Source organism: Luteococcus sediminum, from assembly GCF_054783495.1.
Map to the genome: position 1 here is coordinate 1 of NZ_BAAGQL010000013.1, position 54,786 is coordinate 54,786.

Below are 54,786 nucleotides of genomic sequence, written 5' to 3' on the forward strand. Positions count from 1 at the left end.
CACCACGGATTCCTCGTGGATCCAGGCCACCAATTGCCGAACTGCCAACGTGCTCGGGGCAACCTCCACAACGACGGGTGTCACGGTTCTATCGAACCATCCGGAGACTCGATCATCTGCCGCGACGAGCTCACTGACCCCGCCTCGCAATTCAGTCTCCGGTGGCGCCGTCGACCTGTTCACGCAGGAGATCGAGGTGGCCCAGATGGCGGGCGTACTCCTCGATGAGATGAACCAGGATCCAACGCAGGTTGACGTGCGCCGGCGTGGGCGATCCCCACGCCCGGACGCTGAGCTCGTCGAGCGTCGGCGCGGCCGAGTAGGTGCTGTTCGCGTTGGCGATAGCCTTGTCGAACCACGCCCGCAGGTCTTCGCCCGAGTCGGCGTCGGCTTCCCACTCCCAGTCACCCTCAGGCTGCTGCCAGCCCGAGCGCCACAGATCGTCCAGCTCCTCGACGTCCTGCCCGGCGAAACAGCCGCGAGCCCACCATGTCTCGCAGCTGGCCAAGTGCTTGATGATCGCGCCGATGCTCATCGTCGACGGATGCCCGGCCAGGCGGGTGTGCAGCTGCTGGTCGTCCAGGCCCTCAGTCTTGCGGCGCGCCGCAGTGCGCTGGAAGTCGAGGAAGGACGTCAGGGTTGATCGCTCGTCGCTCGCGGGGGCGATGGCGGGCAAGGGCGTCGTCATGGACAGGAGACTACCCAATGAAGCCGAGGGAAGCCCGCGCTCACGAGCCCAGGCGCCGCCCCGCCAACTGGCATGATGTGCCCGGCAGACACGCTCTCCTGCCCCGGGGAGCTGCTCCGCCCCCTCCGGTGCCCAGTGACACCTAGAGCCGCACGAGGCAGCCGTCCGGGGCTGTGGTCAACCTGCCAACCCAACCCGTCCTCTTGTGGGCATTCGTGGCGGGTGGACCACTGCCCGATGGCGCCTAGGGTGAATGCATGGCAGATCCGGCCCGCCCGTGGAATCTCAACATCCACCACGACCAGCTGCTCGCCCGGCTCGCCAGCAGAGGCGACCGTGTCCTCGACGTGGGATGCGGTGACGGATTCCTCTCGGCGCGGCTGAGTGCCCAAGGATGCGATGTCGTCGGACTGGATACTGACGCGGGGTCCTGGACCGCGCCCGGCACAGGCGGCCCGACGAGGACATCGAATGGAGGCGCGCGAACTTCCTCGACCCCGGCGGCAGGCAAGCCTGGCTCAGAAGATCTGGACCGGGCTGATGACGTCGGCGACCACCAGAACCGCGCCGGCCAGCGCAAGGAAGCCTCCCACCAGGTAGGCCACCGGGAGCAGGCGCGCGGTGTCCACCGGGCCCGGATCCGGACGTCCCAGGGCGCGGGCGACCAGACGTCGCACGGTCTCCACCAGGGCGGCCGCGATGTGGCCGCCGTCCAGGGGCGGCAGGGGCACGCAGTTGAGCAGGAAGACGAACAGGTTCACCGAGGACAGCATCATGAACCACGAGGCGATCCGGTCGTTGCGCTCCAGCGCATGGTTGCCGACCACCTCCCCGGCGGCACGGCTCGCGCCGACGATGGAGACCGGGCCATTGGCCTCGCGGTCACGACCGGTCACCAGGTCCGTCGCCACATTCCAGACGCTGACGGGAAAACGCAGCAGGGCGCGGGTCGAGCGCTCCGCCTGGCGCCACAGGTCCTGTGCCGTGCCACCCAGCCCCACCTGCACCAGCTCGGTGGTCGGGGTCACCCCCAGGAAGCCCGCCTGCTCGGTGCGGGCCGGATCCATCCTGGACGGGAGCGCGGTGACGATCGTGTGCACCATGGGCAGGGTGACCAGGCGGCCGTCGCGCTCCACCACCAGGCGGGCGGCCTGTCCCTTGTTGGCGCGGATCATCCCCGAAAGCGCCGGCCAGTCCTCGGGCCGCTGACCGTTGAAGGAGACGATCCGGTCCCCCACCTGCACGCCCGCCTTCTTGGCCGGCGCGACGGAATCGGCATCGGTGCAGCCCTGGGCGGCGCGACTGGCGGGCACGGCGCACTCGCTGACGGCGGCCGCCACCAGTTGGGGGCGGTACTGGCCGTGCAACGCATTGACGCCGGCAAGGATCACGAAGGCCAGCAGCAGGTTCATCAGAGGACCGCTGGCCATCACCACCACGCGCTGCCAGGTGGGCCTCTGGTGGAAGAGTCGCCCCTCGTCGCCCGGCCCCACCTCGTCGAATTCGACGGCTCGGGCCTCGTCGGCCAGACGGTTCAGCCGGGAGTCGGGGCGTCCGGGCCACCCGGGCGGGTACATGCCGACCATCCGGACATAGCCGCCCAGGGGCAGCATCTTGATCCCGTAGTCGGTCTCGCCTCGGCGAGTGCGCCACAGGGTGCGGCCGAAGCCGACGAAGTACTGGGTCACCTTGACGCCGAAGAGCTTGGCCGGCACCAGGTGGCCGAGCTCGTGCAGGGCGATCGAGGCCATCACCAGGGCGAAGAAGCCCAGCGCGGCCAGCAGCGTCACCACCAGCGTCATGCCTGTTCCGCCGTCACCCGGCACAGATCTCGGCGGCCCGACGGCGAGCCCAGGCGTCCACGGCGAGCACGCCCTCGACGCTCATCTGGTCGTCGGACAGGTGCGCCCCCTCCCCCGCGCTGGTGGCGAGGTGCTCGTCGACGACCGCGGCGATGGTTTCGACGATGGACAGGAAGCCGATGCGTCCCTCGCAGAAGGCGTCGACGCACACCTCGTTGGCGGCATTGAAGACCGCCGGCGCCGAGCCGCCCGCCTTGCCGCAGCGTCGGGCCAGCTCGACCGCCGGGAAGGCCTCGGAGTCCAGCGGCTCGAAGTGCAGACTGGTGGGCTGCGACCAGTCATTGGGACGGCTGGCGCCCTCGATGCGGCGCGGCCAGTCCAGACCCAGGGCGATCGGCAGCTTCATGTCGGGCGGGCTCAGCTGGGCGATGGTGGCCCCATCGTGGAATTCCACCATGGAGTGCACCACCGAGCCGGGGTGGATGACGACGGTGATGTCATCCAGGTCGACTCCGTAGAGCAAGCCGGCCTCCAGCAGCTCCAGGCCCTTGTTGACCAGGGTGGAGGAGTTGATGGTGATGACGCGGCCCATGTCCCAGCTGGGGTGGGCCATCGCCTGCTCGGGGGTGACGTCGACCAGCTCCTGGCGGGAGCGCCCGCGGAAGGGTCCGCCGGAACACGTGAGGATGAGGCGTCGCACCTCGTCGGCGCGCCCTGCCTGCAGGCACTGGGCGAAGGCCGAGTGCTCGGAGTCGACGGCCACCATCTGTCCGGGTGCGGCGGCCTCGGTGACCAGGCGGCCACCGATCACCAGCGATTCCTTGTTGGCCAGGGCAAGCGTGCTCCCGGTCTCGAGGGCGGCCAGCGTGGGCAGCAGCCCGGCCGATCCGGTGATGCCGTTGAGCACCACGTCGCACGGATGCTTGGCCAGCTGGGTGGCGGCGTCCGGGCCGAGCAGGATCCTGGGCAGCTGCACCTCGCCCTGGTTCCAGCCCCGCTTCTTGGCCTCGGCGTAGAGCGCCAGTTGCAGGTCCTGCCCGGCGGTCGCCTTCGCCAGCGCCGCGACCTGCGGCTGGAAGTCCAGGATCTGGGCGGCGAACTGGGCGACGTCGGAGCCGCCGGCAGCCAGGCCGACCACGCGGAACTCGTCACGCCGGCTGGAGATCACCTCCAGGGCCTGGGTCCCGATGGAACCGGTGCTGCCAAGGATCACCACGTCACGAGCTGCCATGGGCCAATACTGGCAGACGCTGCCGACACTCCCTGACGTCTGGCGCCTGACGATGCTGACGCACAGCTGGTGGCGTGGCAGGGGATGGGGCACCTACCCAGCCAGTCCTCATAGTCTTGGACCATGACGCCACAGACCCTGGAGATCGAGCGCCTCGACGACCTTGAGCGGCACCTGGCCGCCGGGAACACGCTGCACGGCTGCGTGGTGCAGTCAGTGGACATCCGTGGACGCGGGGCCGAACTGGCGCTGGCCGGTGTCGAAGCGGCGATCTTCCTCGGTTGCCTGGTGGAGCCCGGGGATGAGCAGGAGCTGCGCGCCCATGGGGCGCTGGTCTTCCCGCGCATCCCCGAGCTCCCTTTCAACCCCTACCGCCCGCGCCTCTACACCGCCGAAGACCTCTTCGACACCGTCGTCGCCGGTGGTGAGTATGCCGACAGCCACGACGCCCGCATCTATGCCTGGCACCAGGCACAGGGGGCCCGTCCCAACCTGGGTGCCACCTTGTCCACCACCCTGCACGACCACTCGATGGACGAGGCCCTCGACGACTGGTGCCAGGGACGTCCGCCCGAGGACTCGATCGGCATCATGGGTGGTCACGCCGCCTCGCGCGGCACCGACACCTACCGGGCCGCGGCACGGCTGTCCGGAGAGCTGACCCGGGCCGGCCGGCTGGTGATGACCGGTGGCGGCCCGGGCGCGATGGAGGCGGCCAACCTTGGCGCCTACCTGGCCGGGCAGCCCGAGGCCCTCGACGACGCCATCGCGGTGCTGGCCGAGGCCGCGGACTTCCACGAAGACATCACCGCCTGGGCGCGCGCCATGGTCGAGGTGCGGAGCCAGTGGCAGCCCTCCGGCGTCTCCGTGGGCATCCCCACCTGGTTCTACGGTCACGAACCGCCCAACGGCTTCGCCACCGTCGCGGCCAAGTTCTTCAGCAATGCCATCCGCGAGGACACGCTGCTGCAGCGCTGCCGGGGCGGCATCGTCTACCTCAGCGGCGCGGCCGGCACGGTGCAGGAGATCTTCCAGACCGCCACCGGCAACTACTACACCCCCGAGGGCGGCACCACGACGCCGATGGTGCTGGTGGGGCGGGAGCAGTGGACCGAGCGGCTGCCCGCCTGGCCACTGCTGCAGGCACTCGGCCGGGACCGCCAGATGGGCACCCGGATCCACCTGGTCGACCGGGTGGAGGAGGCCGCCGAGGTGCTGCTCGGCTGAGCTCAGCCGTGCAGCAACCGGTAGAGCGTCAACGCCAGACCGGTGCGGTCGCGCTGCTCCAGCTTGCGCAGCAGCGCCGAGACTGATTCTTCACCGTCCCCTCCGGCAGGTGCATGGCCGCCGCGATCTCGCCATTGGTCGCACCCCGCGCGACGTGCTCGGCCAGCAGCCGTTCCGTGCGGGTCAACACCGCCAGCGGGTCGGTGCGCTCCGCTCCGCGCCCCAGCGCCAGACGGGCCACCCGGGGGTCGATCACCAAGCCGCCAGAGGCCACCTCGGCAATGGCCTCCGCGAGCCGTGTGGTGGAGACGTCCTTGAGCAGGAAGCCCGCCGCCCCAGCGGCCATGGCACCGGTGACGATGTGCTCGTCATCGAAGGTGGTCAGCACCACCGCGGGCAGGCCGGGATGCCGGGCAGCGAGCTGCCGGACCAGCTCGAGGCCGTCCATCCCGGGCATCCGGGCGTCAGTGAGCACCACGTCCACCTCGGTGCCGCGCAGCACCGCCAGCGCCTCGTGGCCGTCGGCTGCCTCGGCGACGACCTCCAGGCCGTCCTCGGTCTCCAACAGCAGGCGAAGTCCTCGCCGCAGCAGTTGCTGGTCGCCGACGAACAGGATCCTGGTCACTTCTCCTCCTGGGTGGGAATGGTTCCGCTGATCTCGACGCCCTGCTGCGTGCCGCGCGCCTCGAAGCTGCCGCCGAGCGTCGGGGCGCGCTCGGCCAGCGACCGCAGCCCGAAACCGGGGGCCAGGTCTGCCACCGCTCCCCCGTCGTCGGCCAGCACCAGGCGCAGGGCCTCAGGCTGCCAGTCGACGAGCAGGTCAACGTGAGTGGCCGATGAGTGCCTCACCACATTGGTGAGCCCCTCCTGCACCAGGCGCAACGCGGACAGTGAGCTGGCGCGGTCGAGTTCTCGCTCCCGGCCGCGATGGGGCAGGCGCACGTCGAGTCCGGTACCGCGGAAGGAGCGGGCGATCGCCTCGAAGGCGGCATTGCCCGTGACCAACTCCTCCCGTGGAAGGTTGAGTGCCCGCACCCAGCGCCGCATGTGGGCCAGGGCCTCGGCGGCGGTCTCGCGTGCGGTCTGCACTTCGGCGAAGGCCCGCCCGGGGTCCTTGTCCCGCATCCGTTCCGCGAACTCCAGGCTGAGCACCACCAGGGTGAGCTGGTGGCCCAGCCCGTCGTGCAGCTCGCGGGCCGAACGCGACCGCTCGTCGACGAGCATCAGTTCCTGTTCCGTGACGGCAGCCCGACGCACCTCGTCGAGCAGTTCGGCATTGCGCCGACGTTCCTGGTCCAGTTCACGCAGGAGCTGCCCCAGCAGCACGCCCAGCGACAGCATCAAGGTGACGGCGAGCAGCTGGACCCCGGCCACGCCCCACCCGCCGAGGTTGCCCGAGGCATAGGTCGTCAGCTCGATCAGGCAGACCATCACGGCCAGCCCCAGCAGGCCCCAGGCCGTGCCGAGGGTGTCACCCAGCAGTCCCACGCCGAGGATCAGGATCAGGACGGTCGAGCCACCCCCGTCCAGTCCCGTGCTCGCGAAGCTGGCCAGGAAGAGGACCACCACCCACCCACGCCCATGGCCCGTCCGCCAGGCGAACCAGCCCAGAATCACCAGCGCGCTTCCCAGCAGGGCGACCACCATCAGCACCGCCGGGCTGTGTGACCAGGAGAGCAGGGCAACCATCGCCTGCAGCCCAGCCAGCAGGCACACCAGGAGACCGACCTGACGCGACGTCACCCCCTCAGCCTAGGGCGGGGCGGGCATGACAGACCCGTGACCACGGTCATGGTTCTGTGCGACGAAGTGGCAACCCTGGGAACCTGTTTCCCCACCTGGCCAAGAGTTGACTGGTGCCATGACCACGAACCAGCACCGCATTCGCGCCCGGCTCACCTTCTGGGCCTGCACCCTGATCGCCGTCGTCCTGATGTTCGCCAACTACATCGGTCTGGTCCCGCTGGAGTTCGCTGCCAAGGCCATGCAACCCGATCCGACACCGGGCCAGGACCGTGTCGTCAACATCCTGGCCTGCCTCGTGACACTCGCCACGTCCCTCGTACTGGTCGCACTCGCCAGCCGATGGGTGCTGGGGAGGCGTCTGGGAGAGGTCGGCTGGCGAGTCAGCCGGGACAGCTGGCGGCTCTTCGGTCTGGGGTGGGCTGCGGCCGCGGCCGTGGGTCTGGGCGCCCAGGCGCTGGCCTGCATCCCTGGCCTGCCGATCGAGACCTTCTCCACCGCGTCCGAGTGCGCCGGCATGACCGGCTCCGTGCTCGCCCTGGTGCTGCTCGCCAAGGTGGCCCAGGCCATTGCACTGCAGGGCATCCCCGAGGAACTGGTGTGGCGTGGCTGGCTGATGAACTGCCTGCAGGACCGCCCTCGCCTGGCGCTGGTGGTCTCAGCCGTCGTCTTCGGCGCCCTCCACGTCGTGTCCAACGGGGGAATGCACGGCATCGAGGCCATCACCTATCCCCTGCAGGCGATGGCCTTCGCCTTCCTCGCTGGCGCCTTGGCGTTGCGGATGCGCCCGCTGTGGTGCGCCATCGGCGTCCATGCCGGACTGCACCTCACCAACCTCGCACTGGGCTTCGCCCCGCGGATTGCCGATGGTTCGCTCGTGTGGGTCACCCAGGCGGCCGGGTACGTCACGCTCGGATTGCTTGTCCTGCGCGGGTGGCAGGGTGACCGCGTGGTCTACGACAGGTGAATCCTTTCGGGGAAGACGATGGTGGCCGGCACCCCGTGCGGGGCGCCGGCCACCATCGTTCATGCCGTAGTGCGGATCAGACCAGGCCCATCGCGATCATCGCGTCGGCGACCTTGACGAAGCCGGCAATGTTGGCACCGAGCACGTAGTCGCCGGGGGCGCCGTACTCCTCGGCGGTGTCGACGCAGTTGTCGTGGATGTTCTCCATGATGCTGGCCAGGCGCTCCTCGGTGTACTCGAAGCTCCAGGAGTCACGCGAGGCGTTCTGCTGCATCTCCAGCGCCGAGGTGGCCACGCCACCGGCATTGGCCGCCTTGCCGGGGGCGTAGGCGACCTTGTTGGCCTTGAAGACCTCGATGCCGCCGGGCGTGGTGGGCATGTTGGCGCCCTCGGCCACGGCCTTCACGCCATTCTTGACCAGTTCCTTGGCGTCGTCCTCGCTGAGCTCGTTCTGCGTGGCGCAGGGCAGGGCGACATCGGTGGGGATGTTCCACACGCTGCCCTCGGTGTGCAGCGTGGCGCCCTTGCGTCGCTCGACGTAGTCGGCGGCGCGACCGCGCTCCACCTCCTTGACCTGCTTGAGCAGGTCGAGGTCGATGCCGGCCGGGTCGTGGACATAGCCCGAGGAGTCGCTGAAGGAGTGACACAGGGCACCGAGCTGCTGGGCCTTCTCGATCGCATAGATCGCCACATTGCCACCGCCCGAGACGGTGACGCGCTGACCGTCGAGTCCACCGTTCATGCGTTCCATCATCCGGTTGGCGAACAGCACGGTGCCGTAGCCCGTGGCTTCGGTGCGCACCAGCGAACCGCCCCAGGTGAGGCCCTTGCCGGTCAGCACACCCGCCTCGTAGCGGTTGGTGATGCGACGGTACTGGCCGAACAGGTAGCCGATCTCGCGGCCGCCCACGCCGATGTCGCCGGCGGGCACGTCGGTGTACTCACCCAGGTGACGGTACAGCTCGGTCATGAAGGACTGGCAGAAGCGCATGACCTCGGCGTCGCTCTTGCCACGGGGGTCGAAGTCCGAACCACCCTTGCCGCCGCCGATCGGCATGCCGGTCAGGGAGTTCTTGAAGACCTGCTCGAAACCGAGGAACTTGACGATGCCCAGGTAGACGCTGGGGTGGAAGCGAAGGCCGCCCTTGTACGGGCCCAGGGCCGAGTTGTACTCGACGCGGAAGCCGCGGTTGATCTGCACCTTGCCCTCGTCGTCCATCCACGGGACCCGGAAGATGATCTGGCGCTCGGGCTCGCACATCCGCTCGAGCACGGCTCCTGCAGTGTACTGGGGGTTGCGCTTGAGCACGGGGCTCAGGCTGTCGAGCACCTCCTTCACGGCCTGGTGGAATTCCACCTCGCCGGGGTTGCGCTTCACGACGGTCTCGTAGACCTGGTCGAGATCAGCCATCTGGGGCTCCTTCCTCTGGTGCGCAGACGCACACCGTCCGATCTCCACCACGGAAATCACGACCTGGCGCAAGTGCCCACAAGCCGTCCCATGGATGGCCGCTGCACGAGCAGCGACGTGGAAAAGGCTACAGATTCCCATTCCTCGACATCGAAATGGTCACGATGTGACCTTCGCGGCAGCGGAGCCCCGCCTGCCCTACCGTCCCTCCTCCACGGCGGGGACGACAACGGGTCAGGCCTCCGGGTCCTCTGCGCCCTGGGCTGCCAGCTGGCCGCAGGCGCCGTCGATCTCCTGGCCGCGCGTGTCGCGCACCGTGACCGGGATCTGCCAGTTCTCCAGCGTCTTGACGAAGGCCTGCTCGTCGCTCTTGCGCGAGGCCGTCCACTTCGATCCCGGGGTCGGGTTCAGCGGGATCAGGTTGACGTGTGCCCAGCCCCAGTCACCGCGCTCCTTGATCCGCTTGGCCAGCAGCCGCGCACGCTCCACCTGGTCGTTGATGTCCTTGATCAGGATGTACTCGATGCTCACCCGGCGACGCGTGGTCTCGGCATGGGCGAAGGCGGCATCCAGCACCTCGTCGACCTTGTAGCGGGTGTTGATCGGCACCAGTTCGTCGCGCAGCTCGTCGTCGGGAGCGTGCAGGCTGATTGCCAGCGTGATCGGCAGCCCCTCCGCGGTGAGCTGGTGGATCTTCGGCACCAGGCCCACGGTGGAGACCGTGATGCCCCGCCGGCTCATCCCCAGCCCGTCCGGGGCCGGGTCGCTGATGGCGTGGACGGCCGACATCACGGCCTTGTAGTTGGCCAGCGGCTCACCCATGCCCATGAAGACGATGTTGTTCACCTGGCCGACGCCACCGGGCAGGTCGCCTGCGGCCAGCACCTGCTCGGCGTGCATCACTTGGGCGACGATCTCGCCGGCCGACATGTTGCGCTGCAGGCCGCCCTGGCCCGTCGCGCAGAAGGGGCAGGCCATGCCGCAGCCGGCCTGCGAGGAGATGCACAGCGTGTTGCGCACATGGCTGCGCTCGCCCGTGGGGTCGTCGCGACGCACGCCGTAGCGCATCAGCACCGACTCCACCAGGGCGCCGTCGTGCAGCCGCCACAGGGTCTTGACGGTGGTGTCCCCGTCACAGCGCTGTTCGTTGACCGGGCTGATGAGTTCGGGGAAGAACTTGTCGGCCACCTGCTCACGGGCTGCGGCCGGAAGGTCGGTCCAGGTGGTCGGATCGGTTTCGAAGCGCTCGAAGTAGTGCTTGGAGATCTGCTTGGCCCGGAAGGCGGGCAGCCCCATCTCCTTGACCGCTGCCACCCGCTCGTCGACGGACAGGTCGATCCAGTGAGGGGCAGGCTTGCCCCGCCGCGGGGCCTTGAAGACCAGCGGCAGGGCCTTGCCCTCAGCCAGCGGCTCTGCGGGCAGGGTCAGCTCGGCCTGCGGGCGCGGTGCCGCGTGGTTGCGGCCGTCGGGGGCGCTCATGCGGCCGGCACCATCATGAACATGGCGAACCACGCCACGGGGGCTGCCACCAGCAGCGAGTCGAGCCTGTCCATCACGCCTCCATGTCCGGGCAGGAAGGAACTCATGTCCTTGATGCCCACGTCCCTCTTCACCATCGACTCCACCAGGTCACCTGCGGTGCCGAAGGCCACCAGCAGCACACCCAGCAGCATTCCCACCAGCCAGGAGGCGTGCAACAGCCAGTGGCTGCAGGCCGCACCCAGCAGCATGCCTGCCGTCACCGACCCGACGAAGCCCTCCCAGGTCTTCTTCGGGCTCACCTTCGGGGCCATCGGATGCTTCCCGAAGAGCACCCCTGCGATGTAGCCGCCGGTGTCGGAGGCGATCACGCACAGCAGGAAGGTGATGATCCTGGCCCGGCCGTTGTCGTCGGCCAGCATCAGCGAGACCGTCGACCCCATCAGCGGCACATAGGCCAGGGTGAACAGGCTGGCCGAGGCGTCACGAACGAAGCCCTCGGCCCCGCGAGACAGACGCATCACCAGACAGCCCAGCGAGGTCAACGCGAGCAGACCGATGATCAGGCTGTTCGCCGGCAGGTTGGTCGTGCTGGACTGTCCGGCGTGGTAGGCCCCGATGACGCTGGCGAATGTTCCCACCACAAGGGGCGCCACCTCCGATCGCGCGCCGATGCGCGCCATCGCCCGGTGCAGTTCGACGACGCCCAGACTCAAGGCCACCGCCACGAACAGCACGAAGCCCCAGTTCCACCACGCCAGCGTGACCACGACCGAACCGAACAAAGCCACGCCGACCGCGATCGCGGCCGGCAGGTTCCTGCCGGCCCGCGAGGTCTTGGGTGGGGGCGTGACGTTGCTCGGCGAGATCTTCTCCTGGCTCATCGGATGCAAGCTGCTCAGACCTCGAGCAGCTCGGCCTCCTTGCTCTTGAGCAGCTCGTCGATCTGCTCGACGTACTTCTTGGTGGTGGCGTCCAGCTGCTTCTCGGCGCGACTTGCCTCGTCCTCGCCGATCTCCTTGTCCTTCTCCAGGCGCTTGATCGCGTCATTGGCGCTGCGGCGAACGTTGCGGATCGCGACGCGACCCTCCTCGGCCTTGTGCTTGGCCATCTTCACGTACTCCTTGCGGCGGTCCTCGGTCAGGGCCGGCAGGATGCAGCGGATCATGTTTCCGTCATTGGACGGGTTCACGCCCAGGTCGGAGTCGCGGATCGCCTTCTCGATCGCGTTGACCGCGGAACGGTCGAAGGGCGTCACCAGGATGGTGCGCGCCTCGGGCGACTGGAAGGTCGCCAGCTGCTGCAGCGGGGTGGGGGCGCCGTAGTAGTCCACCAGGAGGCGGTTGAACATGGCCGGGTTGGCCCGACCGGTGCGGATGCCGGCGAAGTCCTCGCGGGAGAAGTCCACGGCGGCGCCCATCTTCTTCTCGGCGTCCTTGATGATGTCGGTGATCACGATGATTCCTTCGGTCGTTGCTGGGTCTGTGCCGGGCCGGTGGGCTCAGCGATGGATGGTGGTGCCGAGCTTCTCGCCGTTGGCCGCCTTGGCGATGTTGCCGTCGACGGTCAGGTTGAAGAAGACCATCTTCAGGTCGTTGTCGCGGGCCAGGGAGATGGCGGCGGCATCGGCGACCTTCAGGTCCTTGGCGAGGTAGTCGTCGTAGCTGAGATTGTCGAACATGCGCGCGTCGGGATTGGTGCGCGGGTCGGAGTCGAAGACCCCGTCGACCCCCTGCTTGCCCATCAGGAGGGCTTCGCAGCCGATCTCGAGGGCCCGCTGGGCCGAGACCGTGTCGGTGGAGAAGTAGGGCATTCCGGCGCCGGCGCCGAAGATGACCACACGGCCCTTCTCCAGGTGCCGCGAGGCGCGACGGGGGATGTAGGGCTCGGCGACCTGGGTCATGGTGATGGCGCTCTGCACGCGGGTGGGGACGCCGGCCTTCTCGCAGAAGTCCTGCAGGGCAATGGCATTCATCACGGTGCCGAGCATGCCCATGTAGTCGGCACGCTCGCGCTCCATGCCGCTCTGGGACAGTTCAGCGCCGCGGAAGAAGTTTCCGCCGCCCACGACGATGGCCACCTGGATGCCACTGTTGGCGACATCTGCCACCTGCGCCGCAATATTGCTCACGACGGCCGGATCGACCCCGATCTTGCCGCCACCAAAGACCTCGCCTGACAGCTTCAGCAGCACTCGCTTGTAGGGCTTGCTCACATTTCCTCCTCCAGGGTCATGCCGACCGCCTGCACGTCGAACCGACGACCGACCCTCACGGGCCTGCGGCATGGGCCACGTCATGACGTGGTTGCTCGCCACTCTACTGAACTTTGGCGCCGTGGGCCGACGAGGGCGAGCCCCCGCTGCCCGGACGCGACGATGGGGAGGGGCTCCGAAGAGCCCCTCCCCACTGGGCCGTCCCGCGACTGGAGGCCGGCAGCGCCTGCCTCCAGTTGGGGGGCGACGATCAGGCGCCGGCGGACAGGCGCACGAAGCGGGTGATCTTCACCCCGGCGGCGTCCAGCAGCTGGCCGACGGTCTTCTTGTCGTCCGAGACGGCAGGCTGCTCGACCAGGCAGACATCCTTGTAGAAGCCGTTGAGGCGACCCTCGACGATGCGGGACAGGATGTTCTCCGGCTTGCCCTCCTCGCGAGCGGTCTCCTCGGCGATGCGCTTCTCCTTCTCCAGCACATCGGCGGGAACGTCCTCGCGGGAGACGTACTGCGGCATCATCGAGGCGATCTGCAGCGCCACGGAGTGAACCAGCTGGGCGTCGTCACCGGTGTACTCGACCAGCACGCCGACCTGCGGAGGCAGGTCCTGCGAGCGACGGTGCAGGTAGGTGTGGGTCTCGCCCTCGTAGCTGATGGCATCCTTGAGCTCGAGCTTCTCACCGATCTTGGTGGCCAGGGCCTCGACGGCCTCCTTGACGGTGCCCTCGTCGAGCTTGACGGCATTGGCGGCCTCGACGCCATTGGCGCCCTCGGCGGCCACGGCGGTGACGATCTTGTCGGCCAGGGCGATGAACTCACCGTTCTTGGCGACGAAGTCGGTCTCGGAGCCGAGCTGGATGATGCTCTTGCCGGAGCTCGCCACGATGCCATTGCTGGCCTCGCGGTCGGAGCGCTTGGCCATCTTGGCCTGGCCGGTGACGCGCAGGATCTCGATCGCGCGCTCGAAGTCGCCGTCGGCCTCGGTCAGGGCCTTCTTGGCGTCCATCATGCCGGCGCCGGTGACGTCGCGCAGCTTCTTGACCTCAGCAGCAGTGATTGCCATGTGTCTTTCCGTTCTTGGAAGGGTTGGAGGACGGATCAGTTGTTCTCGGCGGGAGCCTCGGTGGCGGCCTGCTCGGCAGTCACCTCGGTGGTCTCCTCGGCCGGGGCCGGGGTGGCCTCGGCGGCGGGCTGCTCGGTGGAGGCCTCGGCGGCGGGCTGCTCGGCGGAGGCCTCGGTGACGGCCTGCTCGGCGGCGGGCTTGTCGCCCTCGTGGCCGGCCAGCAGCTCCTTCTCCCAGTCGGCCATCGGCTCGGCGGGGGCCTCGCCACCGGCGTTGCCACCGGAGCGCTTCATGAGGCCATCGGCGGCGGCGTCGGCGATGATGCGGGTCAGCAGCGAGACCGAACGAATGGCGTCGTCATTGCCCGGGATCGGGAAGTCGACCTCGTCGGGATCGCAGTTGGTGTCGAGGATGGCGACGACGGGGATGTGCAGCTTGCGCGCCTCGTCGATGGCCAGGTGCTCCTTCTTGGTGTCGACAACCCAGACGGCCTGCGGAGCGCGGGCCATCTCGCGGATGCCGCCGAGGGTCTTCTCCAGCTTGTCCTTCTCGCGCTTGAGGCCCAGGAGTTCCTTCTTGGTGAGACCGGAGGCGGCCACGTCCTCGAAGTCCATGACCTCGAGCTCCTTGAGGCGGTGCACGCGCTTGATGACCGTCTGGTAGTTGGTGAGCATGCCGCCCAGCCAACGCTGGTTCACGTAGGGCATGCCGACACGGGTGGCCTGCTCGGCGATGGTCTCCTGCGCCTGCTTCTTGGTGCCGACGAACAGGATCTGGCCGCCGCGGGCGACGGTCTGGCTGACGAAGGCGTAGGCCTTGTCGATGTAGGTCAGCGACTGCTGCAGGTCGATGATGTAGATGCCATTGCGCTCGGTGAAGATGAAGCGCTTCATCTTGGGGTTCCAACGACGGGTCTGGTGTCCGAAGTGGACGCCGCTCTCGAGCAGCTGGCGGGTGGTGACGACGGCCATGGCCGGTCCTTTCCTTCTCGCGGGCGCACTGCACCCGCACGGTTTCCATCGGCACCGAGCGGTTCGGTGCCACCTGATGCGCCCTCCGCCACCTGCCGCGCGGGACGCGGAACCGATGGTGGCCTGAGCCCGACTGTTCGGGATCGACGCATGCGAAGTCAGTCCGGATCGGTCCGGACCGCATCGGCATCCTACGCCCCGCGCGGGGTGGTCGCCAAACGGTCACGATCCACCACGGGCTTGTCCACAGCTTGGCTGGCACCGAGGATCCATCCACAGCCCCTCCGCACCGTGACGCCGGGGCGGTGGCCGCCCACACACTGCAACCATGAGGACCTTCTGCCTGCGCTCCTGGCGCGCCCTGGTCGCCTGCTGGGCCCTGACCCTGCTCGCCGCCGGGGTCTCGCTCGGCTCCCCCATCGGCCTGTCCACCACTGCCCTGGCCGCACCACCACCGCCAGTCAGGACCAGACCGGCCCCGCCCCGGCCCGCACCCCCTCCGCAGGCACCGCCGCGCCCGGTTCCCACCGGGAGCAGCGCTCCCAGACCCGCACCTGCCCAGCCTGCCCCACCCCTGCCTGCCCCACCCCTGCCTGCCCCACCCCTGCCTGCCCCACCAAGACTCACCCCGCCCGTCGAAGGTGCCCCGGCCCGCCCCTTCGACGCACCACGGGAGAAGTGGGGGCGCGGGCACAGGGGCGTGGACCTGCCGGTCGAGGTCGGGATGCCGGTGCGCTCCCCCGGCGACGGCACCGTCATCTTCGCCGGCCCCGTCGCGGGCCGCGAAGTGATGACCATTGACCTGGGCGGCGGCTTCCACACGACGCTGGAGCCGGTGCGTACCGCGGTCCAGGTGGGGCAACTGGTCACCACGGGAATGGTCGTGGGCACGGTGACCGTCGGAACACACTGCGTCTCGGCCTGCCTGCACTGGGGCCTCAAGCACCAGCAGACCTACCTGGACCCGACCCGACCTACCGACGACGCGGTGGTGCGCCTCCTACCGCGAGGCTTCCGGCCTCCCCGGCCGCCCGCCCCGCGGGGCGGTGGCCTCCCCGACCTCCTGCTCGGAGCCCTGCCCGCTTCGTCCTCAGGGCTGGTGCGGCCGTCGTCGGGGCCGGTCACCTCCGCCTTCGGACAACGCTTCCATCCGGTGCTCCACGTGTGGAAACTGCATGACGGCATGGACTTCGGTGCCGCGTGCGGCAGCCCGGTGCTGGCCTCGGCAGCAGGCAAGGTCGTGCTGGCCGAACGCAACATCGCCTACGGGAACCGCGTCGTGGTCGAGCACGGCACCATCCAAGGTCGACGGATACGCACCTCCTACAACCACCTGCAGTCCTTGGACGTGGCGCCGGGCCAGACCCTGCAGCAGCGCCAGCAGCTCGGCCGCGTCGGCACGACTGGCTATTCCACTGGCTGCCACCTGCACTTCATGGTCTGGCAGGACGGGGCGTTGGTGAACCCGGCAGGTGCGCTGTGACCACGCCCCCACCATGGCCTGACCGGCCAGCGCCTCGACCCGGCCGCCGGTCAGGCCCTCGGATGCGATTGCTCGAAGACGCTGCGCAGCCGCTCGTTGCTGACGTGGGTGTAGATCTGCGTGGTCGCCAGCGACGTGTGGCCGAGCACCTCCTGCACGGTGCGCAGGTCTGCCCCACCCTCCAGCAGGTGTGTCGCCATGGCGTGGCGCAGGCCGTGCGGACCCATGTCAGGCGCCTGCGGCACCGCGTTGAGGGCGGCATGCACCACCCTGCGCACCACCCGCGGGTCGATGCGGGCTCCCCGTGCCCCCAGGAAGAGCGCCTTGGGGGTCGGGTCCTGGGCACGGACCAGCTCCGGACGTCGGGCCATCCACTGCTCGACGGCGGTGATGGCCGGGGCGCCGATCGGCACCACGCGTTCCTTGTCGCCCTTGCCGAGCACCCGAACGGTGCCCCGCCCCAGGTCAAGGTGGTCGAGGTCGAGCCCACACAGCTCCTGGACGCGAATCCCACTGGCGTAGAGCACCTCGAGGATCGCCTGGTCTCGGGCGGCGAGTGGCCCCCCCTCCTCGGCCACACGCGCCTGGACCGCGGCGAAGAGCACGTCGAGGTCGGAGGCGCTCACATCGGGCGGCAGGCGCCGCGGGACCTTGGGCGACCTGAGAGTGGCCGACGGATCTGTCTCGACCAGTTCTTCCCTGCGGGCCCAGCCGAAGAAGACGCGCACCGATCCGCTGCGACGCTGCAGGGTGGCGGCACTGGCACCATCGGCCTGCAACGAGGCCAACCAACCACGCAGGTCCCGCAGCCGCACCTGATCCACCCGCTCGATGCCCCTCCCCTGCACGTGGCGCAGCAGTGCCTCCACGTCCCCTCGGTAGGCACGCACAGTGTGTTGGGAGTTGCGTCGTTCGTCGCGCAGCCACGCGACGAACTCGTCCAGCACGGAGGCGAAGGGGGCACACAGCTCCACGCGCTCGTGCGATCGGGGGGTGGTGGCAGCCATGGGACGAGTCTAGATTTCCCCCATGGAACACAGCACCCCACGCGAACAGACCAGCCAGCCCACCACAGTCCTGGTCGGGTGCTACACCGACGACGAGGGCACCGGCGGCCTCCAGCTGGTGCACGCCGACAGCGAGGGCCTCACGGCCACCCCGGTGCTCGACCTGCCCAGCCCCAGCTGGCTGGAGCTGCACGACGGACGGGTGCTGGCCTGCAGCGAGCTCGCCGAGTCCCTGCTCAGCCTCGTGCGCATCGACCAGGGCGAGGCCCAGGTGCTCAGCCAGGTCCCCACCGGCGGGGCACACGCCTGCCACCTGGCGGTCAGCCCCGCCGGTGCGTGGATCGCTGTGGCCCACTACGGCTCGGGCGAGGTGACCATCCACGCCACCCCCACCGACGACGCCCTGGAGGAGGCGCGGGGACGTCTTGCCTTCGACGGCTCCGGCCCCGACACCGAACGTCAGGACTCCTCCCACGCCCACCAGGCGCTGTGGCTCGACGACGAGCACGTGGCGGTCTGCGACCTGGGCGCCGACCAGCTGCACGTGGTCGGCGTCGACGACCAAGGGAGCCCCACCCTGGTCACCTCGGTGAACCTGCCCGCCGGCACCGGCCCCCGCCACGCCGTGCCGTGGCACGACGAGGCCACCGGGAGCGCCGTCCCCCTCGACGGGCACCTGTACCTGGCGATTGCCGGTGAGCTCTCGGGCCGCGTCGTGCTCGTGCGTCACGAGGGACTGGACTGGTCGACCGGATGGTGGGTGGGTCAGCAGCTGTCGGCCACCAGCAGCCCCGGACAGTCCCAGCCCTCCGGTCTGGTCTGGTTCGGGGCTGACCTGGTGCTCGCCAACCGCGGCACCGACGAGCTGGTGATGCTGGCCTGGCGTGAGGGGGAGCACCTGCAACTGGTGGACCTCAGCCCCACGGGCGGCAGCCAGACGCGCGACCTGCGCGAAGTGGATGGGCAGCTGTGGGTCGCCAACCAGGACTCCGACGAGGTCCGCCGCCTGCGCCGCGCCCCCGACGGTTTCGAACTGGTCGATGCCGTGGCCGTCACGCGGCCGGCACGGCTGCTGCCGCTGGCCTGACCCCTGCCGCCGCAACTGGCCCGGTGCTGCTGCCGATACTGGCCCGGTGCTGCTGCCGATACTGGCCCGGTGCTGCTGCCGATACTGGCCCGGTGCTGCTGCCGAGACTGGCCCGGTGCTGCTGCCGATACTGGCCCGGTGCTGCTGCCGATACTGGCCCGGTGCTGACCCCAGGATGGGTTGACTCGGACCCGGCGGGCGACGCGGTAGGTTTGGCGTCGACGAATCACAGGCCACCGACCAGAGGCGGCCAGGACAGCGGGGCCCAGCCCCGGGAAGGCACACCAGCGATGGCCAGCACACTCGACGACCTCACCACCGGAGGCACCGTCCGCCGCATCACGCGCTGGGGCGAACCCGTCCTGCACAACCCCACCCGCCCGGTGACGGAGTTCGACGAGGACCTGCACACCCTCATCCGCGACATGTTCGCCACCATGGAGGCCTCCCAGGGCGTCGGGCTTGCCGCGACCCAGGTGGGCGTCGACCTGGCCCTGTTCATCTACGACTGCCCCGACGAGGACCTCGTCAACCACAAGGGCGTCTTCTGCAATCCCGTGGTCACCCTGCCGGAGGGACGCGACCGCAAGCTGGACGCCACCGAGGAGGGCTGCCTGAGCTGGCCCGGCGGTTACCAGCCGCTGGCCCGCCCCGACCAGGCGCTGTGCGAGGGCCAGGACGCCTTCGGCAACCAGGTCAGCCTCACCGGCACCGGCCTGCTGGCCCGTTGCCTGCAGCACGAGACCGATCACCTGGGCGGCATGGTCTTCGGCGACCGGCTCAGCAAGCGGGCCCGTCGCAAGCTCGACGAGCAGGTGGCGGACCTGGCGCACCTCTACCCCGACGACTGGCCCCTGAGCCCCAAGGGCCGCCGCGACGAGGCCTGATGCATCCCACCCAGAGCCCCTTCCAGGACAATCCGTTGCGCGGACTGATCCTGCTGGTCAGCCGCGCCGTCCTCGGGGTGGTCTTCGTGCTGCACGGCTGGAGCAAGTTCACTGCCCCCACCATCCAGTCCACGATCCAGCAGTTCACCGCCTGGGGCATTCCCCAGGCCGAGATCGTCGCCCCGCTGGTGGCGGCCCTCGAGGTGCTCGGCGGCGCCTGCCTGGTGCTGGGCGCCTACACCTGGGTGGTGTGCACCCTGCTGGCCCTGGAGATGGCCGGGGCCATCTGGTTCATCCACCGCCACAACGGCATGCTCGTCGGCCAGGGCGGCTGGGAGTACTGCGCTGCCCTGATGGCGGGCCTGATGTCAGTTGCGGTCTCGACTGCCGGCAACTTCAGCTACGACCAGTGGGCCAATGGGGGCACCGGGAGCAAGCGGCGCCGCTGAGCTCGGCTCCTGCATCCATCCAGACATCCCGGCCATCGGGATCTCCCGGCCGTCCGACAGGTTCAGCCGGGCATCCACCTGCGCCCCCCCCCTCACACCGTGGCCAGTTCCCGTCCTCCCAGGACCAGCCGCCACACCCGCGAGGCCAGCAAGAAGACCAGGGCAGGCAAACCGAAGAGCAGCCACGGGCTGATCCACAGGGCGAACATGAAGCCCTTGTCAGCCGCGGCCGAGGCCCTCACCCCCGGCATCATCGTGAGTCCGGCCTCGATCTCGGTCCCCGCCGGGAGCGAGGAGGCCCGGACCGCATCCCCGAAGGCGACGCTGCCGAACAGTGCCATCCACAGGATGAGCACGAAGGCGAGGGCTGCCGCGGTGGCGCCCGAATTCCAGGCGGGCTTGCGGGGATCCCGCAGCGCATCGGCATTCTCCTTGGCCAGCAGCCGGATGCTGCCCAGTGCGTCGCGGGCGCGCTCCCAACCCCGGTCGGCTGCCGAGTCCGCGAGGTTGGCCTGCAGCTCTCGTCGCAGATGGCGCCTCGCCTTGCCAGGGACGCCGTAGTAGTCCAGCCAGAAGTCATGACGGGTGTCCAGCCATTGGTTGCGCAGGTTCATTTCTCTTCCTGGATGACGGTCTCGACTGCTGTGGCGAGCTGACGCCAGGCGCCAATCAAACGCACGTGTTCGGCACGTCCCGCCGGGGTGGTGGTGTAGTACTTGCGCGCCGGACCCGAGGTCGAGGGGCGCAGTTCGGATGACAACAGGCCGGCCTTCTCGAGTCGGGTCAGCGCCGGGTAGACCGTCGCCTCCCCCAGCTCGTCGAAGCCTGCCTCGTGCAGACGGGTGACGACGGAATAGCCGTAGTCGGTCCTGCGGTCGAGCAGCAGCAGCAGCAGGGGGGGCGAGCACCCCCTTGAGCATCTGGGGATCATGTTCCATGACTCCATCATGTACTCAGATACTTTAGATCGTCAGGTACATGACACCATCTATCCGAGTCTCCTGTGGCAGTGATCTCCGCCCCGGCCGGGTGGGGCCGGGCAGGCGGTTCAGGCCCGAAGCACATAACAGACCACGGCCGTGGCGGCGGCGACATTGAGCGAGTCGACACCATGCCCCATCGGGATGCGCACCACCGCCTCGGCCTGCGCCAGCCAGTGCTCGCTCAGCCCCTGGCCCTCGGTCCCCATCAGCACCGCCAACTTCTGACCCGGTACCATCCTGGCGGCGAACTCGTCGAGGCTCGTCGAGTCCTCCCTCAGTGCCAGGGCGACGATCGTGAAGCCGGCCGCCCGCAGACGGTCCAGGTCATCGGACCACGAGTCCATCCGCGCCCACGGCAGGCTGAAGACCGCCCCCATCGACGTCTTGACCGAGCGCCGGTAGAGCGGATCGGCCGCACGCGGCGAGAGCAGCACGCCGTCCCAACCCAGGCCCGCCGCCGAGCGGAGGATCGCGCCGACATTGGTGTGGTCGACGATGTCCTCCACCACCACGAGCCGCTGGGCCTCCAGCAGGTCGTCGAGCCGGTGTCTGGTCTGGCGCTCGAAGGAGGCCAACGCCCCGCGATGGACGTGGAAACCGGTCACCTGCTCGGCCAGCGCGAAGTCCACCCGGTAGACCTCCACCTCACAGCCCTCCAGCACGTCGCAGAGCTCGTCGACCCAGCGGGGTGCCAGCAGGAAGGAGCGCGGCCGGTAGCCCGCCTCGAGGGCCCTGCGGATCACCTTGTCTCCCTCGGCGATGAACAAGCCCTCGGCGGCCTCCATCGACTGCCGCAGCGAGGTGTCGCGCAGCCTTACGTAGTCGTTGAGGCGCGGGTCGGCGGGGTCGCTGATGTCGACGATCATGAGCACTGGCGCAGTCTAGGCCCGCGGCCACACCAGAAGACTGTCCGCCACATCCCCGTCCGGTCGGGTCACGACGTGGATAGGCTGGCCTGCACCATGAGACTCCCGATGCCCAAGACCGACTGGTTCCTGATGGCCATCATCGCGACGGCGGTGCTGGCCACCCTGGTGCCGGCCACCGGGGCGGCCGTCCCGGTGGTCTCCTTGGCCAGCAAGATCATGATCGCGGTACTCTTCTTCCTCTACGGCGCACGCCTGTCGCCCCAGGAGGCGCTCTCGGGCCTGAAGCACTGGCGCCTGCACTCCACCATCCTCGCCTTCACCTACCTGCTCTTCCCTGCCATCGGGGTGGCGATGCAGGTGCTGGTCCCCGAGATCATCAGCGAGCCGCTCTACCTGGGGATGCTGTGGTTGTGCCTGGTGCCCTCCACCGTGCAGTCGAGCATCAACTTCACCTCGATCGCCAAGGGCAATGTGGCCGGGGCGATCGTCAGCGCCTCCTTCTCCAACCTGATCGGCGTGGTGCTCACCCCGTTGCTGGCGCTGCTGCTGATGGGTGCCACCGGCGGCTTGCAACTGGACGCGAGCTCGGTGCTGGACATCGTCTTCCAGCTCCTGGTTCCCTTCATGGTCGGCCAGCTCACCAGGCCCTGGGTGGGCGGCTTCGTGGCCCGCCACAAGAAGCTGAAGCTCGTCGACCAGGCCTCGATCGTGCTGGTGGTCTATTCCGCCTTCAGCGCCGGCATGCGCGAGCACATGTGGACCAAGGTGGAACCGATGGACATCGTCCGGCTCGTGGTGATCTGCATGGTCCTGCTGGCCTTCATGCTCTGGCTCACCTGGGCGGTGGCCGGCTGGATGCGCTTCGACCGGGCCGACCAGATCGCCATCCAGTTCTGCGGCACCAAGAAGTCGCTGGCCACTGGTGTGCCGATGGCGACGGTGATGTTCGCCTCACAGGGCGATGTCGGTCTGCTGGTGCTCCCCCTGATGGTCTTCCACCAGCTGCAGCTGATGGCCTGCAGCGTGCTGGCGAGCCGTCACGCCCGCACCACCGACGCCCGCACCACCGACGCCCCGTCCCGCCCGGCCGCGACCGCTGGCTAGGCTCGGGCCATGGCCGAGATCCGCAAGCACACCAGGCCCTCGGGGCAGTCACCCTTTGCCCAGGCACTCGAGAAGGCGCTGGGCTCGGCGGTCCGTCCCGTCACCCCGGGTGCCCCGCCACAGCCGAACGGGGCCGACCAGGAGGTGCCCCGGAAACGGCCAACCGCGACCAGCCTCACCACCACGACGCCGCCCGGCTGGGCCGCCACGGCACCCGACGACCGGGACTGACCCACTGCCCGGTCGCAGCCTCGGCGGGTCGTCCAAGCCCCGGCACAGGACGAGGGGCGGGACCGGTGGAATCGTCCACCAGCCCCGCCCCTCGCGTGCGTCACCGATACTCGTCCAGGATCACTGGCCCTTGGCCGGCGGCTCCCAGCCCGTCTGGTACATCGGACCACCGGGGGCCAGGCCCTCATTGTGCGGCTCGGCCGCCTCCTGCTGGACCGCCTCGGGCTGGGCAGGTTCACCGAGGGGCACCTCCTGCGTCAGCCCCTCCTGACCGTCCGGGGCCTCGCCGCGCCCGATGGCCGCAGTCTGGTCGGCGGCACTCGCCCCGCCCAGCTGCTCCGGGGCCGGCGTCTCCCCCACCGCGACCGGTTCGCTCTTGCGGGAGCGGGCCACGGGGATCGACAGCTTCTCCGCCTCCTGGATCACCGACTGGACCACGTCGTCGCTCTGGGCGCGCTCCTGGTCGGTCTGGGCCCGGATCTCGGCCATCACGTCGACCTTCTCGGGCGCGGTGAACTTCGACTTGTCGCTGGGGGCAAAGCCCTGCAGCTTCTCGGCGAGGTCGGTGCCGGTGACGGCCGAACCCAGTCCCTTGAGGGCGTCATTCAGCTCGCTCGGCACGATCCACACCTTGTTGGAGTCCCCACGGGCCAGCGCCGGCAGCATCTGCATGTACTGGTAGGCCAGCAGGCCCTGGTCGGGCTCGCCGGCGTGGATGGCGTTGAAGACGGTGGTGATGGCCTGCGCCTCGCCCTCGGCGCGCAGCATCTGGGCCTGGCGGTCGGCCTGGGCGCGCAGGATCGCGGACTCCCGATCCCCCTGGGCGCGCAGGATCGCCGACTCCCGCTCACCGCCGGCCGACAGGATCTGCGACTGGCGCTGACCCTCGGCCAGCAGGATCGAGGCGCGCTTGTCGCGCTCGGCACGGGCACCCTTCTCCATCGCGTCACGAATGGTGGCCGGCGGCTCGATGGCGCGCAGCTCGACGCGGTTGACCTTGATGCCCCACTTTCCGGTGGCCTCGTCCAGGACACTGCGCAGCTTCTGGTTGATCTCCTCGCGGCTGGTCAGGGCCCGCTCCAGGTCCATGCCGCCGATGATGTTGCGCAGGGTGGTCATGGTGAGCTGCTCGATGGCGCCGCGGTAGTTCTGCGCCTCGTAGGCGGCACGCACGGGGTCGACGATCTGGAAGTAGATGACCGAGTCGATGTTCACCATGAGGTTCTCCTCGGTGATCACGCCCTGCGGCGGGAAGGCCTGCACCTCCTCACGCATGTCCATCGTGTAGCGGACCCGGTCGATCAGCGGCACCAGCAGGTGCGGTCCGGGTTCCAGGGTGCGGCTGAACTTGCCGAGGCGTTCCACCACGGCGATCTGCTGCTGCTTGATGATCCGCAGCGACTGCGCGAGCGCAACCACCACGAATGCCACCAGCAGCATCATCAGGATGAATCCGATGTCAGGCACGTGCTCCTCCTCATTCGTCGAAGCCCACCCCGTCGTGGAGGGACGGGATCAGAACTCCAGTTCGCGATGTTGCGCTCCCCCGTCGGCGGGGTAGACGACCAGGGTCGTCGCATCCACTTCGTACACCTCGATCGGGTCACCGGGCTGAATCGCGTCGCCCGGCCCCATCGTGCGGGCGCTCCACAGCTCGCCGTTGACCTTCACCTCGCCCCCATTGGCGGTGATCGCGGCCGTCGCCAGACCCTGGGAGCCGACCAGCTTGTCGACGCTGGAGCGGTAGCCGATGGACTCGCGGGTGCGACGCAGCAGGGTGGGGCGCAGCAGGCCGAGCATCGCCGTGGCCACGGCCAGGCTCACGATCACCTGCAGCCACCACAGTCCGGGTGCCACCAGCGCGGTGAGTCCCCCTGCGGCGGCACCGGCGGCGAGCATCAGCAGGGTGAGGTCGAGGGTCAGCATCTCGGCCGTGGCCAGGGCCAAGGACAGGACTCCCCAGATCGCCCAGAGGTTGTCGCCGAACCAGCCGGCGAGTTCGTTCTCGAGGGGAGTCATCGCTGTATCTCCCAGTTGTCGGTGTCCAGTGCCCGGCGCTGCCACACGGCCCGGGCCGACCAGCGGCCCTCGCGGCTGCGCTCCAGGTGCAGCGGTACCTCGAAGGTCTCGCTCATCGACGCATCGGTGATGACGTCGTCGATCGCACCCTGGGCGATGATGCGGCCCTCCTTGAGCAGCAACGCATTGGTGATGCCCTGGGGGATCTCCTCGACGTGGTGGGTGACCAGCACGCTGGCCGGGGCGTAGGCGTCCAGGGCCAGCTCCCCCAGCGTGCGCACCAGCTCCTCGCGGCCGGCCAGGTCGAGGCCGGCGGCGGGCTCGTCGAGCAGCAGGAGCTCGGGATCGGTCATCAGGGAGCGCGCGATCTGCACGCGCTTGCGCTCACCCTCGCTGAGGGTCCCGAAGGTGCGCTCTCCCAGGTCCTCGATGCGCATCTGGGTCATCAGTTCCTCGGCGCGGCCCAGGTCCATCTCGTCGTAGTGTTCGCGCCAGCGGCCCACCACGGCATAGGAGGCCGAGACGATGACGTCGCGGACGGTCTCTGAGCGCGGGATGCGGTCGGCCACGGCAGCCGAGGTGACGCCGATGCGGGGGCGCAGCTCGAAGACGTCGATGGTTCCGAGCACCTCACCGAGGATCTCGGCCATGCCGCGGGTGGGATGCATCTGGGTGGCCAGGATCTGCAGCAGGGTGGTCTTGCCGGCACCATTGGGGCCGATCAGCACCCAGCGCTCGTCCTCCTCGACCTGCCAATTGATGTCGTCCAGCAACTGCTTGTTCCCGCGCTGGACCCCGACGCCCGACAGCTCCACCACTGATGCCATGGGTGAAACCTATCGGACGCACCATCGCATCCCAAGCCTGGCATGGGCCGAAGCAGCTGGTGGGCATCGATATCCTCGCCTGCATGTTCGACGAGTCCGTGCGCCTGGTCCTGGCCCTGAACAGCCTGTCCCACGGGGCCGTCACGGCCGCCGAGGCCGAGCTGATGGTGCGCCGGGACGCAGGAAGCGAGCACCAGGAGCCGCACCACGTCCACGACCCCGACCAGCTGCTGGGCCTCGACCCCTTGGCCGGGGTGCCTTTGCGCCTGGCCCTGGCCCGTATTGGCCACGGGGCACTGGGCCCTGCCCCCGTCTGGGCGCTGCTGCTGCCCCGACCGGGCCGGATGGCCGGGCTGCGGGGCCCCCTGGAGGTCAACCGCGCGGCGCTGGAGGCCGAGGCGGTGGTGATGACCCACGACGGCAGCCTCGCCTGGCTCGGCCAGCGGGTGGGTGCCGGTGTGCAGTGGCGGCTCGCCCGCGCCGAACGGCCGCTTCCCGTCCCCGACCCGCGGGAGGCCTCCCGGCAGCTCTCCCGCGTCGTGGCCAGCGCGGCCCAGGCGATGGCCGGGCTCGACCTCTCTGGGGGCGCCCATCCAGAGCTGGAGGGTGCGCCACGGCTGGGCGGGGCCTTCCCCCGCCAGCCGCAGGCGCTGCTGGAACGTGCCTGGATGCTGCTCGGCGCCGTCGATGCCGCGCTGGACTCGCAGCACGAGGTGCTGCACTCCCACGCCGTCCTCACCCGGGAGCGCCACCTGCGCGAGCTGCAGCAGGCCGCCCTCGACGCGGTCAGCGCTGCCTGCTCCTGGCCCGCTGAGGCGCTGCAGGACTGAGTTTCGGCCGTCGAGCCGCAGCTCAGCCACCCATGGCGTGCACGCCGCCGTCGACGTGCACCATCTCGCCGGTGGTCATCGGGAACCAGTCGCTGAGCAGCGCCACGACACCCTTTGCAGTGGGCACCGCGTCATTGGTGTCCCAGCCCAACGGGGCGCGGTCGCCCCACAAGTCGTTAAAGGTCTGCGAGCCGGGGATCGCCTTCTTGGCGATGGTGTCCAGCGGACCGGCCGCCACGATGTTGCAGCGCACACCCTCGGCGCCCAGGTAGCGCGCCAGGTAGCGGCTGGTGGACTCCAGGGCGGCCTTGGCCACGCCCATCCAGTCATAGGTGGGCCAGGCGATGCGGCCGTCGAAGGTCAACCCGACCACCGAGACGTCCGGCCCGAAGAGCGGCTTGCAGGCCATGGTGAGGCTCTTGAGTGAGAAGGCCGAGACCTGCAGCGCGGTGGCCACGTCCTCCCACGGGGTGGTGAGGAAGCCGCCGCCCAGCGCGGTCTCGGGATTGGCGTAGGCGATCGAGTGCACGATGCCGTCGATCTGCTCGATGCCGTTGGCGCGCAGCGTCTCGGGCAGTGCGGCCAGGTGCTCCTCGTCGGTGACATTGAGCTCGATCACGGCCGGGGCCGGATCGAGGGACTTGGCGACGCGATTGGTCAGGCTCATGGCCCGGCCGAAATTGCTGATCACGACCGTGGCGCCCTGCTCCTGGGCGATCTTGGCCACCTGGTAGGCGATCGAGGTCTTGTGGGTCACGCCGGTGACCAGGATGGACTTGCCTTCGAGGATTCCCAATGGACTGCCTTCTGTGCTGGGGATGGGGGCGGGTGGTGTGCGCTTGTCAGTGTCCCATGCCCAGGCCGCCGTCGACGGGGATGACCGCTCCGCTGACATAGCCCGCGGCATCGCTGGTGAGGTAGCGCACCGCCGCGGCGATGTCCTCGGTGCTGCCCAGGCGTCCCAGCGGGATGCGGGCCTGGTAGCCCTCGATGGTCTTCTGGTCGAGCACGGCGGTCATGTCGGTCTCGATGAATCCGGGGGCGACGACATTGCAGGTGATGCCGCGGCTGCCCACCTCGCGGGCGACGCTGCGGGCCAGGCCGACCAGGCCGGCCTTGCTGGAGGCGTAGTTCACCTGCCCGGCCGAGCCGGTCAGTGCCACCACCGAGCTGACCAGCACGATGCGGCCGTGACGGCCACGCATCATGGGACGCACCGCGCGGCGCACCAGGCGGAAGGTGCCGGTCAGGTTGGTCTCGATCACCCGGTCCCAGTCCTCGTCGCCCATGCGCATCAGCAGCCCATCGGCGGTGATGCCGGCATTGGCCACCAGGATCTCGACGGGGCCGTGGGCCTGCTCGACGGTGGCGAAGGCCTCCTCGACCTGCTCCGGCACGGTCACGTCGCACCGTACGCCCAGCACCCCCTCGGGGACGTCGCCGGAACGGTAGGTGGCGGCCACCTGGTGCCCGGCGGCGAGCAGGTCGGCGGCGATCGCGCGGCCGATGCCCTTGCTGCCACCGGTGACCAGCACGCTGCGCGGCTCGACCGCTGCACCGGTGCTCTCGGGTGCCATGGACGGGGTGGGGGTCTGGTTGGGGCTCACCCTCCAACGCTAGGACACAGCCACCCTCGCCCGGGTGTCGTGCAGTACAAGGCAGGGCGGGCTTCTTTGGAGCTTTCGTCCATCCGGGTGGTGCTGCCCGTCCACGACCCCGGCGTAGGGTGGCGGTGTGGTGACCAGCAGCAGTATCCGCGCCGTGGACGAGGCTGTGCCCATCACCGAGGTGCGGGTGGGCCGCAGCGACGACATCGAGATGCGCCAGCGCCGCTACATCCTCACCATGACGATCCGCACCACCTGTTTCGGCCTGATGTTCTTCGTGCCTGGCCTGTGGAAGTTCGTCGCCATCGCCGGCGCCGCCGTGCTGCCGGCCATCGCCGTCGTGCTGGCCAACAACCGTGACAACCGCAGCCAGCCCGTCGTGCGCGCGCAAGAGCCCGCACCAACCTTGGCGATCAGCCCCGGGCAGGTCATCAAGGGCGAAGTGGACGAGACGGACAGGTAGTCTCGGCCAGGTGAGGAAACTGTGGCTCAGGTGGACGGCGCTGGTGCTCTTCGTCGTGCTGCTGGCCGCCGCCTTCATCCGCCTGGGCGAGTGGCAGCTGCACCGCCTTGACTGGCGACGGGAGGTCAATGCCCGCATCGTCGCCTACCAGCAGCAGCCCGTGAAGCCCTACCAGGAGGTCTTCGGCGGCGAGGTGCGCGACGACCAGCAGTGGCAGCGGGTCAGGGTGCGTGGCACCTTTGACGCCGCCCACGAGATCCAGGCGATGTACCGCAACCAGGCCGACCAGGCCGGCAGTGAGGCGATCACGCCGATGCGCACCGAGCAGGGCGACTGGATCCTGGTCTCGCGCGGATTCCTGCCCCGCAGCCGGGGCGCCAACGAGGTGGCCGTGCTGCCCCCGCCGCCGAAGGGCACCGTCGAGGTGGTCGGCTATGTGCGGCGCAGCGAGAACGGCAAGCCCAATGCCATCACCCCCGTCGACGCCAAGGTACGGCTGGTCAACTCCGAGGCCATCAGCCAGACGCTGCCCTATCGGGCGCTCGACGGCTATGTGGGGGTCATCTCCTCCACCCCGCCCCAGGGAGGCGGCCTGGAGCCGATGGTGCCGCCCGAGCTCACCGAGGGCCCGCACCTGTCCTATGCGATGCAGTGGTTCACCTTCACCGTGATCGCCGTGGCCGGCGTCGGGGTGCTGATCCGCAACGACCTGCGCGACAAGCGTCGCGCCGAGGCGAAGGCGCAGCGCCTCGCCACACGCGAGCCGGAGCCCACTGCGGGCCCCGGGACCAACCAGGAGGATGACGATGCAACTCGGACTTGAGGACAAGGTCTTCGCGGTGACGGCCGCCAGCCAGGGGCTGGGGCTGGCCACCGCACGGGAACTGGTCGCCGAGGGTGCCCGGGTGGTGCTGGTCGCCCGGCGCGCTGAGGTGCTCCAGGAGCTCGGCGAGGAGCTGGACGCCGCCACGTTGGCCGCCGACCTGGCCGATCCGCAGACCCCTCAGAAGGCCGTGGAGACGGCGTTGGAACACTACGGGCGCGTCGACGGCGCGATGGTCAGCGTCGGTGGCCCTCCCAAGGGGACCGTCCTGGGCACCACCGACGAGCAGTGGCAGGGCGCTTTCGAGTCGGTCTTCCTGCCGGCCATCCGGATGGCCCGGGCGGTCTTCGGCGCCAATGAGCAGGCCACCATGGGATTCGTGCTGTCCACCTCGGCGAAGTCGCCGCTGGAGCAGATGGCCCCCAGCAATGGCCTGCGCCCCGGCCTCGCGATGCTCATCAAGCAGCTGGCCGACGAGGTGGGCCCGCAGGGCGGACGCGCCTTCGGCCTGATGCCCGGCCTGGTCGCCACCAGCAGGATCACCGACCTGTACTCCGGGGCCGAGGAGGAGCAGAAGGCCGCCGAGCGCGGGATCGCGCTGCGCCGCCTGGGCCGTCCGGAGGAGTTCGGACGCACCGCCTGCTTCCTGCTCTCCCCCGCCGCCTCCTATGTCACCGGCAGCCTGGTCGCCCTCGACGGCGGCGCGCTGCGTACGATCTGAGCCCCGTGGGCCTCGCACCGGTCACCTCCTGGCTTGCCTGCCCCACTTGTGGGCTGGCCCTCAGCCTCGACGAGCGCACCCTCGGCTGCCGCACCGGGCACCGCTTCGACCTGGCCCGGCAGGGGCACGTCAACCTGCTGGGCCGGGCCGCGCCCGCCAATGCGGACACCACCGAGATGGTGGCCGCCCGGGCCCGTTTCCTGGGTGCCGGGCACTACCAGCCGATCGTCGACGCCCTGGTGGCGCGCACCCGGTTGGCCCGCCGCATCGTGGAGGTGGGGGCCGGGACCGGCCACTACCTGGCGCGGGTGCTCGACGCCCACCCCGCGGCCACCGGCCTGGCCACCGACGTCTCGCCGATGGCGGCCCGACGCGCGGCCAAGGCCCATGACCGGATGGGATCGGTGGTGGCCGACACCTGGGCCGGGCTGCCCCTGCGCTCGGGCGTGGCCGACGCGCTGCTGTGCGTCTTCGCCCCGCGCAATCCCGTCGAGTTCGCCCGCGTCACCGGCCCCGGCGGCCTGTTGCTGGTGGTCACCCCGAATGCCGGCCACTTGACTCAGGCCCGGGAGCGCCTGGGCCTGCTGGGGATCGAGGAGGACAAGTTGGCGCGGCTGAACCGCAGCATGGCGGGCGCCTTCGAGGCCATCTGGAGCCAGCGGATCCGCTGGACCATGGACCTGGACGTCGGGTCGCTGCAGGACCTGGTGCAGATGGGGCCCAGTGCCTTCCACGAGCACGGCGAGGTGGTCGACGGACTCGAGGTGGACGCCGACGTGCAGCTGAGCATCTTTCGCCGCGCGGCACTGCAGCAGTAGTCGGCCCCGGCGCGGCTTGCCTGAGCCCTTTGGGCTGCGGCCGATGGGCTCTCAGTCGAACTGGGAGTGGTGCAGCTCCGCGTAGGCGCCACCGGCGGCCAGCAGCTCCGAATGGGTGCCGCGCTCGATGATGCGGCCGGCGTCGAGCACCAGGATCTGATCGGCTGCCCGCACCGTCGAAAGACGATGCGCGATCACCACCGAGGTGCGATCGGCCATCGCGGCATCGAGTGCATGCTGCACCGCCACCTCGCTCTCGGAGTCCAGGTGCGCCGTGGCCTCGTCGAGCACCACGATCGGCGGGGCCTTGAGCAGCAGCCGCGCGATCGCGAAACGCTGGCGCTCACCGCCCGACAGCCGGTAGCCGCGCTCCCCCACCATCGTGTCGAGCCCGTCGGGGAGCCGCTCCACCAGGTGCCAGATCTGCGCCGCCTGCAGGGCGCTGCGCATCTGCTCCTCGCTGGCCCCCGGCGCGCCGTAGGCGAGGTTCTTGCGGATCGTGTCGTGGAACATGTGGGCGTCCTGGGTGACGTAGCCGACCATCTCCTGCAGGCTCGCCATGGTCAGTTCGCGCACGTCGTCGCCGCCGATCCGCACGGCACCCCCGGTGACGTCGTAGAGGCGGGTGAGCAGGTTGGTGATGGTGGTCTTGCCGGCGCCTGAGGTGCCGACCAGTGCGACCGTCTGGCCCGGGGCGACGTGGAAGCTCACGTCGTCGAGCACCCGCCGGTTCTGCTGTTCCTTGCCCGGCGTGACCGGCTCCAGCGAGGTGAGCGAGAAGCTCTCGGGGTCAGGATAGGTGAAGTCGACGTGGTCGAAGTCGATCGAGGCGATACCGGAGGAGGCACGCGCCCCCGGGGCGTCCTTGATCAGCGGCTCCAGGTCGAGCACCTCGAAGACGCGCTCGAAGCTGACCAGGGCCGTCATCACGTCGACCCGCACATTGGTGAGCTGCACCAGCGGCCCGTAGAGGCGCGCCAGCAGCCCGGCCAGGGCTGTCAGGGTGCCGACGGTCAGGTTGCCGCCGATCGCCATCAGGCCGCCGACGCCGTAGACCAGCGCCGTGGCCAGGGCCGCCACCAGGGTGAGGGCGGTCATGAAGATGCGCCCGACCATTGCGGTGGTGACCCCGACCTCGCGCAGCTGGCCGGCGGTGCCCGCGAACAGGTCGTGCTCCTGCTGCGGACGTCCGAAGAGCTTGACCAGCAGGGCTCCCGAGACGGTGAAGCGTTCGGTCATCATCGCGGACATGTCGGCATTGAGCTGCATCGAGTCGCGGGTGAGCCCGGCGAGCCGGCCGCCGATGATGCGTGCCGGGATGATGAAGACGGGCAGCAGCACCAGCGCGGCCAGGGTGAGCTGCCAGCTCAGCGAGATCATCGCCACCAGCACCAGGACCAGCGAGATGACATTGCTCAGTACGCTCGACAGGGTCGTGGTGAAGGCGCGCTGGGCCCCGAGCACGTCGGATTGCAGGCGGCTGACCAGCTTGCCGGTGTGGGTGCGGCTGAAGAAGGCCAGCGGCATCGAGCTGACGTGGTCGAAGACCGAGGTGCGCAGGTCGTAGATCAGTCCCTCGCCGACGCGTGCCGAGCACCAGCGCTGCACCACGCCGAGGATCGCCTCCGCGACGGCCAGCGCGGCCACCACAAGGGAGAGCTCGACGACCACACCCCGGTTGCCCTGCAGGACGCCGTCGTCGACGATCCGCTTGAAGATCAGGGGCGGGGCCACCGCGACCACGGCGCCGAGGACCACGGTGAGCAGGAAGACCAGCAAGAGCCCCTTGTAGGGGGCGCCGTAGCCCATGACACGGCGCACCGTGCCGGGCGCCAGGTCGTGGTCCTTCACCGCCGGGTCCTTGCGCAGGCCACCCATCATTCGGCCGCCGGGGCCGCCCATGCCACTCATCGTCTACTTCGTGCTCCGGTCCTTCTTGTCCTTCTTGGACTTCTTGGGCTTGTCCTTCTTGGCGTCACCCTTGTCCTTCTTGGCCTTGTCCAACTTGACCTTGGACTTCTTGGCCTTGTCCAACTTGACCTTGGACTTCTTGGCGTCTGCCGCGGCCTCCTTGGCAGGCTTGACTGCCTTCTGCTTCTTGGTCTTCTTGTCCTTCTCGTCCTTGTCGTCCTTCTTGGCCTTGTCGTCCTTCTTGGCCTTGGTCGACTTCTCCACCTTCTTGGCCTTGTCGGCCTTGGCGGTGGCCTCGTCCACCTGCTTCTTGGCCTTGGTCGACTTCTCCGCCTTCTTGGCCACCTGCTCGTCGGCAACCGTCGTCCCGGCCGGAGCCTTGACCTTGGCAGAGGTCTTGCTGCTCCTGGCGGGCTTCGTCTGCTCGGCCGAAGGCGCTGTCTTGCTGGGCTTGGCCGGAGCGACCTCCTGCCCAGCCGCCGGCGTGGCTGGTGCAGCAGCGCTGGCCTTGGCCCGGGCAGGACGCGCCCCACCGCCCGCCACCCTGGCCCGGGCGGCACCGGCCGCGCCACGGGTGGCGCCGCCGCGGCCGCGAAGGGTCACGCCGGCCTCCTTCAACAGTCCCTGCACCCAACCGTAGGAGCGGCCCAGGTCCTCGGCCATCGAACGGATCGCCTCGCCGGCGGCATAGCGCTGCACCACCTCGTCGCGCAGTTGCGCGCGCAGTTCCCCGGTGATCCGCACACCGGCCGGAAGGGGTCGGGAGACCTGCTGTGCTGCCATCGCGAAACCTCTCGTCGAAGGATGCCCCCACCCCCGCCGGATGGAGGACCAAGATCAAAGTGAACCACGACATCCCGACCGGAGGAAGACGCAGCCCTCAGGCCAGGTGCACCAGATCGGAGTAGTCGGCGCTCCACAGGTCCTCGTCCCCGTCGGGCAGCAGCAGCACCCGGTCCGGGTCCAGGGCATCGACCGCCCCCGGGTCGTGCGTGACCAGCACGATCGCGCCCGTGTAGGTGGCGATCGCTGCCAGCACCTCCTCGCGGCTGGCCGGGTCAAGGTTGTTGGTGGGCTCGTCGAGCAGCAGCACATTGGCCGAGCTGACCACCAGCATCGCCAGGGCCAGACGGGTCTTCTCACCACCGGAGAGCACCCGGGCCGGCTTCTCCACGTCATCGCCGGTGAACAGGAAGCTGCCCAGCACCTTGCGGCACTCGGTGGCATTCATGTTGGGGGCACTGGCCACCATGTTCTCCAGCACCGAACTCGACAGGTCGATCAGGTCGTGCTCCTGGGCGAAGTAGCCGATCTTGAGGCCGTGGCCCGGGATCAACCGGCCCGTGTCGGACTCCTCCACGCCCGCGAGGATGCGCAGCATCGTGGTCTTGCCGGCACCGTTGAGGCCGAGGATGACCACCTTCGAGCCCTTGTCGATGGCCAGGTCGACGCCGGTGAAGACCTCCAACGAGCCATAGGACTTGCTCAGGCCCTCGGCCATCAGCGGCACCTTGCCCACCGGGGCAGGCTCCGGGAAGCGGATGCGCGCCACCTTGTCGGCATCGCGCTCGGCCTCCAGTCCGGACAGCATCCGCTCTGCACGGCGCTGCATGTTGTGCGCGGCCGCGGCCTTGGTGGCCTTCGCCCCCAGCTTGTCGGCCTGCAACAGCAGCTGGGAGGCCTTCTTCTCGGCATTGGCGCGCTCGCGACGGCGACGCTTCTCGTCGGTCTCGCGCTGCTTGAGATAGAGCTTCCACCCCATCGAGTAGATGTCGATCTCCGCCCGGTTCGCGTCCAGGTGGTAGACCTTGTTGACCGTCGCCTCCAGCAGGCCGGTGTCGTGGCTGATCATCAACAGCGCGCCGGGATAGGTCTTGAGGAAGTCGCGCAGCCAGGTGATCGAGTCGGCGTCCAGGTGGTTGGTGGGCTCGTCGAGCAGCAGGGTGTCGGCACCGGAGAACAGGATGCGGGCCAGCTCGATGCGGCGGCGCTGACCACCGGACAGGTTCTGCAGCGGCTCGGCGAGCACGCGGTCGGGCAGCGACAGGTTGGAGGCAATCCGGTGCGCCTCGCTCTCGGCGCCGTAGCCGCCGGCCGCGACGAACTGCGCCTCGGCCTTGCTGTACGCGGCCATGGCAGCCTCACGCTCGGCGCCTGTGGCGGTGCTCATCTTCTCTTCGAGCTCGCGCATCCTGACCATGGAACGGTCCAGGCCACGAGCGGACAGGATCCGGTCGCGCGCAATGGTGTGCAGGTCGCCGTCGCGCGGGTCCTGCGGCAGGTAGCCGAGCTGGCCGCCCCGGGTCACCTCACCGCCGGCCGGCATGCCCTCGCCGGCCAGGATCCGGGTGAGCGTGGTCTTCCCGGCACCATTGCGTCCCACCAGGCCGATCCGGTCACCGGGGATCACCTGGAAGGAGATGGGAGAGACGAGCAGTCGTGCGCCAGCGCGCACCTCGAGATCCTTGACTTGAAGCACCTGCCGATTCTTCCAGCTCACGGCCCGAGTACGAAAAACCATCGGTGGACAGTCCTGCGCAAATTCACAGTTTCAGGCAGAATCTCGTGCAGGAAAGGAATTCAGGGCCATCTCGATGGCCTGTGCACCTTTCCGGCCACCCCTCGGCGCGGCCAGTACGCCAGCGGCGGGCGGGAACCCCTGTGGGGGAGGTTCCGGCCCGCCGTTGGTCACTCTCGACAGCCGAGGCCGAGCGGCATGTTCACCAAGGATCACGAAGGCCCGGCCGCCCATGGTTTCCCATCGGCGTCCGGACCCTGTGGTTGGTCAAGATCTCGACGGCTCGAATCAGACGTTGAAGCCGATCGAGCGCAGCTGCTCGCGGCCGTCGTCGCTGATCATCTCCAGCGACCACGGCGGCAGCCAGACCCAGTTGATCGTCACCTTGTTCACGAGGCCCTCGAGGACGCTCTGAGTGTCGTACTCGATGCGGTCGGTGAGCGGACAGGTGGGACTGGTCAGCGTCATGTCGATCGTGCAGTTGGCCTGCTCGTCGATGTGGATGCCGTAGACCAGGCCGAGGTCGACGACGTTGACCATCAGCTCGGGGTCGACCACGTCACGCATGGCCTCCTCGAGGTCCTCCACGGTGGGCAGCGAGGCCGACGGGGTGGTGCTGGGAAGCTCGTCCTTGACCAGGTCGGACGGGCGGGGCTCGGCCGGCTGCCCGGTGGCAGGCTGCTCCGGCTGCGCCACAGGCTCCTGGGGCGTCTCGGTGGTGGACAAGGGTCCTCCTTCTTCGGTGGGATTGACGTTCGTGGTCACTGCTCTGCCCCCTGGGCCGGGCCCGACTGCGCGCGCAGGACGGCGTCACGGGCGGCCGACCAGCCGAGCATGGCGCACTTGACGCGGGCCGGGAACTGGGAGACGCCGACGAAGGCGATCCCGTCCTCAAGCCGGTCCTCGTCCGGCTCGGCCTTGCCCTGGCTCTGCATCATCTCGAGGAACTCGTCGTGCAGGGCCATGGCATCGTCGATGGGGCGGTCGATGAGCAGCTCGCTCATCACGCTGGTGGAGGCCTGGGAGATGGAGCACCCCTCGGCGTGGTAACTGACATCGGCGATGCGGTCGCCGTCGAGCTCCACGCGCAGGGTGATCTCGTCTCCACAGGACGGGTTCACGTGGTGAACCTCTGCCCCGAAGGGCTCGCGCAGGCCGGAGTTCAGCTTCTCCCGGTAGTGGTCCAGGATGATCTCCTGGTACATCTGCTCGACACTCATGGCCGCTCTCTCCGTTCGACACTCATGGCCGCTCTCTCCGTTCGACACTCACCGCTGCTCCTCAGAGGTCTTCGTGTTCGCCTCGACGGACGCGTCGTGCTCCACCGTCTCGCTGCGGTCGAAGTTCTTGCGACGCTCCTCGCGGCGACGACGGATGCTGCTGCCGGTGGCCGCGGCGAAACGGCCGGCGAAGAAGTCGCGGGTCCACTCCAGCGCATCGGCCAGGGCGTCGACCTCCTCCAGCGTCGTGTAGAGGTAGCCGGAGGCACGCACCGAGGACTGGATGCCCAGTCGCTCGTGCAGCGGACGCGCGCAGTGGTGGCCGCCGCGCACCGCGATGCCCTTGCTGTCGAGCATCTGCATGATGTCGTGCGGATGCACCTGGTCGAGGGTGAAGGAGACCGCTCCCCCACGCTCGACCGCCTCGGTGGGCCCCAGGATGCGCAGGCCCTCGATGGCCCCCAGGCGCTGCAGCATGTGGCTGGTGACCTGCTGCTCGTGCTCGGCGATGGCATCCATGCCGAGCGCGGCCACGTAATCGATCGCGGCTGCCAGGCCGACAGCCTGGACGATCGGCGGCGTGCCGGCCTCGAAGCGGTGCGGCGGCGGGGCGAAGGTGGAGCCCTCCATCCGCACCACCTCGATCATCTCGCCGCCCCCCAGAAAGGGCGGCAGGCTCTCCAGGAGTTCGCCGCGCCCCCACAGGACGCCGACCCCGGTGGGTCCGCAGATCTTGTGGCCGGTGAAGACCAGCACGTCGCAGCCCAGCTCGGTGACGTCGGTGGCGCGCTGCGGAACTCCCTGCGAGCCGTCGACCACGACCAGGGCACCGACGGCGTGCGCCTGCTCGGCAATGGTGGCGATCGGATTGACGGTGCCCAGCACATTGCTGATCCAGGTGAGCGAGACGATCTTGGTCCGCTCGTTCACCAGCCCGTTGCGCTCGGCCGCCTCAAGATCAAGACGCCCCTCCTCGGTGACGTCGAACCAGCGCAGGGTCGCACCGGTGCGCTCGCAGACCAGCTGCCAGGGGACGATGTTGGAGTGGTGCTCCATGACGCTGACCAGCACCTCGTCGCCCGGCTGGAGCCGGGCACCCAGGGTGTTGGCGGCCAGGTTCAGGGCCTCGGAGGCGTTCTTGGTGAAGACCACCTCGTCGGCGCTGGCGGCACCGATGAAGTCGGCGATGCGGGCCCTCGCACCCTCGAAGGCACCGGTGGCCTCGCCGCCGAGCATGTGCATGGCCCGGGCCACGTTGGCATTGTGCTGCAGGTAGTGGTTGCTGATCGCATCGACCACCTGCTGCGGCTTCTGCGAGGTGTTGGCGCTGTCGAGGTAGACCAGCGGATGCTCCCCCACGGTGCGGGAGAGGATCGGGAAGTCGCCTCGGATCCTCGTGAGGTCAAGGTTCACGAGTGTCCTCCTTCTGGCTGGGGATGGTGGGGCCGCCGGACGACGGCCCCACCGGTCGGCTGGTGAGTGCCGGGTCAGGCCTGCGCGTCGGCCTGGGCCTGCTTGATGTACTTCTCGTAGCCCTCGACCTCGAGGCTCTCGGCCAGCTCCTTGCCACCCTCGGCGACCATGCGGCCGTCGACGAAGACGTGCACGTGGGTGGGGTTCACGTAGCGCAGGATGCGGGTGTAGTGGGTGATCAGCAGCACGCCGCGATCGCCCTGGGCGCTGAAGCGGGAGATGCCGTCGCTCACCACGCGCAGCGCGTCGATGTCGAGGCCCGAGTCGGTCTCGTCGAGGACGGCGACCTTCGGGTTCAGCAGCTCGAGCTGGGCGATCTCGTGGCGCTTCTTCTCGCCACCGGAGAAGCCCTCGTTGACCGAGCGGGAGCTGAACTCCTTGTCCAGCTGCATCTTCTCGAGCGCGGCGTTGACGTCCTTGACCCAGGTGCGGACCTTGGGGGCCTGGCCGTCGATGGCGGTCTTGGCGGTGCGCAGGAAGTTGGCGACGCTGACGCCGGGCACCTCCACGGGGTACTGCATGGCCAGAAAGAGGCCGGCGCGGGCACGCTCGTCGACGCTCATCTCGGTCAGGTCCTGGCCGTCGAGCAGCACCTGGCCCGAGGTGATCGTGTACTTGGGGTGCCCGGCGATCGAGTAGGCCAGGGTGGACTTGCCCGAGCCGTTCGGGCCCATGATGGCGTGCACCTCGCCGTCATTGATGGTCAGGTTGACGCCCTTGAGGATCGGCTTGGGGCCGGTCTCGGTCTCGACGTCCACGTGCAGGTCGATGATTTCCAGCTTCGACATTGTGGTTCTCCGTAGTTCTTGGGCGGTTTGGGCGCCGGGCCCGGGGCCGCAGTCTGTGTGGTGGGTGTGGCTCAGGCCTGGACGGTGTCGATGAAGGCGAGTTCCTTCTCGACGGTCTCCATCAGGCGCTGCTCGATCTCGGGGATCCCGACGCGGCGGATGATCTCGACGAAGAAGCCCTGGACGACCAGGCGTCGGGCATCGCGCTCGGAGACGCCGCGGCTCATCAGGTAGAAGAGTTGGTTGTCGTCGAAGCGACCCGTGGTCGAGGAGTGGCCGGCATCGGCGATCTCGCCGGTCTCGATCTCCAGGTTGGGCACGCTGTCGGCCTTGCAGCCGTCGGTGAGCACGAGGTTCTTGTTGGCCTCGTAGGTCTCGATGCCCTCGGCAACCTTGCGGATCAGCACGTCACCGATCCACACCGAGTGCGCGCCCTCGCCCTGCAGCGCCCCGCGGTAGTCGACGTTCGACTTGGTGCGCGGTGCGTTGTGGTCGACGAAGATGCGGTGCTGGACGTGCTGCCCGGCGTCGACGAAGTACAGGCCGTACTGCTCGAGCTGGCCGCCGGGGCCGGCATAGCGCACGTCCTCCTGCAAGCGCACCAGGTCGCCACCCAGGGAGGCGGTGATCAGGCGCACGTGGGCGTCGCGGCCCACCAGCACGGAGCGCTGCCCACCGTGGACGGCGCCGTCGGCCCAGTCCTGCAGGGTGACCAGGGTCACCTGGGCGCCGTCACCGACGCGCAGGTCCAGCTTCTCGGCGAAGTTGGCGCTGCCCTCGAAGCGCATCACCAGGGTGGCCTTGGCGAAGTTGCCGATGGTCACCACGGTGTGCTCGCTGACTGTGCCGCCCTGGCCGGTGCCGGTGAGCACGATCGGGCTGGTCAGCTCGGTCTCGGCCGGGACATCGATCCGCACGCCGTAGGCGGCATTGGCCGCCGCCAGGGCGCTGAGACGGTCCAGCGGCGCCTCGACGGCGAGCTCACGGGCCTCGTCCTTGCTGATCTGCTGCAGGGTGGCACCCTCGGGCAGCTCCACCTTCCAGTCGAGGTTGTCGCTGGTCGGGCCGGCGCCCAGCAGCGGCGCGACGCGCTTCATCGGGGTGAAACGCCAGACCTCCTCGCGCCCCTGGGGTTCGGGGTGGTCGTCGAGGTCCCACGAGGGCGTGGGGTGCAGGTGGCTGGCGACGGTCTCGATCGCGGCGGCGACGGCCGGGGTGACGGCCTCGGGCGTGGTGACCTCGCGGCCATCGTCACCGGTGGTGGGGTCGGATCCGTCCGGACGGGTGTCCGCTTCGGGCATGCTCACGTGTGCTTCCTTTGTGCTGGTTGCGCTCTGTGCTGGTTGAGCCGTGCAGGCTCTCGAGTGGTCGGAGGGCGTCGGCATCAGCCGACGGCGCCCTCCATCTGGAGCTCGATGAGGCGGTTGAGCTCGAGGGCGTACTCCATCGGCAGCTCACGCGCGATGGGCTCGACGAAGCCACGCACGATCATCGCCATCGCCTCGTCCTCCTCGAGACCGCGCTGCATCAGGTAGAACAGCTGGTCATCGGAGACCTTGGAGACGGTGGCCTCGTGGGCCATCGACACGTCGTCCTCGCGCACGTCCACGTAGGGATAGGTGTCCGAGCGCGAGATCTGGTCCACCAGCAGGGCGTCGCACTTGACGCTGGAGGCCGAGTGCGAGGCACCCTCCTGCACCTCGACCAGGCCGCGGTAGCTGGAGCGGCCGCCGCCACGGGCCACCGACTTGGAGATGATCGAGCTGGAGGTGTGGGGAGCGCAGTGCACCATCTTGGAGCCCGCGTCCTGGTGCTGGCCCTCGCCCGCGAAGGCGATCGAGAGGGTCTCACCCTTGGCGTGCTCGCCCATCAGATAGACGGCCGGGTACTTCATGGTCACCTTGGAGCCGATGTTGCCGTCGATCCACTCCATCGTGGCGCCCTCCTCGCAGGTGGCGCGCTTGGTGACCAGGTTGAAGACGTTGTTCGACCAGTTCTGGATGGTGGTGTAGCGAACGCGGGCGTTCTTCTTGACCACGATCTCGACCACGGCCGAGTGCAGCGAGTCGGACTTGTAGATCGGCGCGGTGCAGCCCTCGACGTAGTGCACGTAGGAGCCCTCGTCGGCGATGATCAGCGTGCGCTCGAACTGGCCCATGTTCTCGGTGTTGATGCGGAAGTAGGCCTGCAGCGGGATCTCCACGTGGACGCCCTTGGGGACGTAGATGAAGGAGCCGCCCGACCAGACGGCCGTGTTCAGGGCCGAGAACTTGTTGTCACCGGTGGGGATGACGGTCCCGAAGTACTCCTCGAAGAGCTCGGGGTGCTCCTTGAGTGCGGTGTCGGTGTCGAGGAAGACGACGCCCTGGCGCTCCAGCTCCTCGTTGATCTTGTGGTAGACCACCTCGGACTCGTACTGGGCGGCCACGCCGGCCACCAGGCGGGCCTTCTCGGCCTCCGGGATGCCCAGCTTGTCGTAGGTGTTCTTGATGTCCTCGGGCAGGTCCTCCCAGCTCTGGGCCTGCCGCTCGGTGGAGCGCACGAAGTACTTGATGTTCTCGAAGTCGATCTCCGACAGGTCGGCACCCCAGGTGGGCATCGGCTTGCGTTCGAAGAGCTTGAGGCCCTTGAGGCGCCGTTCCAGCATCCACTCGGGTTCGCTCTTGAGCTCGGAGATGTTGCGCACGACGCCCTCGTTGAGGCCACGCTGCGCGGAGGCACCGGCGGTGTCGGCGTCGTGCCAGCCGAAGCGGTAGTTGCCCAGGGCGTCCAGGTGCTCGTCCTGCGAGGCCCCGGTGCCCGGGACGACCGGCTTGTTCTGCAGGTCAGTCATTGTCATTGGCCTTTCGATTGGATGCTTCGTGCTGGTTCGGGTCCTCGCCCTTCGGGCGCGACCCCTCCCTGTCGAGGAACGGAATGTGGGTCGTACAAATTCCGTCCCCGTGGGCGATGGTGGCCAGGCGCTGGACATGGCTGCCCAGCAGTCGGCTGAAGAGTTGGGTCTCGGCCTCACACAGCTGCGGGAACTCCTGGGCCACGTGCGCGACCGGGCAGTGGTGCTGGCACAGCTGTTCGCCCACCACGCCGTGCCCGGTGATTTCTGTGGGCCGCACGCTGGCGACGTAGCCGTCGGTGTTCAGGGCCTGTGCGAGCACCTCGGGTGCGGGAGCCTCCGGGTTCTCGGCGCGGATGCGGTGGTAGGCGGCCTCGACGTCGGCGACGCGCTGTTCGGCCAGGGCGCTGACGGCGGTGGGTCCGGCAGCACGCACCAGCTGGCGCAGTGCCTGCAGGGCCAGTTCGTCATAGGCCTGGTAGAAGTTGCGCCGGCCTGCGTCGGTGAGCGCGAAGACCTTGGCGGGGCGCCCCCGTCCGCGGACCCCGTAGACTCGCTGCTCGCGGGCCTCGATGTGACCCTGCTCCACCAGCACGGCCAGGTGGCGCCGGATGGCGGCGGGGGTCAGCATCAGGCGTTCGCCAAGTTCCACGGCGGTACTGGGGCCCTGTTCCAGAATGGAGCGCACGACGCGGTCACGGGTGGTGTCGTCTTCTTCCGCCTCGAAGACACCCGTCTGCGGCGGGCGCACGGCTGTCTCGTCGGTTTTCACAACATCTTGTTTACCTAATTGCGCCGCTTCCCACAAGCAAGCCTTGCCTAAGTCGGGCCTGGTCCACGATTCGACCCTCAATCGCCCACCATCCGGTCGCTTCAGAAGACCTTCAGGAGAATGTGGGCGATCGGGGCCCTCCTGCCATTTGAACCATCCAGTGACCATGACATGATGTCTCCAGCGTGCGGCAGCGGTGCCGCATGGCGTCAACCGTGTGCGGGACGCCTGGACGACGAAGGCCCAGGCCGGCACGAAAGAAAGGCACGACAATGAGCTACATCCTTGGCCGCCGCGGCTTCATCGGCATGGCCGGCCTCGCCGTGGGCGCCACCGCCCTGACCGCCTGTGGCGGCGGCGAGACCACCGCCACCTCCACCACCACGACGACCACCACCAGCACCCCGGCAGCCGGCGGCTCCGCGCCCGCCAATGCCGGCAGCATCACGGTGTGGACCGACTCCAACCGCGAGCCCGTCCTCAAGCCGCTGGCCGCCAAGTTCAAGGCCGACACCGGCGTCAGCATCAAGCTCGTCGTCAAGGACTTCGGCAAGCTGGCTGACGACTTCGTCACCCAGGTGCCCACCGGCAAGGGCCCCGACGCCTCGATCATGCCGCACGACGCCACCGGCCGACTGGTGCAGAACGGCGTCGTCGCCCCCATCGAGCTGGGCGATGCCTCCGCCTTCGAGGACGTCTCCGTCCAGGCCTTCACCTACGGCGGCCAGGTCTACGGCCTGCCCTACTCCACCGAGTCGATCGCCATCCTGCGCAACACCGCGCTGGCCCCCGAGAAGACCCCGGCCACCTTCGACGAGATGATCGCCGAGGGCAAGAAGATCGTCGCCGGCGGCAAGGCCAAGTACCCCTTCCTGGTGGGCCTGGATCCCAAGACCGCCGATCCCTTCCACCTGTACCCCTTCCAGACCTCCTTCGGCGCCCCGATCTTCGAGCTGGGCGACAAGGGCTTCGACGCCAGCAAGGTCGCCATGGGCGGCGACAAGGGTGCGCAGTTCGCCCAGTGGCTGGCCGATCAGGGCAAGGCCAAGGTGCTGAACCTGAACATGACCCAGGACATCGCCAAGGCCCAGTTCTTCGCCGGCAAGGCCCCCTACTTCCTCAGCGGCCCCTGGAACCTGGCCGATGCCAAGAAGGCCGGCATCAAGTACGCCGTCGACGCCATCCCGAAGGCCGGCGACCAGGACGCCCAGGCCTTCGTGACCGTCCAGGGCTTCGTGATGAGCGCCAAGACCCAGAACTCGGTGGCCGTCCAGACCTTCCTGAACGACTACATCGGTTCCGCCCAGGTGCAGACCGACCTCTACAAGGCCGGCCTGCGCGCCCCCGCCAACAAGGAGGCCTACGAGGCCGCCAAGGCCGATGCCGACGTCGCCGCCTTCGGTGCCGTGAGCGCCATGGGTGTCCCGATGCCCAACATCCCCGCCATGAGCGGCGTGTGGACCGACTGGGGCACCGCCCAGGCGCAGATCATCGGCCAGAAGGCCTCCAACCCCGGCCAGGTGTGGGAGAAGATGGTCACCACGCTCAACAGCAAGATCAAGTGACCTCGTCGCTTGACTGAACCCGGAGGGCTTCGGGGCTGACCAGCCGTCGGCCCCGAAGCCCTCCGGCACTTCCGGGCACCCACCACCAGAACCAGCGAAGGACCATGAACGCCACACTCTCACCGGCCGACCGCGAGACCGCGGTCTCCAAGGCCCAGGCCACCTACTCGTCCGGGCCGCTGCCCTGGATCATCAAGATCGCCGTGCTCGGCATCCTCGACGCCTTCCTGGTCCTGGGTGCGATCACCGCCGTCGGGGCTTCGGCCTGGTGGATCCTCGCAGCCATCGTCGTGCTGCTGGTCCTGCTCAACGGCATCTACCTGCCCCCCAACCGCTTCCTGCCGGCCAAGTACCTCTTCCCGGGCCTGGTCTTCCTGTCGATCTTCTCGATCGGCGTGATCCTCTACACGGTCTACATCTCCTTCACCAACTACGGCGACGGTCACAACTCGTCGAAATCGGACGCGATCAGCGCGATCCAGGCCAACAACACCGCCCGCGTGCCCGACTCGCCCACCTACACCTCGGCCGTGGCCCTCAAGGACGGCAAGCTCGTGCTGCTGGTGGTCGACCCGGCCACCAAGCAAGTCAAGGCCGCCCCGGACGGCGGCGTGCTGGCCCCCGTCGAGGGCGTGCAGGTCACCAGCATCGGCGGCATCAAGGAGGCCCCCGGCTACCAGGTGCTGAGCTTCTCCGACATCACCCAGCGCTCCAAGGAGATCGGGGCCTTCAAGGCTAAGATGGACGAGGACCCGAACTCGGGCTTCATCCGCACCACCACCGGCACCAAGGCCTTCGAGTACAAGTCGACGCTCAGCTATGACCAGGCCAAGGACACCTTCACCGACGCCAAGGGCACCGTCTACTCCGACTCCGGCAAGGGCTCCTTCGTCAGCGCCGACGGCCAGCGCATCGAACCGGGCTGGAAGGTGGGCGTCGGCTTCGAGAACTTCACGCGTGCCTTCACCAATCCCGACATCCGCGGGCCCTTCCTCAAGGTGACGGCCTGGACCTTCGCCTTCGCCTTCCTCAGCGTCGCCACCACCTTCGCCCTGGGCCTGTTCCTGGCGATCATGTTCAACGAGCCCCGGATGCGTGGCCAGAAGGTCTACCGCGTCGCGATGATCCTGCCCTATGCCTTCCCCGGCTTCCTGTCGGCACTGGTCTGGGCGGGCCTGTTCAACCAGGAGTTCGGTTTCATCAATGAGGTGCTGCTCAGCGGGGCCCGCATCCCGTGGCTGACCGACCCGGTCTGGGCCAAGGTGTCCGTGCTGCTGGTGAACCTGTGGCTGGGCTTCCCCTACATGTTCCTGGTGGCCACCGGCGCCCTGCAGTCCATCCCCGACGACGTCCTCGAGGCGGCCCGGATGGACGGCGCGAGCCCCTGGCAGACCTTCCGCCAGATCAAGCTGCCGCTGCTGATGGTGCCGCTGGCGCCGCTGCTGATCAGCTCCTTCGCCTTCAACTTCAACAACTTCGTGCTGATCTTCCTGCTCACCAATGGCGGCCCGCAGTTCCAGGGCACCTCGCTGACCGCAGGCCACACCGACCTGCTGATCTCGATGGTCTTCAAGGTGGCCGGCTTCGCCGGAGGCAACCATGACTACGGCCTGGCCAGCGCCTTCAGCATCATCATCTTCTTCCTGATCGGCGGGATCTCCTACCTCGCCTTCCGCCAGACCAAGACCCTGGAGAACCTGAACTGATGTCCACCCCACTCGAGAACTCGCGCGTCGACGGACCGGCCGAGGTCGGACGCACCCTGCAGGCCCATGACGGCAGCCACATCACGCTGCCGCCCCAGCCCAAGATGGGCTTCGGCAAGTGGATGGCGGTGATCGGCTGGCGCCACGTCATCGGGCTGCTCGCCGTCGTCTTCTCCGCCTTCCCGTTGGTCTACGTCCTGTCGGCCTCGCTGAACCCGTCCGGCACCCTGACCGGCTCGAACAAGCTCTTCGACGCCGTCAGTCTGGACAACTACCGCAAGCTGCTGACCGACACCAGCCGTCCGTACATGAAGTGGTACGTCAACACCATCGTCATCGCGGCGGTCTCGGCCATCGGCACCGTGCTGATCGGCGCCTGCGCCGCGTATGCCTTCAGCCGGATGCGGTTCAAGGGCCGCCGCCCCGGCCTGATGGCGCTGTTGCTGGTGCAGATGTTCCCGGCCCTGCTCACCGTGGTGGCGATCTTCCTGCTGCTCACCAACCTGGGCGATGTCTTCCCCCAGATCGGCGTCGGCTCCCGCCTGGCACTGATCCTGGTCTACCTGGGTGGCGCCCTGGGCACGAACACCTACCTGATGTACGGCTTCTTCAACACGGTCCCCGCCTCGCTCGACGAGGCGGCCCGCGTGGACGGCGCCGGCCACGCGCGCATCTTCTTCACCATCATTCTGCGCCTGGTGGCACCGATCCTCGCCGTGGTGGCGCTGCTGAGCTTCAACGGCACCTTCACCGAGTTCGTGATCGCCTCGGTGGTGCTGGGCAATGACTCGTCGAAGTCCACCCTGGCCATCGGCCTGTACCAGTACGTCTCGACGGAGAACAACACCTACTGGCCGATCTTCTCCGCCGGAGCCGTGCTGGCCGCCATCCCCGTGATGGTGCTCTTCCTGTGGCTGCAGAAGTACATCGTCAGCGGCCTGACTGCCGGTGCGGTGAAGTAGCCATCACCCCCTGGGGCCTCACAGGGTCCACTTCACAGGGGCCACGTCTCCGGCGCCGAGGACGGGCGGATCACCAGACCGGTGATCCGCCCGTTGCGGTTCACCTGCACCTTGAGCACCAGCTCGCCGTGCTCGTGCACCAGTTCTGCCCGCCCCACGGCGGGAGCCCGCACCGGCCCTTCGGGCAGGCGCTCCCCCGCCGGGCCATGGCAGCCCACACTGCCGATGGCTACCGGATCTCCGTAGCTGCCGAGTATATCGCTCCAGACGCTCGACACCACGCGGGCGGTGAGCTGGCGGGAACAGGCCTGGGTCATCCGGGAGCGCAGGCGCCCGAAGTCACCGGCGCCGAGGTCAGCCGCCGCCTCGCGGGTGAGGGAGGGGAGGTCGACAGGGGGGACGGTCTCCAGGGCATCGCCGGTCTCGGGGTCGGTCGGGTGACCGAAACGCTTGAAGGCGGCCTGACGGGTCACGCCGAGCACGTCGGCCACCTCCTGCCAGGTACGTCCCTGGGAGCGCGCCCGACGGACGCTGTCGTGCAGCTCCTGTTCGGCCTGTGAGAGCCGGTCCAGGGCCTGCGCGATGGCGTCGAGTGAATCCATCAGTCCAGTCTGTCACCCGTCGTGGGGTCCTCCGCGGACTGCGTCGGCGAGGCACCGGGCATCAGGGCGCCTGCGCCCAGGGCGGCGAAGATCCCCCAGATGGCGGCCATTCCCGGCATGTCGGTGAACAGCAGCAGCGCGGCGTAGGCGACCACTGCCCCCCACCACCAGCTGGACATTCTTGGCGCGACGCCAGGCCGCGTCGCCGGAGAGGGCGAATGGCCTGCCCGTCGCCGGGGCGCACCAGGCGCCCAGCACGAGGGCGAGGGCTGCGACGAGGGCCACCAGCACGGCCGTGAGGGAGAGCTGCCCCTGGAAGGGCCGGCAGAACAGGACGGTGAGGACGGCCATGACGGCCACGGAGGTCTGCATCGGGTTCATGCGACCACCCTCCCCGCCAACCCCAGTCATGTCACCCCTGGTTGACATTCACACGATTGGTCACCCGGGCCTTGCCTGCCGGCCTCCCGTTGCTTGCTGCGTCGTCACCCACGTTCTGGGATGTCCCCAGCCCGACGACGCCGCGCGGCTAGGGTTGGCGCGTGCGCTACATCTCCACCCGGTCCACGTCCACGTCGCGTCCCTTCTGCGAGATCCTGCTCGAGGGCCTGGCCCCCGACGGTGGCCTCTACCTGCCCGAGAGCTACCCGCAGATCGGCGACCGTCTGGGAGAGCTGCGCCAGGTATGGCACCGCGACGGCTATGCCGGCCTGGGCTTCACGCTCCTGTCGGAGTTCATCGACGACATCCCCGCCGACGACCTGCGCGGCATCTGCGAGCGCGCCTGGAACCGCGAGGTCTTCGGCACCGAGGAGGTCGTGCCGGTCAGCCAGCTGGGCGACGGGCTGTGGATCACCCACCTGTCCAATGGCCCCACCGCCGCCTTCAAGGACATGGCGATGCAGCTGCTGGGCCAGCTCTTCGAGTACGAGCTCGGCCGTCGCGGCCGCGAGCTGAACATCCTGGGCGCCACCAGCGGCGACACTGGATCGGCTGCCGAGTACGCGATGCGGGGCCGCGAGCACGTGCGGGTCTTCATGCTCACCCCCGCCGGGCGCATGACCCCCTTCCAGCAGGCCCAGATGTTCAGCCTGGACGACCCGTCGATCGTCAACATTGCCGTCGACGGCGTCTTCGACGACTGCCAGGACCTCGTCAAGGCCGTCAGCAATGACCTCGCCTTCAAGGCCAAGCACTCGATCGGGGCCGTGAACTCGATCAACTGGGCGCGCCTGGTGGCCCAGGTGGTCTACTACGTCGCCGCCTGGGTCCAGGTGAGCGAGCGCGACGACCAGCGCGTCAGTTTCTGCGTCCCCAGCGGCAACTTCGGCAACATCTGCGCCGGACACGTCGCGCGCCAGATGGGGCTGCCGATCGACCGCCTCGTGCTGGCCACCAACGAGAACAATGTGCTCGACGAGTTCTTCCGCACCGGCGTCTACCGGGTGCGCACCTCCGCCGAGACCCACGAGACCTCCAGCCCGAGCATGGACATCAGCAAGGCCAGCAACTTCGAGCGCTTCGTCTTCGACCTGCTGGGCCGCGACGCCGAGCGCACCCACCAGCTCTTCGCCGAGGAGCTGGTACGCGAAGGCTCCTTCGACCTGTCGGGCACGCCCGAGTTCCAGTCGCTGGCCGAGGACTTCGGTTTCCTGTCCGGCTCCTCGACCCATGCCGACCGAGTCGCCACCATCCGCGAGGTCTGGGAGGACGACCAGGTGGTCGTCGACCCGCACACCGCCGACGGGGTGACGGTGGCCCGCCGCGCGCTGGGGGCAGGAAGCCTCGAGGCTCCCGTCATCGTCCTGGAGACGGCCCTGCCGGTGAAGTTCTCTGCCACCATCACCGAGGCGCTGGGCCGCGAACCGGAGATGCCGGCCGCCTTCTCCGGCATCATGGAGCTGCCGCGCCACGTCGTCGAGCTGCCCAAGGACGTGAGCGCCCTCAAGGAACTCATCGTCGACCGGCTGGCCGAGGGCTGAGGTCTAGACTGCAGCGGTGATCCAAAGCCAAGACACTGCCGGGGAGAGGCCTGCGCTCGAACTGAGTGATGTCGTCGTCTCCTTCGGTCACACCCAGGCACTGCAGGGCCTGAGCCTGCGGGCCGCGCGCGGTCAGATCACCGCCGTCCTCGGGCCCAATGGGGCCGGCAAGACGACGATGATCCGCTGCTGTACCGGTTTGGTGGCCCCCGAAGCTGGTCAGATCCGGGTGCTGGGCCATGCCGCCGGAAGCCCCGAGGCTGCCTCCCGCATCGGGCTGATGCCGCAGTCGACCGGTGCGTGGAGCGGGATCGGCGCCGAGGAGCTGCTGCACTACCTCGCGGGGCTCTATGCCAACCCGCAGCCCGTCGACGAGCTGATCGAGCTGCTGGGCATCAACGACTTCCGCCGCACCCCCTACCGTCGCCTCTCGGGCGGGCAGCAGCAGAGCGTCAACCTTGCTGGTGCGCTGGTGGGCCGGCCCGACCTGGTCTTCCTCGACGAGCCCACCGCCGGCATGGACCCGCACGTGCGCCGGCACACCTGGCAGGTGATCCGCACCCTGCGCGACCACGGCGTCGCCGTACTGCTCACCACCCACGCGATGGACGAGGCCGAACGGCTGGCCGACCATGTCTGGATGGTGGACCAGGGAAGGGTCGTGGTCAGCGGGACCGTCACCGAACTCACCCGGGAGGCTCCCCTCGAGGATGTCTTCCTGCTCAACACCACCGCACGCGTCGGGACGCCCGAGGGTCGCGGACGGAGGAGACGCCGATGATCACCGACAAGCCCTTGGAGACCGCCCTGGACTTCACCCCGGGCAGCGCCCCCGCACAGCCTTCCCGGATGGTGCTCAACCATGCCCTCACCGAGGCGAAGCTGATCCTGCGCAATGGGGAACAGCTGATGGTCGCCCTGCTGATCCCGCTGGGGCTGCTCTTGTTCGGGCACTTCGCCCGGGGGCGCTATGGCATCACCGCGGAGCACATCGCCCCGAATGTGATGGCCCTGGCCGTGTGGAGCTCCTGCTTCACCTCGCTGGCGATCGCTACGGCCTTCGAGCGCCGCTACGGCGTGCTGGAGCGGCTCTCAGCCACCCCCTTGGGCCACGGCGGGCTGCTCGCCGGCAAGGCCGTCGGCATCGCCATGATCGCCACGGGCCAGTTCCTGCTGCTCGGCGCCGTCGCCCAGGCGCTGGGCTGGCACATCCACCCCTCACCGTGGCAGTGGCCGATCATGCTCGTCTCGGTGCCGCTGGCCATGTTCGTCTTCGCCAACCTGGCACTCGCGATGGCCGGGCTGTTGCGGGCCGAGGCCACCTTGGCCTTCGCCAACATCTTCTACCTCGTGGGCCTGGTGGCCGGCGGCATCATGTGGCCGGTCAGTTCCTTCCCCCACGCCCTGCAGCCGGTGATCGCCTCGCTCCCGACAGGGGCACTCGGTGAGGTGCTGCGGCACTGGACCACCGGCGGCGTCACCTGGTACTCCCTCCTGGTCCTGGTCATCTGGGCCGTCGTGGCCCACCTCATCGCCCGAAAGGCCTTCCGATGGACGTCCTAGCCCCCAGTTCACCCGTTGCCGAGAAAGGTGGGCCCTTCGGCACCCGCACGGCCCTGCGCCGCTGGACGATCGCCAACCTGGTGGCCAACATCGGCATCATCGTCACCGGCGCGGTGGTGCGGCTGACCGGCTCCGGCCTGGGCTGTGACACCTGGCCCAAGTGCAGCGAGGACAGCTACACCGCCCACCCCGCGCTCGGCTGGCACTCGTATGTAGAGTTCGGCAACCGCACCCTCACCTTCGTGCTGCTGGCCATCGCCATCGCCACCTTCGTCACGGCCATCCGTTCCGGCGCACCGCAGCGCGAGCGCACGCTCGCGCTGCTCATCCTGCTCGGCATTCCCTTCCAGGGCGTGATCGGCGGCATCACCGTGCTCACCCACCTGAACCCGTGGGTGGTGGCACTCCACCTGCTGCTGTCGGTGATGCTGATCGCCTGGTGCGTGAAGCTGGTGCAGCTCAGCGGTGACGGGAATCCGGTCGTGGTGGAGCCGTTGCACCGACGTCTGGTCGTGATCACCTTCTGGCTGCTGATGTTCGGCCTGTGGCTCGGCACCGTGGTCACCGGGGCCGGACCCCATTCCGGCGACAACGGCGTGGCACGTAACAACCTGGACATCGAGACCATGGCCAAGGCCCACGCCTGGACCATCTGGGCCGTCGTCGGCTTCACCATCGGCCTGCTGGCGCTGGCCGTCAGGACCCAGAACGTGCGCCTTCGCAACATGGTCGCCTGGCTGCTGGCCGCCGAGCTGCTGCAGGGTGCCATCGGCTACGCCCAGTACTTCAACGGCCTCCCACTGGGTCTGGTGATCTGCCACATGCTCGGCATCGGCCTGGTGACCACGGCGGCGAGCTGGCTCTACTACGGCACCCGCAGCGGCCTGCCGGCCTGACTGCCCCGCCGCTCACCCCCTGGAGGGGTTGAAACCGCCGTCGCTGTACAGGCGCTGGCCATTGATCCAGCGTCCCTGTTCGGAGAGCAACCACGCCACGAGGTTGGCAGCAGTCTGGGGACTTCCCAGCTGCCCACCGGGCGTCATGGCGCTGAGTTTCCTCCGGGTCTCGGCGTCCATCCAGCCGGTGTCGATCGGTCCGGGGTTGACGACATTGCAGCGCACCCCTCGCTGGGCCAGCTCGGTGGCCCCGGCGATGACGAGCCGGTCCAGTGCCCCCTTGGTGACGCCATAGGGCAGGTTGAAGGCCACGTGGTCACTGGTCAGCGCCACCACGGAGCCGCCGTCGGGGCCGACCTGCGCGGCAAAAGCGCGGGTGAGAAGCCACGGTGCCCGAACGTTCACGGCGTAGTGCCGGTCGAAGCTCTCGACGGTGGTGCTGAAGTAGTCCGAGTCCACGCTCTCGCAGTGGCTCATCCACCAGGGCTGACAGCACTCCCAGTTCTGCCTCGGCCCGCTCGACCAGTCTTGCAGGCACCTCCGGCTCTGCCAGGTCTCCTGGGAGCAGGGCGACCTCGACGCCCCGGGAACGCAACTCCTCCGCGAGCAGTTCTACGTCGGAATCCTCACGCATCACGCGCCGGTCGTAGTCAGCGTGGTAGCCCAGGGCGAGGTTCCAGCCATCGTGGGCCAGCCTGCGGGCAATGGCGGCCCCAATCCCCCGGCGACGCCCCACCCCCGTGACGAGTGCTGCATGCATGCTGTCCTCCTCTCCCGTGGACAAGTACCTCCGGCAGGCGGCCGACGACGCCACGGGGGTCAGAAGATCAGGTGGATCAGAAGATCAGCGGGTCGATCGCGATAGCCAGGAAGAGGACCGCAATGTAGCTGTTGGAGAAGTGGAACAGGCGCATCGCCTTGAGCTCCGAGTCACGCTTGCCCTGCTTGGCACGTACCAGCAACTGCCAGGCCTCCCAGATGAACCAGGCACCCGAGGCGGCCGCCACCGCCGGGTAGAGCCAACCGGTGTGCGCCACCGGCCACAGCGCCAGCGTGGTGGCCACTGTGGCAATCGTGTAGGCCATGATGCGACGGGCCACCCCCACGGCATCCATCACCACGGGCAGCATCGGCACCTCGGCCGCGGCATAGTCCTCGCGGTAACGGAAGGCCATGGCCCAGGTGTGGGGCGGGGTCCAGAAGAAGACCACCAGGAAAAGGATCAGCGGTTCCCAGTCGACCCGGCCGGTGATCGCGGTCCAGCCGATCAGGGGCGGGAAGCAGCCGGCGATGCCACCCCACACGATGTTCTGGCTGGTGCGGCGCTTCAGCCAGAGCGTGTAGACGAAGACGTAGAAGGCGTTGGCCGCCAGCGCCAGTCCCGCCGAGAGCCAGTTCGCTCCCAGGCCGAGTACCAGCGTCGAGACGATCGCCAGGACGATCGCAAAGATCCAGGCATTGCGGGTTGACACTTGGTGGCGGGGCATCGGCCGGCGGCGCGTGCGGCGCATCTTCTCGTCGATGTCGGCGTCCAGGATGCAGTTGAAGGCATTGGCGCTGCCCGCGCTGAGCATGCCGCCCATCATCGTCCAGAAGGCCACGCCCAAGTGGGGCACGCCCCTGGCAGCCAGGAACATCACCGGCAGCGTGGTGGTGAGCAGCAGCTCGATGATGCGGGGCTTGGTCAGGGCCACATAGGCCTTGACCACGTCACCGGTGGTGGCCGGGCGATCCGCGCTGTCGAGTGCCGGGTCGCTGGTCGCGCCGTCGCCGAAGGTGCGCCGATCGGCGGTGTGGTGCGTGGTCACGAAACTCATTCCTCCCCCGGGCGCGGCGACGGCCAGCTTGCCCGCCCCGGCCCAGACGGGCGGGGTCAACTCGGCAGAGTCTACGTCGACTTCGGCCCAAAACCGATTTCGTGCCAAGGCAGGCAACACGCGTCCACCTGTTGGCCGCACACCGCGGGCCGACTAGCGTCGAGGGTGGCGCAATGATCCCCACGAGTTTCCAGGAGGAAGCGTGAACGAGCGACTCGAGAAGCTGGCCGAGGCCGGCGTGTCCATCTGGCTGGACGACCTCTCCCGCAGCCGGCTGACCAGCGGAAGCCTGGCCGAGATGATCGAGCAGAAGTCGGTCACCGGTGTCACCACCAATCCCAGCATCTTCGCCACCGCCCTGGGCGACAGCGAGTCCTATGCCGAGCAGCTCGCCGAGCTCGTCGCCGCCAATCCCGAACTCGACGCCGAGGACGCCATCCGGGAGCTCACCACCACCGACGTGGCCGATGCGTGCGACCTGTTCAGCGACCTCAACGAAGAGACCGACGGGGTCGATGGCCGGGTCTCGATCGAGGTGGCCCCCGACCTGGCGATGGATGCCGAGGCCACCGTCGAGCAGGCCGTGGAGCTCTTCGAGAAGGTCGACCGCTCCAATGTGCTGGTCAAGATCCCGGCCACCGTCCCGGGGCTGGAGGCCATCCGTCGCGTGATCGGCCAGGGCATCAGCGTCAACGTGACCCTGATCTTCTCCATCGAGCGCTACCGCGACGTGATGGACGCCTGGATGTCGGGCCTCGAGGATGCCCTGGAGGCCGGCCTGGACATCGACGAGATCCACTCGGTGGCCAGCTTCTTCGTCTCCCGGGTCGACTCCGAGGTGGACAAGCGCCTCGACGAGATCGGCACCGACGAGGCCCGCGCGCTCAAGGGACGGGCCGCGCTGGCCAATGCCCGCATCGCCTACGCCGCCTGGCTCGAGGTGATGACCTCCGAGCGCTGGGGTCGCCTCAAGCTGCGCGGGGCGCACCCACAGCGTCCGCTGTGGGCCTCCACCGGCGTCAAGGACCCCGCCCATCCCGACACCATGTACGTCTCCGGCCTGGTGGCCGAGGACTGCGTCAACACAATGCCCGAGAAGACCATGGAAGCCTTCGCCGACCACGGCGAGACGGATGGTGACACCATCACCGAGGCCATCGACGAGGCCGTCGAGAC

At 68.8% G+C, this 54,786-nt stretch carries 55 protein-coding genes and 2 pseudogenes (1 of these 57 only partly in view); 21 read left to right on the plus strand and 36 right to left on the minus strand.

Annotated features, from left to right (window positions below):
• Window positions 1-151: 151 nt before the first annotated feature.
• The 3 genes from ACYVKA_RS06770 to dxr all read right to left on the minus strand — a co-directional run bounded on the left by ACYVKA_RS06770 (window position 152) and on the right by dxr (window position 3,721).
• Complete coding sequence (locus ACYVKA_RS06770) at window positions 152-688, minus strand: DinB family protein (RefSeq protein WP_460704063.1); 537 nt, start codon at window positions 686-688, stop codon at window positions 152-154.
• 518 nt (window positions 689-1,206) lie between these two features.
• The gene (locus ACYVKA_RS06775; protein WP_460704065.1) at window positions 1,207-2,490 is read right to left on the minus strand and encodes a M50 family metallopeptidase; all 1,284 of its coding nucleotides are present in this window, start codon (window positions 2,488-2,490) and stop codon (window positions 1,207-1,209) included.
• 13 nt (window positions 2,491-2,503) lie between these two features.
• Window positions 2,504-3,721 carry a 1-deoxy-D-xylulose-5-phosphate reductoisomerase gene (dxr, locus tag ACYVKA_RS06780; RefSeq protein ID WP_460704067.1) on the minus strand — a complete coding sequence of 406 codons (1,218 nt, stop codon included), beginning with the start codon at window positions 3,719-3,721 and terminating at the stop codon, window positions 2,504-2,506.
• Between the two features lie 123 nt (window positions 3,722-3,844).
• On the opposite strand from dxr, the gene ACYVKA_RS06785 reads away from it, so the two are divergent.
• Window positions 3,845-4,948, plus strand: coding sequence for an LOG family protein (locus ACYVKA_RS06785; protein WP_460704069.1), 1,104 nt, complete (start codon window positions 3,845-3,847; stop codon window positions 4,946-4,948).
• 28 nt (window positions 4,949-4,976) lie between these two features.
• Here ACYVKA_RS06785 and ACYVKA_RS06790 read toward each other — a convergent pair whose 3' ends face one another.
• A complete protein-coding gene (locus ACYVKA_RS06790; RefSeq protein WP_460704071.1) occupies window positions 4,977-5,573 on the minus strand; it encodes a response regulator transcription factor in 597 nt (198 codons plus the stop codon).
• The gene (locus ACYVKA_RS06795) at window positions 5,570-6,691 is read right to left on the minus strand and encodes a sensor histidine kinase (protein ID WP_460704073.1); all 1,122 of its coding nucleotides are present in this window, start codon (window positions 6,689-6,691) and stop codon (window positions 5,570-5,572) included. The genes ACYVKA_RS06790 and ACYVKA_RS06795 overlap by 4 nt, the downstream gene beginning before the upstream one ends.
• Window positions 6,692-6,809: 118 nt before the next feature.
• Here ACYVKA_RS06795 and ACYVKA_RS06800 point away from each other — a divergent pair, with 118 nt between their 5' ends.
• Window positions 6,810-7,658, plus strand: a complete 849-nt coding sequence (locus ACYVKA_RS06800) for a CPBP family intramembrane glutamic endopeptidase (protein WP_460704075.1) — start codon at window positions 6,810-6,812, stop codon at window positions 7,656-7,658.
• Between the two features lie 76 nt (window positions 7,659-7,734).
• Here ACYVKA_RS06800 and gdhA read toward each other — a convergent pair whose 3' ends face one another.
• The 7 genes from gdhA to rpsB all read right to left on the minus strand — a co-directional run bounded on the left by gdhA (window position 7,735) and on the right by rpsB (window position 14,794).
• On the minus strand, window positions 7,735-9,069 hold the full coding sequence (gene gdhA / locus ACYVKA_RS06805) for an NADP-specific glutamate dehydrogenase (protein ID WP_460704077.1): 1,335 nt from the start codon (window positions 9,067-9,069) through the stop codon (window positions 7,735-7,737).
• A gap of 234 nt (window positions 9,070-9,303) precedes the next feature.
• Window positions 9,304-10,548 (minus strand): dual-specificity RNA methyltransferase RlmN, encoded by a 1,245-nt coding sequence (gene rlmN, locus ACYVKA_RS06810; RefSeq protein ID WP_460704079.1) that lies wholly within the window; start codon window positions 10,546-10,548, stop codon window positions 9,304-9,306.
• Complete coding sequence (locus ACYVKA_RS06815; RefSeq protein WP_460704081.1) at window positions 10,545-11,432, minus strand: phosphatidate cytidylyltransferase; 888 nt, start codon at window positions 11,430-11,432, stop codon at window positions 10,545-10,547. The genes rlmN and ACYVKA_RS06815 overlap by 4 nt, the downstream gene beginning before the upstream one ends.
• A gap of 14 nt (window positions 11,433-11,446) precedes the next feature.
• Window positions 11,447-12,001 carry a ribosome recycling factor gene (gene frr, locus ACYVKA_RS06820; RefSeq protein ID WP_394277571.1) on the minus strand — a complete coding sequence of 185 codons (555 nt, stop codon included), beginning with the start codon at window positions 11,999-12,001 and terminating at the stop codon, window positions 11,447-11,449.
• Between the two features lie 48 nt (window positions 12,002-12,049).
• Window positions 12,050-12,763 carry a UMP kinase gene (gene pyrH, locus ACYVKA_RS06825; RefSeq protein ID WP_460704083.1) on the minus strand — a complete coding sequence of 238 codons (714 nt, stop codon included), beginning with the start codon at window positions 12,761-12,763 and terminating at the stop codon, window positions 12,050-12,052.
• 250 nt (window positions 12,764-13,013) lie between these two features.
• Complete coding sequence (tsf, locus tag ACYVKA_RS06830) at window positions 13,014-13,823, minus strand: translation elongation factor Ts (protein WP_460704085.1); 810 nt, start codon at window positions 13,821-13,823, stop codon at window positions 13,014-13,016.
• Window positions 13,824-13,858: 35 nt separating this feature from the next.
• Window positions 13,859-14,794 carry a 30S ribosomal protein S2 gene (gene rpsB, locus ACYVKA_RS06835; protein ID WP_460704087.1) on the minus strand — a complete coding sequence of 312 codons (936 nt, stop codon included), beginning with the start codon at window positions 14,792-14,794 and terminating at the stop codon, window positions 13,859-13,861.
• A gap of 700 nt (window positions 14,795-15,494) precedes the next feature.
• On the opposite strand from rpsB, the gene ACYVKA_RS06840 reads away from it, so the two are divergent.
• Complete coding sequence (locus tag ACYVKA_RS06840; RefSeq protein WP_460704089.1) at window positions 15,495-16,277, plus strand: M23 family metallopeptidase; 783 nt, start codon at window positions 15,495-15,497, stop codon at window positions 16,275-16,277.
• Window positions 16,278-16,327: 50 nt separating this feature from the next.
• On the opposite strand, the gene ACYVKA_RS06845 is transcribed toward ACYVKA_RS06840, so the two are convergent.
• The gene (locus ACYVKA_RS06845) at window positions 16,328-17,284 is read right to left on the minus strand and encodes a tyrosine recombinase XerC (protein WP_460704091.1); all 957 of its coding nucleotides are present in this window, start codon (window positions 17,282-17,284) and stop codon (window positions 16,328-16,330) included.
• Window positions 17,285-17,306: 22 nt separating this feature from the next.
• Between ACYVKA_RS06845 and ACYVKA_RS06850 the strand changes: the two genes are divergently transcribed.
• The 3 genes from ACYVKA_RS06850 (at window position 17,307) to ACYVKA_RS06860 (ending at window position 19,707) form a co-directional block, all read left to right on the plus strand.
• A complete protein-coding gene (locus tag ACYVKA_RS06850; RefSeq protein ID WP_460704093.1) occupies window positions 17,307-18,371 on the plus strand; it encodes a lactonase family protein in 1,065 nt (354 codons plus the stop codon).
• A gap of 290 nt (window positions 18,372-18,661) precedes the next feature.
• Entirely contained in the window at window positions 18,662-19,258 is a 597-nt protein-coding gene (def, locus tag ACYVKA_RS06855) for a peptide deformylase (RefSeq protein WP_460704095.1), read from the plus strand.
• Window positions 19,258-19,707 (plus strand): DoxX family protein, encoded by a 450-nt coding sequence (locus tag ACYVKA_RS06860; protein WP_460704097.1) that lies wholly within the window; start codon window positions 19,258-19,260, stop codon window positions 19,705-19,707. The genes def and ACYVKA_RS06860 overlap by 1 nt, the downstream gene beginning before the upstream one ends.
• Window positions 19,708-19,799: 92 nt before the next feature.
• Here the strand turns inward: ACYVKA_RS06860 and ACYVKA_RS06865 are convergent, their stop codons facing one another.
• From ACYVKA_RS06865 to ACYVKA_RS06875, 3 genes are all read right to left on the minus strand, one after another.
• Window positions 19,800-20,321 (minus strand): hypothetical protein, encoded by a 522-nt coding sequence (locus ACYVKA_RS06865; protein WP_460704099.1) that lies wholly within the window; start codon window positions 20,319-20,321, stop codon window positions 19,800-19,802.
• Window positions 20,318-20,638, minus strand: a complete 321-nt coding sequence (locus ACYVKA_RS06870; protein WP_460704101.1) for a PadR family transcriptional regulator — start codon at window positions 20,636-20,638, stop codon at window positions 20,318-20,320. Before ACYVKA_RS06870 ends, ACYVKA_RS06865 begins: the two co-directional genes overlap by 4 nt.
• Before the next feature lie 117 nt (window positions 20,639-20,755).
• Entirely contained in the window at window positions 20,756-21,556 is an 801-nt protein-coding gene (locus ACYVKA_RS06875) for a TrmH family RNA methyltransferase (protein WP_460704871.1), read from the minus strand.
• 108 nt (window positions 21,557-21,664) lie between these two features.
• Here ACYVKA_RS06875 and ACYVKA_RS06880 point away from each other — a divergent pair, with 108 nt between their 5' ends.
• Both ACYVKA_RS06880 and ACYVKA_RS06885 read left to right on the plus strand, forming a co-directional pair.
• On the plus strand, window positions 21,665-22,663 hold the full coding sequence (locus tag ACYVKA_RS06880; RefSeq protein WP_460704102.1) for a bile acid:sodium symporter family protein: 999 nt from the start codon (window positions 21,665-21,667) through the stop codon (window positions 22,661-22,663).
• 9 nt (window positions 22,664-22,672) lie between these two features.
• Entirely contained in the window at window positions 22,673-22,894 is a 222-nt protein-coding gene (locus ACYVKA_RS06885) for a hypothetical protein (protein ID WP_394275012.1), read from the plus strand.
• A gap of 120 nt (window positions 22,895-23,014) precedes the next feature.
• On the opposite strand, the gene ACYVKA_RS06890 is transcribed toward ACYVKA_RS06885, so the two are convergent.
• The 3 genes from ACYVKA_RS06890 to ACYVKA_RS06900 all read right to left on the minus strand — a co-directional run bounded on the left by ACYVKA_RS06890 (window position 23,015) and on the right by ACYVKA_RS06900 (window position 25,740).
• Window positions 23,015-24,337, minus strand: coding sequence for an SPFH domain-containing protein (locus tag ACYVKA_RS06890; RefSeq protein WP_460704873.1), 1,323 nt, complete (start codon window positions 24,335-24,337; stop codon window positions 23,015-23,017).
• Between the two features lie 72 nt (window positions 24,338-24,409).
• Window positions 24,410-24,913, minus strand: coding sequence for an NfeD family protein (locus ACYVKA_RS06895; protein WP_460704104.1), 504 nt, complete (start codon window positions 24,911-24,913; stop codon window positions 24,410-24,412).
• Window positions 24,910-25,740 carry an ABC transporter ATP-binding protein gene (locus ACYVKA_RS06900; protein WP_460704106.1) on the minus strand — a complete coding sequence of 277 codons (831 nt, stop codon included), beginning with the start codon at window positions 25,738-25,740 and terminating at the stop codon, window positions 24,910-24,912. Before ACYVKA_RS06900 ends, ACYVKA_RS06895 begins: the two co-directional genes overlap by 4 nt.
• 83 nt (window positions 25,741-25,823) lie before the next feature.
• Between ACYVKA_RS06900 and ACYVKA_RS06905 the strand changes: the two genes are divergently transcribed.
• Complete coding sequence (locus ACYVKA_RS06905) at window positions 25,824-26,570, plus strand: hypothetical protein (RefSeq protein ID WP_394275009.1); 747 nt, start codon at window positions 25,824-25,826, stop codon at window positions 26,568-26,570.
• 22 nt (window positions 26,571-26,592) lie between these two features.
• On the opposite strand, the gene fabI is transcribed toward ACYVKA_RS06905, so the two are convergent.
• Together fabI and fabG are read right to left on the minus strand one after the other, a co-directional pair.
• Window positions 26,593-27,366 (minus strand): enoyl-ACP reductase FabI, encoded by a 774-nt coding sequence (gene fabI / locus ACYVKA_RS06910; RefSeq protein WP_460704108.1) that lies wholly within the window; start codon window positions 27,364-27,366, stop codon window positions 26,593-26,595.
• 46 nt (window positions 27,367-27,412) lie between these two features.
• Complete coding sequence (fabG, locus tag ACYVKA_RS06915; protein WP_460704875.1) at window positions 27,413-28,147, minus strand: 3-oxoacyl-ACP reductase FabG; 735 nt, start codon at window positions 28,145-28,147, stop codon at window positions 27,413-27,415.
• 160 nt (window positions 28,148-28,307) lie between these two features.
• Between fabG and ACYVKA_RS06920 the strand changes: the two genes are divergently transcribed.
• From ACYVKA_RS06920 to ACYVKA_RS06935, 4 genes are read left to right on the plus strand one after another with little or no spacing between them, the layout of a single operon-like run.
• The gene (locus ACYVKA_RS06920; protein WP_460704110.1) at window positions 28,308-28,640 is read left to right on the plus strand and encodes a DUF3099 domain-containing protein; all 333 of its coding nucleotides are present in this window, start codon (window positions 28,308-28,310) and stop codon (window positions 28,638-28,640) included.
• A 10-nt stretch (window positions 28,641-28,650) separates the two neighbouring features.
• Window positions 28,651-29,463 carry an SURF1 family cytochrome oxidase biogenesis protein gene (locus tag ACYVKA_RS06925; protein WP_460704111.1) on the plus strand — a complete coding sequence of 271 codons (813 nt, stop codon included), beginning with the start codon at window positions 28,651-28,653 and terminating at the stop codon, window positions 29,461-29,463.
• A complete protein-coding gene (locus ACYVKA_RS06930) occupies window positions 29,447-30,184 on the plus strand; it encodes an SDR family oxidoreductase (RefSeq protein ID WP_394275005.1) in 738 nt (245 codons plus the stop codon). The genes ACYVKA_RS06925 and ACYVKA_RS06930 overlap by 17 nt, the downstream gene beginning before the upstream one ends.
• 5 nt (window positions 30,185-30,189) lie before the next feature.
• Entirely contained in the window at window positions 30,190-31,002 is an 813-nt protein-coding gene (locus ACYVKA_RS06935; protein ID WP_460704113.1) for a putative RNA methyltransferase, read from the plus strand.
• A 51-nt stretch (window positions 31,003-31,053) separates the two neighbouring features.
• On the opposite strand, the gene ACYVKA_RS06940 is transcribed toward ACYVKA_RS06935, so the two are convergent.
• The 10 genes and pseudogenes from ACYVKA_RS06940 to ACYVKA_RS06985 all read right to left on the minus strand — a co-directional run bounded on the left by ACYVKA_RS06940 (window position 31,054) and on the right by ACYVKA_RS06985 (window position 42,496).
• Window positions 31,054-32,913 carry an ABC transporter ATP-binding protein gene (locus tag ACYVKA_RS06940; RefSeq protein ID WP_460704115.1) on the minus strand — a complete coding sequence of 620 codons (1,860 nt, stop codon included), beginning with the start codon at window positions 32,911-32,913 and terminating at the stop codon, window positions 31,054-31,056.
• A gap of 3 nt (window positions 32,914-32,916) precedes the next feature.
• Window positions 32,917-33,696, minus strand: coding sequence for a helix-turn-helix domain-containing protein (locus tag ACYVKA_RS06945; protein ID WP_460704117.1), 780 nt, complete (start codon window positions 33,694-33,696; stop codon window positions 32,917-32,919).
• Window positions 33,697-33,793: 97 nt separating this feature from the next.
• On the minus strand, window positions 33,794-35,392 hold the full coding sequence (locus ACYVKA_RS06950) for an ABC-F family ATP-binding cassette domain-containing protein (RefSeq protein WP_394276817.1): 1,599 nt from the start codon (window positions 35,390-35,392) through the stop codon (window positions 33,794-33,796).
• A gap of 327 nt (window positions 35,393-35,719) precedes the next feature.
• The gene (locus tag ACYVKA_RS06955) at window positions 35,720-36,070 is read right to left on the minus strand and encodes a metal-sulfur cluster assembly factor (protein ID WP_394276824.1); all 351 of its coding nucleotides are present in this window, start codon (window positions 36,068-36,070) and stop codon (window positions 35,720-35,722) included.
• Window positions 36,071-36,192: 122 nt separating this feature from the next.
• Window positions 36,193-36,651 (minus strand): Fe-S cluster assembly sulfur transfer protein SufU, encoded by a 459-nt coding sequence (sufU, locus tag ACYVKA_RS06960; RefSeq protein WP_394276816.1) that lies wholly within the window; start codon window positions 36,649-36,651, stop codon window positions 36,193-36,195.
• Window positions 36,652-36,834: 183 nt separating this feature from the next.
• A pseudogene (locus ACYVKA_RS06965) lies at window positions 36,835-38,064 on the minus strand (cysteine desulfurase); the annotation flags it as partial.
• Window positions 38,065-38,138: 74 nt separating this feature from the next.
• Window positions 38,139-38,912, minus strand: coding sequence for a Fe-S cluster assembly ATPase SufC (gene sufC / locus ACYVKA_RS06970; protein ID WP_394276815.1), 774 nt, complete (start codon window positions 38,910-38,912; stop codon window positions 38,139-38,141).
• A gap of 71 nt (window positions 38,913-38,983) precedes the next feature.
• Window positions 38,984-40,213, minus strand: a complete 1,230-nt coding sequence (gene sufD / locus ACYVKA_RS06975) for a Fe-S cluster assembly protein SufD (RefSeq protein WP_460704877.1) — start codon at window positions 40,211-40,213, stop codon at window positions 38,984-38,986.
• Window positions 40,214-40,296: 83 nt separating this feature from the next.
• Window positions 40,297-41,745 (minus strand): Fe-S cluster assembly protein SufB, encoded by a 1,449-nt coding sequence (sufB, locus tag ACYVKA_RS06980; protein WP_460704119.1) that lies wholly within the window; start codon window positions 41,743-41,745, stop codon window positions 40,297-40,299.
• On the minus strand, window positions 41,738-42,496 hold the full coding sequence (locus ACYVKA_RS06985; protein WP_460704121.1) for a helix-turn-helix transcriptional regulator: 759 nt from the start codon (window positions 42,494-42,496) through the stop codon (window positions 41,738-41,740). Before ACYVKA_RS06985 ends, sufB begins: the two co-directional genes overlap by 8 nt.
• Window positions 42,497-42,966: 470 nt before the next feature.
• Between ACYVKA_RS06985 and ACYVKA_RS06990 the strand changes: the two genes are divergently transcribed.
• From ACYVKA_RS06990 to ACYVKA_RS07000, 3 genes are all read left to right on the plus strand, one after another.
• Complete coding sequence (locus tag ACYVKA_RS06990; protein ID WP_460704879.1) at window positions 42,967-44,082, plus strand: sugar ABC transporter substrate-binding protein; 1,116 nt, start codon at window positions 42,967-42,969, stop codon at window positions 44,080-44,082.
• 104 nt (window positions 44,083-44,186) lie between these two features.
• Window positions 44,187-45,788, plus strand: a complete 1,602-nt coding sequence (locus tag ACYVKA_RS06995; RefSeq protein ID WP_460704123.1) for an ABC transporter permease subunit — start codon at window positions 44,187-44,189, stop codon at window positions 45,786-45,788.
• A gap of 104 nt (window positions 45,789-45,892) precedes the next feature.
• Entirely contained in the window at window positions 45,893-46,750 is an 858-nt protein-coding gene (locus ACYVKA_RS07000; protein WP_460704881.1) for a sugar ABC transporter permease, read from the plus strand.
• A gap of 32 nt (window positions 46,751-46,782) precedes the next feature.
• On the opposite strand, the gene ACYVKA_RS07005 is transcribed toward ACYVKA_RS07000, so the two are convergent.
• Complete coding sequence (locus ACYVKA_RS07005; protein ID WP_460704125.1) at window positions 46,783-47,352, minus strand: hypothetical protein; 570 nt, start codon at window positions 47,350-47,352, stop codon at window positions 46,783-46,785.
• 12 nt (window positions 47,353-47,364) lie between these two features.
• Window positions 47,365-47,733, minus strand: a complete 369-nt coding sequence (locus tag ACYVKA_RS07010) for a hypothetical protein (protein ID WP_460704127.1) — start codon at window positions 47,731-47,733, stop codon at window positions 47,365-47,367.
• Between the two features lie 161 nt (window positions 47,734-47,894).
• On the opposite strand from ACYVKA_RS07010, the gene thrC reads away from it, so the two are divergent.
• The 4 genes from thrC to ACYVKA_RS07030 are packed head-to-tail and all read left to right on the plus strand — an operon-like array spanning window position 47,895 to window position 51,793.
• Window positions 47,895-49,334: a threonine synthase gene (thrC, locus tag ACYVKA_RS07015; protein ID WP_460704129.1), complete on the plus strand. Its 1,440-nt coding sequence runs from the start codon at window positions 47,895-47,897 to the stop codon at window positions 49,332-49,334.
• A 16-nt stretch (window positions 49,335-49,350) separates the two neighbouring features.
• The gene (locus ACYVKA_RS07020) at window positions 49,351-50,115 is read left to right on the plus strand and encodes an ABC transporter ATP-binding protein (protein WP_460704131.1); all 765 of its coding nucleotides are present in this window, start codon (window positions 49,351-49,353) and stop codon (window positions 50,113-50,115) included.
• Window positions 50,112-50,897 carry an ABC transporter permease gene (locus tag ACYVKA_RS07025; RefSeq protein ID WP_460704133.1) on the plus strand — a complete coding sequence of 262 codons (786 nt, stop codon included), beginning with the start codon at window positions 50,112-50,114 and terminating at the stop codon, window positions 50,895-50,897. The genes ACYVKA_RS07020 and ACYVKA_RS07025 overlap by 4 nt, the downstream gene beginning before the upstream one ends.
• Window positions 50,885-51,793 carry a COX15/CtaA family protein gene (locus ACYVKA_RS07030; RefSeq protein ID WP_394276806.1) on the plus strand — a complete coding sequence of 303 codons (909 nt, stop codon included), beginning with the start codon at window positions 50,885-50,887 and terminating at the stop codon, window positions 51,791-51,793. The genes ACYVKA_RS07025 and ACYVKA_RS07030 overlap by 13 nt, the downstream gene beginning before the upstream one ends.
• Window positions 51,794-51,805: 12 nt before the next feature.
• On the opposite strand, the gene ACYVKA_RS07035 is transcribed toward ACYVKA_RS07030, so the two are convergent.
• The 3 genes and pseudogenes from ACYVKA_RS07035 to ACYVKA_RS07045 form a co-directional block, all read right to left on the minus strand.
• Complete coding sequence (locus ACYVKA_RS07035) at window positions 51,806-52,270, minus strand: SDR family oxidoreductase (RefSeq protein ID WP_460704135.1); 465 nt, start codon at window positions 52,268-52,270, stop codon at window positions 51,806-51,808.
• Window positions 52,271-52,331: 61 nt separating this feature from the next.
• Window positions 52,332-52,553 (minus strand): annotated as a pseudogene (locus ACYVKA_RS07040) (SDR family oxidoreductase); the annotation flags it as partial.
• A 76-nt stretch (window positions 52,554-52,629) separates the two neighbouring features.
• Complete coding sequence (locus ACYVKA_RS07045; RefSeq protein WP_460704137.1) at window positions 52,630-53,670, minus strand: heme o synthase; 1,041 nt, start codon at window positions 53,668-53,670, stop codon at window positions 52,630-52,632.
• 142 nt (window positions 53,671-53,812) lie between these two features.
• Between ACYVKA_RS07045 and tal the strand changes: the two genes are divergently transcribed.
• A protein-coding gene (tal, locus tag ACYVKA_RS07050) for a transaldolase (RefSeq protein WP_394276803.1) crosses the window boundary here: on the plus strand, window positions 53,813-54,786 show its 5' portion. Its footprint extends 142 nt past the window's final position; only the first 974 of its 1,116 coding nucleotides appear in the window; it begins with the start codon at window positions 53,813-53,815; its stop codon lies beyond the right edge, outside the window.

What these genes read in the sequence shown, in the direction of transcription:
- ACYVKA_RS07025 (WP_460704133.1), top strand. Translation starts at nt 50,112, where the DNA reads ATGATCACCGACAAGCCCTTGGAGACCGCCCTGGACTTCACCCCGGGC.
- ACYVKA_RS06870 (WP_460704101.1), bottom strand. Translation starts at nt 20,638, where the DNA reads ATGATCCCCAGATGCTCAAGGGGGTGCTCGCCCCCCCTGCTGCTGCTG.
- ACYVKA_RS06865 (WP_460704099.1), bottom strand. Translation starts at nt 20,321, where the DNA reads ATGAACCTGCGCAACCAATGGCTGGACACCCGTCATGACTTCTGGCTG.
- ACYVKA_RS06900 (WP_460704106.1), bottom strand. Translation starts at nt 25,740, where the DNA reads ATGGCATCAGTGGTGGAGCTGTCGGGCGTCGGGGTCCAGCGCGGGAAC.
- rpsB (WP_460704087.1), bottom strand. Translation starts at nt 14,794, where the DNA reads ATGGCCGTCGTCACCACCCGCCAGCTGCTCGAGAGCGGCGTCCACTTC.
- ACYVKA_RS06930 (WP_394275005.1), top strand. Translation starts at nt 29,447, where the DNA reads ATGCAACTCGGACTTGAGGACAAGGTCTTCGCGGTGACGGCCGCCAGC.
- dxr (WP_460704067.1), bottom strand. Translation starts at nt 3,721, where the DNA reads ATGGCAGCTCGTGACGTGGTGATCCTTGGCAGCACCGGTTCCATCGGG.
- sufB (WP_460704119.1), bottom strand. Translation starts at nt 41,745, where the DNA reads ATGACTGACCTGCAGAACAAGCCGGTCGTCCCGGGCACCGGGGCCTCG.
- ACYVKA_RS06815 (WP_460704081.1), bottom strand. Translation starts at nt 11,432, where the DNA reads ATGAGCCAGGAGAAGATCTCGCCGAGCAACGTCACGCCCCCACCCAAG.
- ACYVKA_RS06890 (WP_460704873.1), bottom strand. Translation starts at nt 24,337, where the DNA reads ATGATGCTGCTGGTGGCATTCGTGGTGGTTGCGCTCGCGCAGTCGCTG.
- ACYVKA_RS06860 (WP_460704097.1), top strand. Translation starts at nt 19,258, where the DNA reads ATGCATCCCACCCAGAGCCCCTTCCAGGACAATCCGTTGCGCGGACTG.
- ACYVKA_RS06905 (WP_394275009.1), top strand. Translation starts at nt 25,824, where the DNA reads ATGTTCGACGAGTCCGTGCGCCTGGTCCTGGCCCTGAACAGCCTGTCC.
- ACYVKA_RS06895 (WP_460704104.1), bottom strand. Translation starts at nt 24,913, where the DNA reads ATGACTCCCCTCGAGAACGAACTCGCCGGCTGGTTCGGCGACAACCTC.
- ACYVKA_RS07005 (WP_460704125.1), bottom strand. Translation starts at nt 47,352, where the DNA reads ATGGATTCACTCGACGCCATCGCGCAGGCCCTGGACCGGCTCTCACAG.
- ACYVKA_RS06770 (WP_460704063.1), bottom strand. Translation starts at nt 688, where the DNA reads ATGACGACGCCCTTGCCCGCCATCGCCCCCGCGAGCGACGAGCGATCA.
- ACYVKA_RS06945 (WP_460704117.1), bottom strand. Translation starts at nt 33,696, where the DNA reads ATGGCAGCACAGCAGGTCTCCCGACCCCTTCCGGCCGGTGTGCGGATC.
- sufU (WP_394276816.1), bottom strand. Translation starts at nt 36,651, where the DNA reads ATGAGTGTCGAGCAGATGTACCAGGAGATCATCCTGGACCACTACCGG.
- ACYVKA_RS06775 (WP_460704065.1), bottom strand. Translation starts at nt 2,490, where the DNA reads ATGACGCTGGTGGTGACGCTGCTGGCCGCGCTGGGCTTCTTCGCCCTG.
- ACYVKA_RS07030 (WP_394276806.1), top strand. Translation starts at nt 50,885, where the DNA reads ATGGACGTCCTAGCCCCCAGTTCACCCGTTGCCGAGAAAGGTGGGCCC.
- ACYVKA_RS07000 (WP_460704881.1), top strand. Translation starts at nt 45,893, where the DNA reads ATGGGCTTCGGCAAGTGGATGGCGGTGATCGGCTGGCGCCACGTCATC.
- fabG (WP_460704875.1), bottom strand. Translation starts at nt 28,147, where the DNA reads ATGGCACCCGAGAGCACCGGTGCAGCGGTCGAGCCGCGCAGCGTGCTG.
- ACYVKA_RS06885 (WP_394275012.1), top strand. Translation starts at nt 22,673, where the DNA reads ATGGCCGAGATCCGCAAGCACACCAGGCCCTCGGGGCAGTCACCCTTT.
- ACYVKA_RS07010 (WP_460704127.1), bottom strand. Translation starts at nt 47,733, where the DNA reads ATGAACCCGATGCAGACCTCCGTGGCCGTCATGGCCGTCCTCACCGTC.
- sufD (WP_460704877.1), bottom strand. Translation starts at nt 40,213, where the DNA reads ATGCCCGAAGCGGACACCCGTCCGGACGGATCCGACCCCACCACCGGT.
- rlmN (WP_460704079.1), bottom strand. Translation starts at nt 10,548, where the DNA reads ATGAGCGCCCCCGACGGCCGCAACCACGCGGCACCGCGCCCGCAGGCC.
- sufC (WP_394276815.1), bottom strand. Translation starts at nt 38,912, where the DNA reads ATGTCGAAGCTGGAAATCATCGACCTGCACGTGGACGTCGAGACCGAG.
- ACYVKA_RS06995 (WP_460704123.1), top strand. Translation starts at nt 44,187, where the DNA reads ATGAACGCCACACTCTCACCGGCCGACCGCGAGACCGCGGTCTCCAAG.
- ACYVKA_RS06850 (WP_460704093.1), top strand. Translation starts at nt 17,307, where the DNA reads ATGGAACACAGCACCCCACGCGAACAGACCAGCCAGCCCACCACAGTC.
- ACYVKA_RS06845 (WP_460704091.1), bottom strand. Translation starts at nt 17,284, where the DNA reads ATGGCTGCCACCACCCCCCGATCGCACGAGCGCGTGGAGCTGTGTGCC.
- def (WP_460704095.1), top strand. Translation starts at nt 18,662, where the DNA reads ATGGCCAGCACACTCGACGACCTCACCACCGGAGGCACCGTCCGCCGC.
- ACYVKA_RS06785 (WP_460704069.1), top strand. Translation starts at nt 3,845, where the DNA reads ATGACGCCACAGACCCTGGAGATCGAGCGCCTCGACGACCTTGAGCGG.
- ACYVKA_RS06940 (WP_460704115.1), bottom strand. Translation starts at nt 32,913, where the DNA reads ATGAGTGGCATGGGCGGCCCCGGCGGCCGAATGATGGGTGGCCTGCGC.
- ACYVKA_RS06800 (WP_460704075.1), top strand. Translation starts at nt 6,810, where the DNA reads ATGACCACGAACCAGCACCGCATTCGCGCCCGGCTCACCTTCTGGGCC.
- ACYVKA_RS07035 (WP_460704135.1), bottom strand. Translation starts at nt 52,270, where the DNA reads ATGAGCCACTGCGAGAGCGTGGACTCGGACTACTTCAGCACCACCGTC.
- tsf (WP_460704085.1), bottom strand. Translation starts at nt 13,823, where the DNA reads ATGGCAATCACTGCTGCTGAGGTCAAGAAGCTGCGCGACGTCACCGGC.
- gdhA (WP_460704077.1), bottom strand. Translation starts at nt 9,069, where the DNA reads ATGGCTGATCTCGACCAGGTCTACGAGACCGTCGTGAAGCGCAACCCC.
- ACYVKA_RS06875 (WP_460704871.1), bottom strand. Translation starts at nt 21,556, where the DNA reads ATGATCGTCGACATCAGCGACCCCGCCGACCCGCGCCTCAACGACTAC.
- ACYVKA_RS06880 (WP_460704102.1), top strand. Translation starts at nt 21,665, where the DNA reads ATGCCCAAGACCGACTGGTTCCTGATGGCCATCATCGCGACGGCGGTG.